Origin of the sequence: Psychrobacter sp. FME13, from assembly GCF_014861395.1 — a bacterium.
GTDB lineage: Bacteria > Pseudomonadota > Gammaproteobacteria > Pseudomonadales > Moraxellaceae > Psychrobacter.
Genome location: NZ_RRYV01000014.1, coordinates 1 through 41362, shown reverse-complemented (window position 1 = coordinate 41362; position 41362 = coordinate 1). Strand labels below are relative to the sequence as shown.

Annotated in this window: 39 protein-coding genes and 1 pseudogene; 15 read left to right on the top strand and 25 right to left on the bottom strand. The window is 42.1% G+C overall.

Going from position 1 to position 41362, the window contains the following annotated elements; all coding sequences use genetic code 11:
* The first annotated feature begins 126 nt into the window (after positions 1-126).
* From EI164_RS03545 to EI164_RS16915, 4 genes are all read left to right on the top strand, one after another.
* A complete protein-coding gene (locus EI164_RS03545; protein WP_192518620.1) occupies positions 127-1119 on the top strand; it encodes a hypothetical protein in 993 nt (330 codons plus the stop codon).
* Positions 1112-1516: a hypothetical protein gene (locus EI164_RS03540; protein WP_225739089.1), complete on the top strand. Its 405-nt coding sequence runs from the start codon at positions 1112-1114 to the stop codon at positions 1514-1516. Before EI164_RS03545 ends, EI164_RS03540 begins: the two co-directional genes overlap by 8 nt.
* A gap of 100 nt (positions 1517-1616) precedes the next feature.
* The gene (locus EI164_RS17280) at positions 1617-1739 is read left to right on the top strand and encodes a hypothetical protein (protein WP_263972656.1); all 123 of its coding nucleotides are present in this window, start codon (positions 1617-1619) and stop codon (positions 1737-1739) included.
* Complete coding sequence (locus EI164_RS16915; protein ID WP_227680057.1) at positions 1687-1809, top strand: excalibur calcium-binding domain-containing protein; 123 nt, start codon at positions 1687-1689, stop codon at positions 1807-1809. Before EI164_RS17280 ends, EI164_RS16915 begins: the two co-directional genes overlap by 53 nt.
* A gap of 89 nt (positions 1810-1898) precedes the next feature.
* Here EI164_RS16915 and EI164_RS03530 read toward each other — a convergent pair.
* From EI164_RS03530 to EI164_RS03455, 17 genes and pseudogenes are all read right to left on the bottom strand, one after another.
* Positions 1899-2986 (bottom strand): IS3 family transposase gene (locus tag EI164_RS03530; protein ID WP_192518618.1). Its coding sequence is split into 2 segments (ribosomal slippage): positions 1899-2734 and positions 2734-2986, totalling 1089 coding nucleotides; the frame shifts between segments, so codons are not numbered across the junction.
* Positions 2987-3054: 68 nt separating this feature from the next.
* Entirely contained in the window at positions 3055-3330 is a 276-nt protein-coding gene (locus tag EI164_RS03525) for a transposase (RefSeq protein WP_192518617.1), read from the bottom strand.
* Between the two features lie 40 nt (positions 3331-3370).
* Positions 3371-3721: an IS630 transposase-related protein gene (locus EI164_RS03520; protein WP_192518616.1), complete on the bottom strand. Its 351-nt coding sequence runs from the start codon at positions 3719-3721 to the stop codon at positions 3371-3373.
* 96 nt (positions 3722-3817) lie between these two features.
* Positions 3818-4372, bottom strand: coding sequence for a hypothetical protein (locus EI164_RS03515; RefSeq protein WP_192518615.1), 555 nt, complete (start codon positions 4370-4372; stop codon positions 3818-3820).
* A gap of 2 nt (positions 4373-4374) precedes the next feature.
* A complete protein-coding gene (locus EI164_RS16910) occupies positions 4375-5151 on the bottom strand; it encodes an RHS repeat-associated core domain-containing protein (RefSeq protein ID WP_227680056.1) in 777 nt (258 codons plus the stop codon).
* Positions 5152-5548: 397 nt separating this feature from the next.
* Entirely contained in the window at positions 5549-6049 is a 501-nt protein-coding gene (locus EI164_RS03505) for a hypothetical protein (protein ID WP_192518622.1), read from the bottom strand.
* A gap of 12 nt (positions 6050-6061) precedes the next feature.
* Positions 6062-10885 carry an RHS repeat-associated core domain-containing protein gene (locus tag EI164_RS03500; RefSeq protein WP_192518614.1) on the bottom strand — a complete coding sequence of 1608 codons (4824 nt, stop codon included), beginning with the start codon at positions 10883-10885 and terminating at the stop codon, positions 6062-6064.
* A 6-nt stretch (positions 10886-10891) separates the two neighbouring features.
* Positions 10892-11245, bottom strand: coding sequence for a DUF4150 domain-containing protein (locus EI164_RS03495; protein WP_192518613.1), 354 nt, complete (start codon positions 11243-11245; stop codon positions 10892-10894).
* A complete protein-coding gene (locus EI164_RS03490; RefSeq protein ID WP_192518612.1) occupies positions 11235-12587 on the bottom strand; it encodes a DUF2169 domain-containing protein in 1353 nt (450 codons plus the stop codon). Before EI164_RS03490 ends, EI164_RS03495 begins: the two co-directional genes overlap by 11 nt.
* A gap of 12 nt (positions 12588-12599) precedes the next feature.
* The gene (locus tag EI164_RS03485) at positions 12600-14750 is read right to left on the bottom strand and encodes a type VI secretion system Vgr family protein (RefSeq protein WP_192518611.1); all 2151 of its coding nucleotides are present in this window, start codon (positions 14748-14750) and stop codon (positions 12600-12602) included.
* 90 nt (positions 14751-14840) lie between these two features.
* Positions 14841-15206: pseudogene (locus EI164_RS03480) on the bottom strand (DUF5131 family protein).
* Entirely contained in the window at positions 15185-15310 is a 126-nt protein-coding gene (locus EI164_RS17460) for a DUF5131 family protein (protein WP_225739088.1), read from the bottom strand. The pseudogene EI164_RS03480 and the gene EI164_RS17460 overlap by 22 nt, the downstream one beginning before the upstream one ends.
* A gap of 133 nt (positions 15311-15443) precedes the next feature.
* Positions 15444-16874, bottom strand: a complete 1431-nt coding sequence (locus tag EI164_RS03475; protein ID WP_192518610.1) for a hypothetical protein — start codon at positions 16872-16874, stop codon at positions 15444-15446.
* A complete protein-coding gene (locus EI164_RS03470) occupies positions 16852-18009 on the bottom strand; it encodes a TniQ family protein (protein ID WP_192518609.1) in 1158 nt (385 codons plus the stop codon). The genes EI164_RS03475 and EI164_RS03470 overlap by 23 nt, the downstream gene beginning before the upstream one ends.
* Positions 17967-18860, bottom strand: coding sequence for a TniB family NTP-binding protein (locus tag EI164_RS03465; RefSeq protein ID WP_192518608.1), 894 nt, complete (start codon positions 18858-18860; stop codon positions 17967-17969). Before EI164_RS03465 ends, EI164_RS03470 begins: the two co-directional genes overlap by 43 nt.
* Positions 18860-20875 carry a Mu transposase C-terminal domain-containing protein gene (locus EI164_RS03460; RefSeq protein ID WP_192518607.1) on the bottom strand — a complete coding sequence of 672 codons (2016 nt, stop codon included), beginning with the start codon at positions 20873-20875 and terminating at the stop codon, positions 18860-18862. The genes EI164_RS03465 and EI164_RS03460 overlap by 1 nt, the downstream gene beginning before the upstream one ends.
* Positions 20865-21512 carry a TnsA endonuclease N-terminal domain-containing protein gene (locus EI164_RS03455; protein ID WP_192518606.1) on the bottom strand — a complete coding sequence of 216 codons (648 nt, stop codon included), beginning with the start codon at positions 21510-21512 and terminating at the stop codon, positions 20865-20867. Before EI164_RS03455 ends, EI164_RS03460 begins: the two co-directional genes overlap by 11 nt.
* A 119-nt stretch (positions 21513-21631) precedes the next feature.
* On the opposite strand from EI164_RS03455, the gene EI164_RS03450 reads away from it, so the two are divergent.
* On the top strand, positions 21632-21994 hold the full coding sequence (locus EI164_RS03450; RefSeq protein ID WP_318779514.1) for an amidohydrolase family protein: 363 nt from the start codon (positions 21632-21634) through the stop codon (positions 21992-21994).
* A 94-nt stretch (positions 21995-22088) separates the two neighbouring features.
* Here the strand turns inward: EI164_RS03450 and EI164_RS03445 are convergent, their stop codons facing one another.
* On the bottom strand, positions 22089-23261 hold the full coding sequence (locus EI164_RS03445) for a cupin domain-containing protein (protein WP_192518605.1): 1173 nt from the start codon (positions 23259-23261) through the stop codon (positions 22089-22091).
* Between the two features lie 141 nt (positions 23262-23402).
* Here EI164_RS03445 and EI164_RS03440 point away from each other — a divergent pair, with 141 nt between their 5' ends.
* Positions 23403-23582: an NF038104 family lipoprotein gene (locus EI164_RS03440; RefSeq protein ID WP_192518604.1), complete on the top strand. Its 180-nt coding sequence runs from the start codon at positions 23403-23405 to the stop codon at positions 23580-23582.
* Between the two features lie 24 nt (positions 23583-23606).
* On the opposite strand, the gene EI164_RS03435 is transcribed toward EI164_RS03440, so the two are convergent.
* The 3 genes from EI164_RS03435 to mnmA all read right to left on the bottom strand — a co-directional run bounded on the left by EI164_RS03435 (position 23607) and on the right by mnmA (position 27088).
* Positions 23607-24260, bottom strand: a complete 654-nt coding sequence (locus EI164_RS03435; RefSeq protein ID WP_192518603.1) for a DUF2238 domain-containing protein — start codon at positions 24258-24260, stop codon at positions 23607-23609.
* A 104-nt stretch (positions 24261-24364) separates the two neighbouring features.
* Positions 24365-25768 carry an adenylosuccinate lyase gene (gene purB, locus EI164_RS03430; RefSeq protein ID WP_192518602.1) on the bottom strand — a complete coding sequence of 468 codons (1404 nt, stop codon included), beginning with the start codon at positions 25766-25768 and terminating at the stop codon, positions 24365-24367.
* Positions 25769-25861: 93 nt separating this feature from the next.
* Positions 25862-27088: a tRNA 2-thiouridine(34) synthase MnmA gene (gene mnmA / locus EI164_RS03425; RefSeq protein WP_192518601.1), complete on the bottom strand. Its 1227-nt coding sequence runs from the start codon at positions 27086-27088 to the stop codon at positions 25862-25864.
* 380 nt (positions 27089-27468) lie between these two features.
* On the opposite strand from mnmA, the gene ispF reads away from it, so the two are divergent.
* The 5 genes from ispF (at position 27469) to EI164_RS03400 (ending at position 32523) form a co-directional block, all read left to right on the top strand.
* Positions 27469-27969 (top strand): 2-C-methyl-D-erythritol 2,4-cyclodiphosphate synthase, encoded by a 501-nt coding sequence (gene ispF, locus EI164_RS03420; RefSeq protein ID WP_192518600.1) that lies wholly within the window; start codon positions 27469-27471, stop codon positions 27967-27969.
* 139 nt (positions 27970-28108) lie between these two features.
* A complete protein-coding gene (gene grxD / locus EI164_RS03415) occupies positions 28109-28459 on the top strand; it encodes a Grx4 family monothiol glutaredoxin (RefSeq protein ID WP_192518599.1) in 351 nt (116 codons plus the stop codon).
* A 178-nt stretch (positions 28460-28637) separates the two neighbouring features.
* A complete protein-coding gene (locus EI164_RS03410; RefSeq protein ID WP_192518598.1) occupies positions 28638-29168 on the top strand; it encodes a hypothetical protein in 531 nt (176 codons plus the stop codon).
* A 278-nt stretch (positions 29169-29446) separates the two neighbouring features.
* Positions 29447-31342, top strand: a complete 1896-nt coding sequence (gene mnmG, locus EI164_RS03405; protein WP_192518597.1) for a tRNA uridine-5-carboxymethylaminomethyl(34) synthesis enzyme MnmG — start codon at positions 29447-29449, stop codon at positions 31340-31342.
* Positions 31343-31563: 221 nt separating this feature from the next.
* Complete coding sequence (locus tag EI164_RS03400; protein WP_192518596.1) at positions 31564-32523, top strand: AEC family transporter; 960 nt, start codon at positions 31564-31566, stop codon at positions 32521-32523.
* A 191-nt stretch (positions 32524-32714) separates the two neighbouring features.
* Here EI164_RS03400 and EI164_RS03395 read toward each other — a convergent pair whose 3' ends face one another.
* Positions 32715-34970, bottom strand: coding sequence for a TonB-dependent receptor plug domain-containing protein (locus EI164_RS03395; RefSeq protein WP_192518595.1), 2256 nt, complete (start codon positions 34968-34970; stop codon positions 32715-32717).
* 439 nt (positions 34971-35409) lie between these two features.
* Between EI164_RS03395 and EI164_RS03390 the strand changes: the two genes are divergently transcribed.
* The 4 genes from EI164_RS03390 (at position 35410) to EI164_RS03375 (ending at position 39564) form a co-directional block, all read left to right on the top strand.
* Positions 35410-36564: a ChuX/HutX family heme-like substrate-binding protein gene (locus EI164_RS03390; RefSeq protein WP_192518594.1), complete on the top strand. Its 1155-nt coding sequence runs from the start codon at positions 35410-35412 to the stop codon at positions 36562-36564.
* 98 nt (positions 36565-36662) lie between these two features.
* Positions 36663-37550 carry a heme/hemin ABC transporter substrate-binding protein gene (locus tag EI164_RS03385; RefSeq protein WP_225739087.1) on the top strand — a complete coding sequence of 296 codons (888 nt, stop codon included), beginning with the start codon at positions 36663-36665 and terminating at the stop codon, positions 37548-37550.
* Positions 37551-37723: 173 nt separating this feature from the next.
* The gene (locus EI164_RS03380) at positions 37724-38710 is read left to right on the top strand and encodes a FecCD family ABC transporter permease (protein ID WP_192518593.1); all 987 of its coding nucleotides are present in this window, start codon (positions 37724-37726) and stop codon (positions 38708-38710) included.
* Positions 38711-38724: 14 nt separating this feature from the next.
* Positions 38725-39564, top strand: coding sequence for an ABC transporter ATP-binding protein (locus EI164_RS03375; RefSeq protein WP_192518592.1), 840 nt, complete (start codon positions 38725-38727; stop codon positions 39562-39564).
* A 150-nt stretch (positions 39565-39714) separates the two neighbouring features.
* Here EI164_RS03375 and EI164_RS03370 read toward each other — a convergent pair whose 3' ends face one another.
* The 3 genes from EI164_RS03370 to EI164_RS03360 all read right to left on the bottom strand — a co-directional run.
* Positions 39715-39861, bottom strand: a complete 147-nt coding sequence (locus EI164_RS03370; protein ID WP_192518591.1) for a hypothetical protein — start codon at positions 39859-39861, stop codon at positions 39715-39717.
* 48 nt (positions 39862-39909) lie between these two features.
* The gene (locus EI164_RS03365) at positions 39910-40911 is read right to left on the bottom strand and encodes an LLM class flavin-dependent oxidoreductase (RefSeq protein WP_192518590.1); all 1002 of its coding nucleotides are present in this window, start codon (positions 40909-40911) and stop codon (positions 39910-39912) included.
* A gap of 131 nt (positions 40912-41042) precedes the next feature.
* On the bottom strand, positions 41043-41362 hold a 320-nt coding region (locus tag EI164_RS03360), incomplete at its 5' end, for a transposase (protein WP_318779513.1).

Below are 41362 nucleotides of genomic sequence, written 5' to 3'. Positions count from 1 at the left end.
CATTGTCCCCTTTGGAATTATTATTTAGGGGTGACAACTATCCTGCCATAGGGGGACGCTGTATTTTTATACTACTTAAAAACAAACTCTTATACTAAAGGGTTGGTTTGGAACCTCAATAAAAGAATGCTCGCTAATGACAAGCAGTACTATTCCTTAAAGGTCGAACCTTATCACAAGCAGGACATTCAAATTAAAATAGCAGGTTTGAGAATTGACGATCAGACTCTGCTTTGTACTGAAATATTAGGTATGTCTATGCCGCAAGGAGATGCCATAGAATATAGGATAGACAAGCCTAATTCTGCTACATACGGCGATGGCATCAAACCTCAAACATCCAGAATTAGACCGATCTATAACACCGTTGAGTCTGATGAGATCTTACTAGAGGCTGAAAGAGATGCTAATAATATAACCACAGCTGTAGTCAGGCATAGGATAGAACTCATAGGCAAGATAAGAGAGCTTGTCAAGGGCGCAAATTTGACCTTAGATGAGGCTGTAGATAGCTGTAAATCAAAGGTTATATGGTTGCCGCAGAACAAGCCTGACGCTTATGCTGATGGGGAGGATGGTAATGCTAATGGTGACATTGGTAGATTTGAAGCTTTAGTGGATAGTGGCGCGATTCACTCTATAAAGAATAATTTTGAACGTCTTTTACGCTATGCTCAAGACCTTAAAGTTACTTTGCGCTACGCTCCTGTAATCATAGACTGTGTAAATGTTGCTTACGATCCTATATTTATTGGTGAGACAGTGCGTGGTATGCGCAGTAAAAAAAATGACTTTCAAGTAAGGGTAGTGTTCGTCATGCGCCTGATTACTAATCTTGGAGTTTTTTATCTATTCGATTGCAAGAAAGAGGGCAGTCAAACTAGCGGTCTTGTTATAAAAGTAATAGATCAAGATGGTTTTACAGAGGATGTTATAAGACAAGTTGTAGGTCGGTTATTTAGGGGTAATGGTCGTCTGTCCGATATAGCCGCAATATCTGAGTTTGGCATCATCCAATACTTTAAACATACCAATGGTGAGGATGTTAATTGGGTTAAAACAGCTATAGATAATCTGGAGAAAGGGGTTTTGAATAAGGATAAAGATGAGGATGAGTAAATTAATAGCAGGACTTACCTTATTGTTGACAACAGCTTGTACGCCTGTCGAACCAGAATACGACGAATACTACGGTGCAGGTTACATCGGCGTAAACGAAGCACTATGGCCTACTGAGTATGCAACACCTTATCCATTCACTGTGCCTTATGGCGAGATATCCTGCACTTCTCATCCAAAATTTGGGCGTGAAGTATATTTTGCACCAGAGGGCTTTACCGATGAATCTTATATCGGTACGCCGCTTAACAAGTCATCCGTAGATGCTCTTAATCAAGCTAATATGCGCCCAAACGTGCCCTACAGTGTCAAAGAGGGTGCTGACCTTAGTGATGCTATTAAAGCGGGTTTGAGGGTGTGTGATGAGTACCAAGATAGGCTTGATAATGGCGTCTAAAGTAAAAGCTATTAATAGGTAGTTGTTTGGAGTATACGTCCTGATCTGGTTTGACAGTAAGGGTTAGATTTAAAAACAATTAACCTTAAAGGATTAACTTATGAGAAATATTATTGTTTTTGTAGTCTCATCTATTATGTTGCTTACTGCTATCACAGCAAATGCAGGAGGTGTGGTATGCGCTGACTTTGGTAGCCAAGCGGAAGCCGAATGCTTTGAGTAACGCAAAAAAAGCAGGATATACGCGCTTAGACCGCGATAAAGATGGTATTGCATGTGAGGCGTTGCGTTAGGGTGAGGTTACTACTAGCACTTTGTTGCCTAACATGAAGTCAAGTTCGTATGGTAACCCTCCCAACCATAAGACACCTAGTAAATAGAATTAAGCTGCCTGATTGAGTTTTTGTATCGGCGTAAAACCACCGTTACCCATGTTTGGGCGCTCGTTATTATAGTGATATAACCAAGTCTCTGCTTGCTGACGGACTTGATCAAGATTATCAAACAACTCCTGATTTAACCAATCATAACGCATTGTCCTGTTAAAGCGCTCTACATAAGCATTTTGCTGTGGATTGCCAGGCTCAATATAACTAATAGTGATACCTTGCTGCTCAGCCCAGTCTTTAAGCGCATTACTAATATATTCAGGGCCATTGTCGCATCTGATTTGGACAGGTTTACCTCGGTATTCAATGAGCTGGTTCAAACTACGTATCACCCTCCCAGCCGGTAGTGAGAAGTCAACCTCGACCGTTAAGGCTTCACGGTTATAGTCATCAATCACATTAAACAGTCTAAAGCCACGCCCATCTGTTAAGCCGTCGTGCATAAAGTCCATGCTCCAGCTGTGGTTGATCTGGTCAGGTACTGCCAGTGGAACGGGTTTAGCACGTTTAATGCGACGTTTAGGCTTGATTCTAAGGTTTAATTCAAGCTCACAGTAGATACGATATACACGCTTATGATTGTATGGCAGTCCCATGACATTACGCAGGGTTAAAAAGCATAAGCCAAAGCCCCAGTTCTTATTCTCATCAGTTAGTTTGATAAGTAAGTCTGCTATTTGCTTATTCTCATCCGTTGCCACGGACTTGTGATAGTAGCAGGTCACACTGATATTAAAGATACGACAAGCGCGGCGTATGCTAATGCTACGCGCTTCAATATAGTGACAAGCGAGCTGTCTGCGCCTTTGTGGCGCTACCACTTTTTTGTCATGGCGTCCTGTAGTATGTCTGATTTAAGACATTCGTCAGCGTACCTCTTCTTTAATCGGGCGTTTTCAGTCTCAAGTGCTTTGAGGCGTGAGATAAGCGTGGCGTCCATGCCGCCATACTTCGAGCGCCAATTGTAGAAGGTGCTTTGGCTAATATTGTGTTCTCGGCAGAGCTCGGTGATAGGAACGCCTTGTTCTGCTTGCTTTAAGATGTTGACGATTTGGTTGTCGCTAAAACGGGTCTTTTTCATAGGATTCTCCTGCTGGTTTATTCTAGCAGTTATTCTCTATTTTTGAGTGTTCTTTTTTATTGGGAGGATTACCGTTTATTTTTATGAAACTGAGCATTATCCATGACAATCACGCATTTAGTCTTGAGACTTGGAATAAGCGTGAACTTGCACCAGTCATAAAATATATTGCTGTTGATATTCTGTTCAAAGTAATCAAGCGCAAACAGCATCTTTTCATACAGAGCACCGATGACGTTGGTTCGCTTTTTACCTTGCCAGTTGTAGCTATCGATACAGGGTTTACCAATTGGTGCATAGCCATGAGAGCGAATAGTCTCGTGCTCAAAGCCGCTTTCATCCATATAGACGATGGGATAGCCTTGTTGTATAAAGTTATTAAGCTTACTTAGATATATCGCTCTTTTTACTGGACATGCTTTTGGATGTTCCAAAGTCTTTTTTTTGACTGATGCCAAGACGCTTTAGAGCATGATAAATGCCTGTTTTACTACAGTTTAGACGACGTGCTCGCTCATACTGGTAATCATCAGGATGTTCTTTGACATCATTAAGTAGCACGTCATCTGGTATTTTATACGGTTTAGTTTGTCTGGTTGTTTTACTATGAATACGTCTCTTCCAATTCTGTATCGTGGTTGGACTCAGATTGTAAAACTCAGCCACCTCGGCAAAGGTCATACCGTCATTTATACTTTTAAGAACTTGTTTGCGAAAATCTAGTGAGTAAGTCATGGTCTTTATAATAACAATTGTATTTGATAATTAGTTTATAACACTTTTAGGTGGGCTTGACTATAGATTAACTTATTTGAGTTGAGATAGCAGTTTTTACTCAGCTAAAGGAACATAGACCGCAAGCTTTCCCTTAGGATATTTGCCGTACCAACCGCATGGCATGGCTCCGTTGGTGTATGCCTCAATCTCTAAATCTAGCAATTTATCAGCAGTATTGGAAAATGTCAGATAAGATATATAGGATAAAATGTGATTCAGAACGAAATCTGTAAATTCTTCAGGAAAATTTGAGTTTTTTTGTTCAGCCGCTACAACTATATCGAAAAATTTTTCTAAAAACTTGCCTTTAAAGTCTAAATGATTTAGATAATCTGTATCTGTGAAAGTATCGAAAAAACCATAGTGCAGATCAATCCTTTCGTTCATTAAGTCAGCATAAATATCGTATTTACTGCCTTCTTTCTCTCCTAGCTCTTCTAAAGGATACTCCATAGTGTATAAAGTATCAGCTTTTTGATAATCATTTATAATATGAAATTTATCCGAAGGCAAAGTGTTGTTAGGTCTCAAGAAGTTATTTGATTTTATAATACATTCAAAGACTTTTAGATAGTTTAAATAAACATCTCTATAATTAAAATTATTCATAGTTAGTATCCTTTAAATATATTTTCCCACTGTGTGGTACTTGCACCTTGTTTACTCATAATGGCTTGTCCATTATTGAGCATTCGTCTTAATGTTTTTTGTAATAGTACAAGTTTAGCTTTTTGTTGTACGCAGCTGCCTTTTGCTCCTATTCTTATAATAGCAGCCTCTAACGCATCAGAGTATGCTCTGTGACTTGAGTTGTGTTTTGAAGCGCCAAACCAAGGACTACCTTTTCTTGGATTATCATTTTCATTTCTAGGTAAACCTATTAAGTTATTTAAGTCGTCTTTACCCATGCCATGACAGTTTAGTATCTTTTTAGTCTTTGGCTTATTATCGCTATAAAGATCTTGGGGAAACATATGATGAACTTGATATTTACTTCTATCTGCACCACCTGCTCTATCCCAAAATTTGTCTCTATAGTTCTTTAAACCTAAAGGATCGATCCACCCCGTAGGATTCGTCGCATACTGGAAGACGTTTGAGCCGCCCATGAGTCCAATAGGATCACGGCTGATAAACATCCCTAAATCAGGATCAAAATATCTAAACCGATTGTAGTGCAATCCTGTTTCCGTATCAAAACTCTGACCTTGAAAACGAATAGGCTGTAGCTCATCAGCAGATACTTGTAATTGCTCAAGCTTCTCCTCTCGCCATACCACTTTAGCGGTATTACCCCACGCCTCATAATCCGCCAGCCAAATAACTTCACCTTTCTGGTCAGTCAGCTCATTTGGTGTACCTAGATGATCATTGTGATAATGATAGATTTGAATAGCGGACGGTGGCTCAGGTTTATTATTGCCATACCAGCCTTCATCATTTGCCGCTAGGGTCAGTCCATCTCTTAACCATACCAGTCTAGCTATAGGCTCAAAGCTGTTTTGTTCATAGATGGTAGTGAAAACATGGGTGTCAGTATATTCCTGTGCTTGTCTATTGCCATCCCATAGATAGTGTATTTGTTTATGTTGGGTTTTCTGCTGTTGTACAGGGAACGTGATAATCTTGGTCGATTGTCTGTTTACAAACTTGGTTTTGTCTTTCGTCTGGGTTTGTTTGGCAATGCGTCTGCCAAAATTGTCGTAGTGATAGGTGGTCTTTATTCAGGTGTAAAAAAGCTGAGCAAAATGCCCAGCTAACCCTCTTTTTTACCAAAATAAATAGCTATGGCTCTAACAGCTCATTAGAAAAAACGACTAGCTTACCTTTAGGTGGAAAATCAGACCAGCCACAAGGTAGTCCATTGTTTAAATAAGCAGTAAGAATATCTTTCCATAAAGGTGGAAAATAATTATTAGCGTAACATTGGAATATATAATACATATCATCAGTTATTAGCTCTGCCATAGTACTATCCCAAAGCTCATTAAATCCACTAAAGTTCTTGCTTTGAATGTTGAAAAAGTTATTCTTCAGAAGTTGATGACCTACATAACCATATAACTCAAAAGAATCTGGAAATGAATACTCTCCTCGGCTAATTGACTCCCAAGCTGGAAAGCTTTGCACTTCATCATCTTGATTAGCATATTTAAAACCTAACAGGGGATCACTGATTACTAATGCATTTATAGTATTAACAAAAGGCTTATCAAAGAATGTATCTCTTTCTAAAAAATCGACAAATTCTTGCGCTGACTCAAGTATGTCGTTCCACTTTTTCATAACTAAATATCCTTATTGTTGATTTCGTATTGAACTTTTTATCGCTTCAGTAAATGCTTTTTGAATATCACCCGTGCTGAAAGTATTGGGGTCATAGCCTGAGTTATTTAATGGAATGTCTCCTTTTACAAGTTGACTACGTAGCATCTTTTGAACAGCCTTTAATTTCATACATGCATTAAGTCCAGGAATATTTATTCTTTGTGCGCCTTTTAACAAATTTGTAACTGCTAAGTTATATCCACGATGTTGACCAGAATGTATGGTTGCACCATAACCGTTTTTTGTAACTAAATTAACATTTTTACTGTTACGTAAAGCAATAAGATTATCTTTATTATGAACGTCAAAGCTTGCACACAGTTTCTTTGCCTCACTTGCTACAGCTTGGGGTATTATATGATGGACTTGATAATTTGTTGGAACACCTTTACTAGAGTTATAAGCTTTACTCCAGTTTGTATGATAGACCGCTAATCCAGAAGGGTCTACCCACATAACTGGATTAGGTGCATAAGAGAAAATGTTGAAGCCTCCTAAAAGACCTATAGGATCACGGCTGATAAACATCCCTAAATCAGGATCAAAGTAGCGAAATCTATTGTAATGCAGTCCTGTCTCAACATCAAAGCTCTGACCTTGAAATCTTATGGGCTGTAATTCATCAGCAGAAACAATCACATTATAAAGCTGTACTTCTTTGTAGACGACTTGAGCAGTATTGCCCCATGCCGCGTAATCCGCCAACCAAACCACTTCACCGTCTTGACTGGTCAGCTCATTCGGCGTACCTAGATGGTCATTGTGATAATGATACACCTGCATGTTTGGGATGAGGGTCGGTTCATCTTCCCAAGATTCACGCTCGGTGTTCTTAATCTCATCATTAGCTGATTTTAATAGCGCATCTTTGAGCCAGACCAGTCTTGCGACTGGCTCAAAGCTGTCTTGCTCATACACGGTGGTAAACACATGAGTATCAGTATATTCCTGTGCTTGTCTATTACCATCCCATAGATAGTGTGTTTGCTTATTTTTAGTCTTCTGCTGTTGAAGGTGGTACTTAACCGTTTTTGAATGCTTACTATTAATGAATTTGGTTTTTACCTTTGTGTCACTGGTTTTGGCGATGCGTCGTCCAAAAGCGTCGTAATAGTAAGTCGCTGTTATTTCGGTTAGCTCAAATCCCTCTTCGATATTAGTGATAGTTTTCACCAACTCATTATTGGGATTATAGTAGTGCTGTATGGACTTGCGACTACTCACTAGCGCGTTGCTACTTTGAGCTAGTGGTTTACCGTCTTTGGCTGGAGTGATTGTTTTATACAGGACTTGACCGTGTATGCCATAGGTGTAAGTAATTATTTTGTCAGCGGTAATAAGCTTAGTCGGTCTGCCTGATTTGTGGATGTTGTTTACAGCGTTATTAGTTTCGCTGTTATCTTTATCAACTGTAGATACAGGCACGCGATTACTCGCAGGATCAAAGGCAAAGCGCTCTGTCGTGCCTGATTGCTTGGCGAAGTCGGTGAGCATATGCTCGGTCAGTCGTCCGACTTTGTCGTATTGATACTGATGATTGCGCTGGAACAGACTACTTGCCGTGCTACTATTTTTCGATTTATGATTGAGCTGCGTCTGCCCTGATAGATGGGTAAGCTGTCCTAACACGTCATAGTTATAATCTCGCTGTACGACGATACGGCCTTTATTATGATCTGAGCTGTATTGCTTGGTGAGCCGTCCCATGGGGTCATAGCCAAAGCTCGATAGCAGCTCGCCTTGTTGCCTTGTCGTTTCTTGATGCAGTGCATTGCGTTCGCTATGGCGTATTTCGGTGATGCTGTCGCCGTCTTGCACGCTTTGGTTGTATAAATGCCCTGAGCCATAGTACAGCTGGTTGATGACTTTGCCATCGGGCAGTATTGTGGCAATGCGGTTGCCTATCTCGTCATAGCTGTGAGTTAGGGTTTGTTCGATGTTTTGGGTCAATTGACCTTGAGAATTGTTTTTATGATGACGGGTTAAGCGCTCGCTAATCAGCTGCCCGATGTCGTCATACGCCAGATGGGTACTGGCATCAGGGCTGGTCGCTCGGATGAGCTGTCCTGCAATATCGTACTGATACTGGGTCTTGTGATGACGCTGTTGGCTTTGATTGCTTACGTTGCTGTTAGGCTTAACGATATCTAGGCTGTGCTTATACGTCAGCTGTCCGAGCAGGTCACGTTGCAGGTAGGTGTGCTTTTGCTCTTCGCGTTTGGCTTGTGAGTTGTCGGTTTGGTGTACCAGTTGCCCTGCTTTGTCATACTCGTAGTGACTGATATAACCATCAAAGCGCGTCTCGCTGATGAGATTATCTGCTTTATCATATTCAAATGTCCACGCTTCACCGTTCTCATTGGTGAGTTTAATCAGACGGCGTAGATTGTCATAGTCGTAGTCAAGCGTGTGCCCTAGCGCGTCTATGCGCTGTATGGGTAGGCTGTCATCAGTATACTGGTACTCGGTGGATTGGTCTTTGGCGTCCGTATGCTTGAGCAGACGATTTAAGGCGTCATAGACAAAGCGCTCGCTACTGCCATCAGGGTAGCGAATATGGGTAGGCGCTTGGGTGTGCTGAATACCATTACTGTTAGTGGCGCTATCGGTTTTCTGGTCATAGGTGAGTGTGGTTTGCTGGTCTTGTGCATCAGTGACAATAATGACACGTCCTAGGTTATCGTACTTATAATAGGTAGGATTACCACTACAGTCCGTTTGTTCTATCAGCTCGCCTTGATGGTTATACTCATAACTGAAGCTGCTGCCGTTGGCAAGTATTTGCTTAATGGTACGACCTTTATCATCACGCTCTATATGTGTGCTGTTACCATTAGCATCAGTAATTTTTTTAATTTGTCCAGCAGCATCATAGGTAAGCTGCGTTGCATTGCCAAGAGGATCAAGTAATTCGGTTAATTGATTATTATCGTATAAATACTTTTGAGACCGCCATAGAGGTAAATTAGTCATCACCTCATAGTCGATCAGTTGTTTAACTGCGGTTAGATGATTACCAGAGTACTGGTTTTCGGTAATACTGCCATCTGGACTAATAATTTGTATAGGACGGTTATAGTCGTCTAAAACAAAGCTAGTGCGGTTGCCAAGAGCGTCAGTAATGCCTGTCCAACGCTTGTCTTGATCAAAGTGATAAATCGTTTGCCGCTCATTTGCAGTGTCTTTTGCCTCAGTAACTATAGATTGATCTATTTGATAGTCAAAATGATAGGTCTGACCATTGCTAACACGGTTGATGAGCACTTTGCCTGTGGGTAGGTAGTCGTCGTACTCATAATAGCTGCTGATGCCGCCGTCGATATGATGCGCGATCATAATATGGTTTTTATAGTCAAAGCGACGAGTTGGATTTAGATAAGGGTTAACTTCAATTAAGTCACCTTCTTTACTGTAGCTATAAGTCACTAGAGTATCTGCAACAAGTAAATTCTTAGACAGCACGCCATTCTTAATAAGCGTCTGAACTTCGCTGATGAAAGTGTGAATACTGGTGTTATAAGATTGCTGTAATTGCTGCTGAACTTTTCTATCTAAAGCAGGTAGGAGCTGAGATAGCTTATCGTCTGTTAGACTTGTAAGCTGAACCACTTGCTGTAAGCGTAAGCCTTTATCCTCATCATTTTTAATTAAATTGAAGTCTAGTTGCAATAATCTACCCGCACTGTCTTTTATATAGCGAGGTAGATGAGAGAGACTGGCGTCTGTATTATATTCTAAAGTAATACGGTTGCCATAGTGATCACTTTGGCCTGTGCAATATAGGCGCTGTCTACGGATAGGTAATAGAGGGTCTTCACTGACTGGACTGCCAAAGTGCAACTGAATACCATCGCCAGTGTCACTGGTGCCTGAGGTAATGCGGTATTGTCCATTAACATCATGATGCAACCGAATATCATCGTTACGAAGGTAGAAGCTTTTGCCAGTGGCAATATAAGGGAAGTTAATGGCTCTACCACTACTGTCAATGTACTCAATCAAGTCAGCATCTGGAATGACGTTTAATTGTTCTGACCAGCTATTAGCCCAGCCTTGACCGAACCAACCATCAGGATCATCTGTTTCGCCTCGACCTACAAGGCTATCACTGGCATAGTGCCGATTCCATAATAAGGGTAAGTCTCCTGTTAAGATAAAATCAATATCTTCATTATCTAGTAGTATCTTGATACCTAGTATAGGATTGACAGGCTTACAGGTTTTAGGACAGTTTTTATTATTGTTTTGGTCTTTATCTTTGTTTTTAGAGCCACTATCTTCTTTCTTTCTCTTAGGCAGTTTACCTTTAGTATCTTTGCTATATATAAAGTCCTCAATTTTTTTAGATTGATTCTTAAAAAAAGTAGCTACTTTTTCATACCCACTTCCTAGTTTTTCAACAGCCTTTTGTGCTTTTTTTAATTGATTGAGATAAAAACTAGGGTTCTTTGCAATCTTCAAAGCTAAGTCAGACCCTTTTAACAAATCGCCTGCAATTGGAACAAAACCTAATAAACTATAAAAAGCGCCGCCCCAATCCCCTGTAGATGCTCTAACGATACCTGCCGCACCATCAGCAACCATACCAACGCCAGGAATCACACCAGCGACATCTAGTACGAATAATATGGCTTCAAGCTCATCCTTACTAAGCTTAGCCAAGCTTTTTTTCGAATCTTTTGCTACTTTTAGGGCTTTAGCTATCTCAGCTGCTGTTTTACCATCACCTACAACAACTCCAGTTGTATTGCCGTTTGAACTAACTGGTCTACCCCAATTACCAAATGTACCCATAATTTATTACCCATTCATCCCAAATTTGTCTCTGTGTCTAACCACATACTTGCCATTGGCTCGCACTGTACTACTATGTTCAATGGGATAACATTTACCACTTACTGTGCCACTCTTAACCCCTTTACCGACACCTGCTTCATCGCCAATCGTTTTGACTACTGTACTTGCATCGAATAAAAATACAGGGTGATCGTTAGAGCGGACATTTGGTGAGACATTACTTGAGTTTATAAGTTTGGCCGTCACTGGATAAGGAACAGGCACCATACTACTACCCATAGGCGTTTTACATACATCAGGTAGCGTTGATACTACAGTCCAGCCTGATTGCTTCTTCGCTATTGTATTATTTGGCATAGTTTTCATTCCATATAGCTAATGCTCTCGCTCGAAGGCTTTCTGGATCTTCGTAAGTAATATATGGCTCATCAGGGTCGGTAGTGAATCTAACTTCTAACTTAGTCGGGTTTAAATTAGTAGGTAAAAACAACCGCCAAACTAATTTCAATGACATATTGTCAGTATTAAAAATCAGTGTATCTAAGCTCATAGGCTTTACTTGATGCTCATAATCAATACTAGCTAACACAAAAGCTCGATGCCGTGGTAGTAGAATGAGCTGTTGACCACCGCCTTCGGTCAAATTATTGACTAATAAAGTATGCGGCTTAGTTAAATCAGGATAGTCGATTTGCTGATCCTCAGGGGCACAGTTCCAGTAGCCAAAGTCAAAGTCTTTGGGCAAATTAGGATGGCGGTTCTCTAGCCACTGCTCATCATAAGTACCCGCCTTTGCAAGCCTTGGTGCCCAAGATCGATGCAAGGCACTGAGACCTGCAGGCGCTCCTTGATAGTCCAGCTCTGCCATCTCAAACGCAGTCATTGCCCCTTGTTGCTTGGTTATCAGCGGCGTCTCATAGATAACACCTTTAGGCATAATCTGCGGTACTGGAAAGAATTCTGGTAAGCTGTGCTTGTACTCTCTTAGCTTACTAAAGTAGCCCTGCTCAAACCAGCCTCTACCTATCGGATTGCTATAGCAGACTTCATGATAACTTTGCTTAAGACTGTTTTTGTCATCGTCTTCATTGCTATCTTTTTTACTGCTGTTGTCTATATTTTTAAGATGAGTCGCTTGACAGCTGCCCCCTAAGGTATACTCATACCTGAGTGGTACTTTTTGTGTGTGGGTTACCGCTGTTAAACTATATTCATCGGTAAATTGAATAGAGTCAATATGGCTACGACTACCTGTATGCTGCCACTGCCTTGAGCCTGTGAGCCAAATCTCTTTACTTAGTAGCTCTTTAAGAGGTGAGTCTAGCGTATCATCTGCCTGTCTGTAGAGAGCAATAGACGCTTTAAACCCTTGAGAGGGTTTACTAGCATAAGCGTGACCTTGGACGAGTACATCACATTTAGGCTTGAAGGGGATAATATCGCTCTCTTGTACGATGCTGCTAGTACCAGGCTCATCATAAAACTCGTCTGCCATGCAAAGATTAATAGGGTCGTCATCATTGACCTCTGCGATGTAAACCGTTTGTATTTGCTTGAAGTCTTTACTATCTGCTATCTCTTGATTACTGGGTATTAGCTTATACTGTGCGCACATCGTCACGACTTCATACTCTTGATCATGAGTATCGTAGCCAAGATAGTTTAAAGTGCTAAAGGGCGTAAGGTTGGTAAATTCCATAATGATGCCTTTTTAGTTCAGATCGACATCTTTACCTGTGATTTGCACAGGGCCTGTGGCTTCGAAGACAAACTCTGTGCCTTGAATAGTAACTTTGCCTGATTTATCCATGCGCAGCACACTCTTACCTACTTTTAGTTCTATCACGTCACCTGCTTGTATAGTAAAGTCTTTTCCTGCGCTCATCTCATGAGTCTGTGCTGTAGTGTCATTACGTTTTGCACCTGTGACAATAGAGGTAAAGCCTGCCACATTAATGCTATACCCTGCGCCTACGTTGGTCATCTTAGCTAAGCCGACATTTTGAATAGAGGCGAGTCTTACTGTTTCTGTCTGCATACCATTCACGGTAATCGACTGATTCTTTTTGACGCTCAGCTTGCGCTTGCCTGACACTGATATAGACTCATTCTTTTTAACCGTCTCATCTCTATTCCCCCCAATACTAATAGTCTCATTCTCATCAACGCGCTCTTGTCGGTTCTTATGGATGGTAATGGTTTCATCCAAGTCGACGATCTCAGTGCGGTTCTTGTGGATGGTGATGTGCTCATCAAGATCGACGATCTCAGTACGCTTTCCATGAACCGTGACGGTCTCGTCTTTATCAATCGTCGTTGTTCGGTCGCGGTTGACTCTGCGGGTCTCATCGTTCTTGATCAGTGAGTTAAGATCGCGCTGGGCCTGCAAGTTGACCAGCTCAAAGCCAGCATCATCATTGAACATGAGCTCATTGTAGTTATCGAGCGGGGAGTTAAAGCTTTTGGATTTGATGCCTGATTGCTTAGCCGCTTGCGGGTAGCCCCATGGTGGCGGGTTGGCGCTGTTGTATAACCTGCCGATGACAATGGGACGGTCTGAGTCGCCGTTGATAAAGTCAATGAGGACTTCCTCCCCTATACGCGGGGTGTTGATGGAGCCAAAGCTGCCCCCTGCTGATCCTTGGGCGACGCGTATCCAGTCTGAGCTTTTCTGGTTCTTAGGACCGTATCTGTCCCAGTGGAACTGTACCTTTATATCGCCATACCCATTGGTGTGGACTTCTTCTCCGGCAGGGCCGGTAACCGTAGCCGCTTGACTACCAATGATTTGCGGTTTAGGCGTGACTCTTGGCGCACGGTACTGGTAGCTTATCGGTATGGCGGTGAAGCTGATACGGTAATGGGATTGTTCGGTGCCACTGGCATAGCCGGCCTCTTTAAAGTCGTATTCGCTATGGATGATGAGGTGTTCGGTATTAGCGGCATCGTGCGGATGACGGCTTAGAGTAAAAGTATGGCCTGGGGCGATGGTGAGCACGTTACCTGCCGCATTCACGCGTTTGCTTTGGGCGTTGTAGTCTTGACTACGCACTTGCGCGTAGCTTGCGGCATCGTCTTTGGTCGCAAAGCCAGTATAGAAGTCATAGTGCTCGGTGGTAATACCACCAAGCTCATGGGTGCTCATGTTGTAATCAAGTTTGCGGTTAGCCAGCTTGTAGCTGTGGTCGTTGACACTCATCTTTTTAGTAGCTAAGCGGTCACTTTGTTGCCACACATCAATGTAGTTCTTGTCGGGGGTGCCTGGGGTGACGGCTGAGTGATAGGGTATGGTGGCGCGGCCTTGAATGGGGCTATGGGCGCTATTGTCATCGACGATGATGAGGGTGTTGTTACCCTCGGTATGGGTGAAGTAGTAGTACAGGCCTTCTTGTTCAAACAGTCGGTTGAGATAGTTAAAGCTGGTTTCTTGATACTGGGTGCTATGGCCGTACTTGCGGTAGCTGTTTAAGCACTGTATCTCATAGGGGAAGCCAAACTCATCTAGGATGGTGCGGGTAATCTCAAGGATGTCTTTGTCAACAAAGACGCGGCTGTCATGACGCTGGGTGAGATACCACATGTTAGGGCGCATGATGCAAGTGTAGAGATGATAGCTTTGTTCGTCCTCATCTTCACTAAGGTAGCCAAAGTCGGTAACCAGACCGTTTAAAACCCGCTCGCCGCCTTTGGTGTCGATGGTGACGGCGATAGTTTGGCCGATGATGTCGGTAGCGGCTAGGTTGGGATTTTTACTGGTGAGAACAAGGCGATACTCATAGAGACTGGAGAGGGCTTCCACTCCCTTTAATTCAACAAAGGATAACGCGCGACCAAAGGGGGTGTGGATGGCGATGGTGCGCATGGGAGTGTCCTTAATAGTTGGTTAGATAGTATCTGTAGTGCTTGGATTGTACTATTGTTGATATAGATTGTCGATTAATGCTGGTTAAATTTATAATTTAGGCATTCCATCCCAAGTCCTTCCATTTAGCTCTCTACCATTGAACTGTTTAGACCGTTTAACACTGTCTGCTCCCCAACCACCCCATTGCTTAAAGAAAAATGCAATATCCGCCACTTAGCATTGTAATTGGATAGATTCAGCCCACTCTTTATTCATAGGGCGAGTTTTTGCTCCTGACTCACCACCTGCGATTACCCAATGTATGTCTTCGAGATTTAGTTGCACTACATTTTCAAGTAGTGGTTCAGCAGATAAGAATCGAATGGTAGCATCAACACGCCTTAAATGGTCTATACGTGGTACATCAGGTTTTTCATTTTCTACCGACACACCTAGCCACGCATTTTTAGGCACTTGCTTTCCAAAAAAAGAAGGGTTCCCATCGCCTTTAATTTTTTAGCCATAACTTCAGCATAGCAATATTTACATCCTGCTGGCACTTTTGTACATCCAGTCATAGAATTTCAAGTGCTTTCCGTCCATTCAAACTTACTTTTCGAGGCCGTTTTTTCTACATAATTTTTTGTTCTATCCAGTAGTATTATCATACTTATATTATATTAGTACCTAGTCAGGGTTTTAGCTTTAGACTCAAGCTATATATTTTGGTATCCAATAGTCTTGCTTTTTATAAGTTAAAATATTCATTTCGTCGCCTCCATGTTTTATAGTTATGGTTGCTAATGTCTTAAGACTAATTTGAGTATTGTGAAAATACGCCATACCAAGCTGCAACCATATTAACTGATCTTTGTCCGATAATGGCTTAGACTGATTATTGAGCGCCATCAGTTGCCTTTCGATCTCACTTCGATTGGCTTTTAAAACCGCATCTCTAGAGGGTTTTACACAAACTAAGCTTGACCCACATTTTTTATTCAAAAACATCACGAAACCATAAAGCGCATTACGTTGACCTTGCTTAATCAACAAATACCCGTCTATTTGTTCCTGATTTGGCGTATTTGAGCCTTCAAGTCTAAATTGAGTACATAGGTCTATTGCAGGCTGCAAGGCCAACCTGACTGATTTAAGCGATGTTTTGCCATTGAGTAGTTTCTGCTCTAAGTATGTATGGTATTCACTGATGCAGCGAGGTGCATCACCATCAAGTTTAGCCAAAAGACTAACAATACGCTCCTCCTCTACAATCTGATTTTTAATCTTAGGGTCTACTACAACTTGCTTGGTCTTGATCAGCCATCGTAGTGCTGTTAGATACTTACGCAGACCATTAGGCTTAAACTCATTCACCAATGATTCATAATCGGGTATCACGCCCCATAACCCATCACAGCGAACAAAGAAATCGATATAGTTATGATGTTTAAGCGCAGCAGTCTTGCTATCAAGCTCAGCCTCAAACCATATTGTGAAAGCAGTGTAAGCTTGTCTCATCACACCATCAGTCAAAAGATAAGTATTAATCTCGGCCTCATGCTTGAGTCTCTGTGACCAATAACAACTATCACATTTTTTACCCATACCAGCAGGCATAAGCTTATGGCAACTCTTGCAGGGTATCTCACCGAACTCATGGCATTTGCGACACATAACACCTGTATCAGTAGTGACAAGCTCTCTATATTTGTGACAAAGAGGACAAGTTTCTCTAAAATGACTTTGGTAGCAGCTTACGCATACCCCATGATCATGAGACAACTTTGAATAGCTACAAACCCCTCTTTCAAACTTACCGCACTCAAAACACTGTTTTTTGGTCTTAAAATAGCCCTGATAACAGGTTTGGCACACCCGCCCGTATTCCGTATTGGCTCCATCCTTAACCGCCTCGCCACCACAACGAGTGCAAGGCTGATTCATACGGCAAGCGCGACAGACGGCAAAAGCCTCTTTTTTGTGCAGACGATTTATCTCGCCGCACTGACTGCAAGGCTTTCTGATAAACCATATCCGATAACAATTCGCGCAGTAAGTATCGTTTTTATAGCGTCTTTTTATTTCAACATCTTTATTACCGCAGGAGTCGCATCGATGCTTAGCTTTTTTTATGTTTATCATAATTCTCCCTCATCTGCATCTTTCGCTTGAGTCTATTCCATGACGCCATCACAACTTCAGGTGAGGCAGGCTTTATATCTTCTGACTGCACCTCATACCGCCGTGTAGGTACTCTATGGAGTTGATCATATACATCACTAAAAGCTTTAGGGGTAATTGTACTTTTCGACCACTGAAAGCTATTTTGGGTGATATCAAGATCTAAGCAGACCTTGATCCAATTATCAGTATCTACCTGTAGTAAGTGATAGGCGCATTCAAGTAGTACTGTTCTCTCATCAACTGGTAGGTAGTCAAACCTAAGCGCTGTTTTAGGTAGGGATAGTGTAGTAGTATCAATTCCTAATGCAGCGATAAGCTTGCCAAACATATAGTTAGGGTTTTTCAGTCCTCGTCTAATCAGATTAATTAAAAATAACAGGTACTCAAACCACTGACACATGCTAACCACTTGCCCTAAAACAATGCCTTGCTTGCTAAAAAAGGCCTGATCCGCAAGCTTCTGAAACTCATAAAGAGTTTCGCTTGGCTTAATACCTGATATAGCTTGATCCAACTTATCATAACAGGCATGACAGCGATTGATAAACTGCTGCTCTGGGCTTAAAAGCTGGGGTTGGTAGGGCTGATTACAGTGTCCACAGTCTACTTGTAGAAATGTCTTATGCTTAGCGCAGCAGACAGACCATGTGAAGCGCCACTGCAATTTAAGGTAAGCCTCCTTATCGTCCTCCATGCAATCAGGGCAATAAGGATAGCCTAGTCTCGAATAGCGGTTGCGTTTTGATAAAGGTGCTGTCCATTGTAAGGGTGTTTTTTTATCTAATACAACGGATGTGTCCTTTGAGAAATCAATGAGTATCTGATCATCAAAAGTATCGACGTTATGACCTGTTAGCACCGCTATATCAGAAATTATTTGCTCGTCAAAATGATTAAAGCCTTTATCAGCGTCATACGTCCATATCCGATACTGGGGCCAATAATAGTAAGTAAAGGTCAAAGGACTACAGCCATGCTTAAGCGCGGCGCGTACCAACCATGACGTTAAGCTCTCACCATATAAAAAAGGTGTGGCAAAAGTTAGTGGTTTTACCCAATAATTTTGCGTAGCCCCTTGGTTGGTTTTAAACATGACTTACCCCTAATGTTCTCAACGGTAATTTCTTCTTCACCTGATTCAATAGCGCTAATAGCACAATCATTAATTAAGCGCTTAACATCACCAAGGTTGCCTGTGCTAATGCTGTATATTAGATTGACTTTTTCAGTCTCAATAAGTTTAGAGGGCCTTTTAAGCGGTAAAATCTTCTCAAAACTACCAACCAGACGTTTAAACTCTTTATCGTTGCGCCACAAAGACAGTTCAGCTACATCGAAGCGACTGGCGTGTTGCGGATCAGTATGTAGAATGCGAATAGCGTCTTTAGTGCCACATAGCACGATAGGCATGAGTAGCTCGTTGCATAAGAATTTAATGACATTCATGATGGCTCGTTGCTGTCTAGCAGTACCCGTGAGCATTGAGTGGACTTCATCGATAATGAGCATTTTGACGTTGGTGTGTCTAAAGGCGTTAACAACTTGGTATCTCAATTTACTAGCAGCATCGGTGGGTCTGTATGGTAACTGAAACGCTTCAATAATAGAGATATACAAATCCTTCTCACTGGCAGTTGGAGGTGCTTGTATTTTGATCAGAGGAATGATTAATTCCTCATCAGCCGTATAGTTATCTCCAAACTTGTCATAAAAACGGTTTATGATTGTGGTTTTGCCATTATTGGAATCACCAATAAGTAGCAAGTTTGGCATACGATGCTGCTTTACATGATTCATCAGCCCCTGCATAACATCAATAATCTCATTAGCAGTGCTGTAACCTACCCATCTTGGAGAATAGATAAATTCGATCCTCTGTTTATCGGGTAGATGAGCGATATGCCTAAACTTCTCATGAATGTGGGTATATAGAGATTCGCTCATCAGTCAATATCCTCAAAGTATAGGTCGTCATCGTTGTCATCAGACTCATCAAGGTTTACGCTTTTACTTAAAACCCTAGTTGATTCGGGCAAATCATTTAATACAACTACCTCTTCACTCTCGTCTGTTTTCAACTGCTCATACATTACCTGCGATTTAATGTGGGCTTTTTTACGCTGCTCACTTCTACGCATTTTTTTTGTTGCACTTTTAGACTCATCAACTAGGGTTTGCATGTCTTGTAATGCTTGGTATATCAGCGCCTCGTTAACGGTTCCTGACTCCTGCTTAACTTGTTTATAAATACTCTTATATTCCCAAAGGCTAATAGGTGGCAGAACTTGATTTGCCAGCGGCACAGGAAAGTATTGTAGTAACTCAGGGTCATAAAACCATATTCGAGTAATATCCCTCGGATCTTGTCTAAAGATAAATTTAGTCTTATTACCATTATCGTCCGTATGATTAATGAAGTTGTTTAAACAAGCATCGTAATACTGCAAGCCATCTATTGTTGCGCCATTTCTTTGAATGGTACGATCAATACTAGGCATAAAATCTAGTACCAGTGTATGAGGGTCTGATGGAATGGATGGCAACCCAACACCACTCTCAAAGCCATCACCATATATACCGATACGCCATTGTTCTTTAGGGCTGCGATCAATACTTGAATGTATGCTTTCGTGATAATCCATTGTGACATAGGTAAGAAACCACGTTTCAAACTCATGCAAGGTCAAACTGGCATGCTTTTCAGAGTTGTATTCGTCTTTTTCTTTGATATTAGAGAATGTAGTGCCCGGCAATTCATGAACACGCTTCATCATAGTGCCAATCAATCGCTCAATATGACCACCGTACTCAGGTCTTGCTACTGGTCTAAATTCAAGATTAATACCATGAAAGGCGCAAGATTTTTGCAAGCTTTGCGCTCTAAAATCCGATCCATTATCAACATGAATTTTCTTTGGCACACCAAAGACATTCCATTTCACATCGGATAATCCAAACTCAAGCAACAACTCATCTTTTGGTAAAATACTTCGTGAGATGCACATGCTCACTGAGGTAACAGAGGGTGCATCTAATGATATGTAGTAGCCTGTGACCATGCGACTATAAACATCAATAGCCACTGTAATGAATGGCCTACCAATAGGCTTTCTATGCTTGTCATCAACCAATATTAAATCTACTGGTGTATGGTCTATCTGAATAACACTAAGAGGGTATTTGGCATCAGGAAATTGCCCTGCTTTAGGGGTAAATTTTTGTTTAGCACGCTTTCTTTGACCACGACCGCGCAATAAGTCTTTTTCTTTAATCTCGCTGATACGGTTACGGATGGTATTCTTACTAGGTTTATCGATCCCCTCTAAGTGACAACGCCTAAAGATCTCTCTGATAGTAGCCTGTACATTAGGTCTTTGAACCGTAAGGTAGAAGTCATTAATGACATCGCCAATGATGTTTTCTATATTGTCATCTAGACGTTTAGCCCCTTTTCTCCACCCTCTTTTTTGGTCAATTAAAGAGCCGATTGATCCTGTTGATTGATAAGAATCAACCCATCGTCTAAGAGTACGAGTGGAAACACCTACTTCCTCGGCTCTTCTTATATAGCCTTGCTCACCTCGATAGTGATCCTCACCATACCAGTCGTCTTCCAAAATGAGTGGGGTAATAGCTAGGTACTTCTTTTGAGCTTCTTGCCACTCATCATCACCAATGTCATTAAGGTCAATGACAAACGAAGTATTTGCACCATCAGTTACATTATCAAAGTCATGGATGGATAAAACCTGATTGCTCAGTGTTTTTAAGTTTTTAAACACCGCCTGATTTAAGTCATCAAGGTATTCGATAAGCTGATATTCATCGTCATCGCTTTTATTACGATAAATGCCACCAAGCACCATTTGAATATGATCACGACTATATGGACTACTGGTATCGAAATGAGTGCTCATTCTTAACCCTATTGGTTTGGTTACTACTTCATTATTCAACATGCCAGACCTCCATTTGCAGATCTCGAACGTCGCTCCAAACATCAAACCCGATTTGCTTATTTGCCATTAAGTGCCAAACTAGTGCATGTCCATCAGGCCGATAAAGTGCTGATTTGAAGTATCTCGCCAAGATGTAGTCAACAGTGGTAATACCACGTTGCTCGATATCAGCAAGTATTACTTCAATCTCTTCCTTACTTACGCTTAAGGACTCATAAGCCCTCAGAAAGTTGATATTTTCAAGAGCCTCATGTCTAATCCTATCCTCATCGAATATGATGAACCTAACACCTTTTTCTTTGCAGTATCGCTTAGCTGCTTTCCACTTATCAGACCAGTCCCGCCAGTTTAGTTTCCACTCACTTTTTGGCTTAACCTCTGCAATAAAAGACTTACCTAATTTGGCATCTAGTTCCACATAGTAGTCAGGCGTGTAATGATAGGTTCTACCATTTTTAGTAAAAGGTATTTTCACAGGCTGAGGGGTTATGTTCTTAACGTCCTCTCGAAAAGCATGATAGATGATAAAATCTCTTTCTAAAGTCGATTCGTAAGCAAGTGGCTTTTTCTTGTAAGAAATGACACCTGAAACACTGCGTCTAGTCGGTTTTATCTTACGAGTTTGATGTTTGAACATTATGACACCTATTTCTGGTAATTTGTAAGTTTATGACAGCTATTACTGGTAATATATGACATTTATTCTAGGTAGCAATATGCTTCAGGCTAAAAAAAATGCTCTAATTATGACAGCTATTGTTGGAATTGACAGTAGGGGCAGGGACCAGCTTATCGATGCTGGCGACTTTATCAGAAGCTTATAAAGTTCAGCAACTACAGAAAAACCCATTATCAGCCCATCAAGGGTTGTACCAAATTACATTAGGCAATGCTCAGTCATTATTACTAGATGATAAAATCGGTAATTTTATGCCGAACAAAGAAGCTGATTTTGTTGTGATAAATATGGGTGGTACGGAGTTGCTTGAGCGGCGCATGACGCATACCAAGTCACTTGAAGAGCAATTGTTTGTATTGATGATGATGGGAGATGACAGGGTAATTGAGCAGACCGTTATCGCCGGCGTGAATCGTTATAAAAAATCGGTAACTGTATAGATCGTTTAAATGCGACTCAAAGTCTATTTATAGCTTTAATAAACAGACTTTGAGCGTGTTTTTTAACGATACTTCATTTGTTAGGGTTGTATCGTTATTCAGGATAATCGATCCAAACCCAGCCGTTTTCTAGCCATTCGCTTAAATCATCTATGTCAACACCCGCGACATCTTGACTGGTTAAATGCTCGCCACTGGCCAAGCGTATCAATACCGCCGTTGCGGTATCATCTAGGCCATCAATACGTTGACCGTTTGCATATAGTAGGATGCCATCATCAGTTTGGCTGTAGATTAAGCGATTATTATAGTCGGCTTGCAGTGTTGCGCCTTCAGCCAAGGCTTGCATCAATTCGTCCGTATTCAACGTTTCTTCTGGTACGAGCACATCATATTGACGCTTGCTCACCACTTCAGACACTGCTTGACGAATGATGTTGTCACCACGTTCAGATTGCAGCATTTGCAATAATTGGTTTTTAATGGCTTCGATACTGTCAGCTTGTAGCTCACCTGATGCTTGTAGCGCTTGTGGCAATAACATTGGTATGAATAAATCGCTGTCGTTGGTTGCGATATCAGCCATGCTATCGATGACTTGCATCAAATTGGGACGACGGCAACCAAACGAAAAGGTCAGGCAATCATCTTGTGCCATGCCAAAATGTGATAATTTAGGTGGTACATAAAGCACATCACCTGCTTCTAAGACTTCATCAAATATAATGTCACCCATATCATCAAAGAGTCTGATGGGCTCATCAGCGACAAACTCAGTGTCTTTATCACAAAATTTCCCCAACTGCCAACGACGATGACCATAACCTTGCGCCAAAAACACATCATAATCGTCATAATGTTTGCCTACTGATCCGCCTTCGGGCGCATACGACACCATAATGTCGTCACGCTGCCACTGCGGAACAAACTCAAAAGCTTGCCACAATTGACCCAGCTCAGGCGACCATTGTTCCAAATTCTGTACTAAAACTGTCCATTGTTCAGGTAAATTATCAAAATCTGTTTCAGTCAATGGGCTTTTTTTTAGCTGCCACTGTGGTTGACCAGCAGTCTTGGTTGCAGACTGGGTCAGTAGGCGTGCTGAAGCATCTTCTTCTAGCGCTAAGCCTAGCATATCATCAGGATCAAACATGCCGACCAGCTGTGGCAAGCCTTGCTTGATCAGCAGTGGTTTTTTTTGCCAATATTCTGCTAGGAATTGTTCAGCAGTGATAGAGGCTGGCAAGCATAGAGGTATAGAATTCATGAGTAAATCCGTGTCTTTATATAGATATAAGATTAATGGTGATGATTGCTTTATAGGAATGTTTTAATAGTTTATGATTATCACCTATCTGATGGCTAATAATAATTACTATCAGAGCATACAATCAATGGTAGGAAATTTATGAAAAAATTACATTTTATCGTCATTATTGCCAGTGTGTTCTTAATACAAGGCTGTGTACATAAGCTTGTGACTGTACCTGCTAAAATCGCTTACAAAACCACGAAAGGTGTGGTGAAAGGTACGGTTGCAGTGGGTAAAGCCATCATACCGGGTGATAGCGATGATGAAGATAACTAATTCGTTGTTCGTTTATGGTTTGTATTAACGATTTGCTTGTGATTCTAATTCTATTGTCTCGTTACGAGTTTGGTATAAAAGAGTACTTGCAGCAATAAGTCCACCGAGTAATGCTAATGCCATGTCTTTGTGGGCATCCCAAACATCACCTTGCTGACCATTATAAGCTTCTGCTGCTTCTGGCGATAAGGTGGTGGCGATTCCCCATTCTAATAGCTCATAGAGCAAACTGGATGACATGTTAACCATGAGCGCAATGGCTATCAAAAGTTTGATGGATGATATCTTAAAGATAAATTTTGAGCTCTCAACCATCGCACTGAACAGCAAAAGCCCATAGCTAAAATGTACTAGCCTGTCATACATATTCCGCTGCCAACCAAATAAATCGTTTAAGCTGACGCCAAATATGAGCTGTGTCCAATCATCATAGGGCACATATGAGTATAGATAACGCGCACCGATAATATGAATGAATAGAAATATCGAAGCGAGGGTATAGGCGCGCGAGCTAATATGCCAATAGCGATAGGCTAGCAGCATCAACCCTAAAAAAATCAAGGTACCCAACTGATGTAGTAGGTAGCTTGACCATTCTAGAGGCTCAATACTTGCCAGCACCATTACGATGAATACCGCAACAGTACTGACAACCACAGATTTAAAATTTCGCTGCATTTTGCTCACTTACTTTTTGCTTGCTATTAGGGCGTGTTCTCATTTTAAAAATAGTGATAAAAATGAGAACACGCCCTAGTAATTAGTCGAATGGCTAATGGTGGTTAAAGCTTGGCAATCCAATCTTTAATGGTAAGGGCTTGCTCAGTGGCATTACCAATATAAGTCGCTGGTGTCATGTCACGTAGGCGTGCTTTGTCAGCGTCGCTCACGGTAGACAGTTCATCACTTTCAACAAACGTTAGCATAGCTTCGCGAGTCATGGCGTTACCACGGGTCAATGCTTTAAGCTTCTCATATGGGTTTTCCACACGGTAGCGACGCATCACGGTTTGAATCGGCTCAGCCAATACTTCTTGTGCATTGTTCAAGTCGTCATTCAAACGCTGTGCATTTAGTTCAAGTTTACCAACGCCTTTCAAGCAAGCATCAAAAGCGATCATGCTTTGTGCCAGACCAACACCGATATTACGCAGTACGGTTGAGTCTGATAAATCACGCTGCATACGTGAAATTGGTAGCTTTTCACCCAGATGTGCCAACATGGCATTGGCAACGCCCAAGTTACCTTCAGAGTTTTCAAAATCAATCGGGTTGACTTTATGCGGCATGGTAGAAGAACCCACTTCGCCATCTTTTAGACGCTGTTTGAAATAGCCTAAGCTGATATATTGCCAAATATCACGGTTAAAATCGATCAAGATAGTATTAAAGCGTTTGACCGCATCAAATAGCTCAGCGATATAATCGTGTGGCTCAATCTGAGTGGTGTAAGGATTAAAGGTTAGCTCCAAACGCTGATTGATAAATGCTTCAGCATGTGATTGCCAATCTACATCAGGATAGGCTGAAAAATGAGCGTTATAGTTACCAACCGCACCATTGATTTTACCCAATAGCTCAACTTGACCAATTTGTTTGATTTGGCGGGCTAGGCGATAGGCCACGTTTGCCATTTCTTTGCCAAGGGTCGTTGGGCTGGCTGTCTGACCATGTGTGCGCGACAACATAGGCTGCTCGGCATGATTGATGGCCAAATCAACGATGCTATCGGTTACTTGCTGCATTTTAGCAACCACAATCTCGCGGCTGTCTTTTAGCATCAACGCATATGATAAGTTGTTTATGTCTTCACTGGTACAAGCAAAGTGGATGAATTCTAGTGAATCAATGAGTGCGTCCTGACCACGAAATTTGTTTTTGATAAAGTATTCAACTGCTTTTACATCGTGATTGGTCGTGGCTTCGATGTCTTTGATGGCTTGCGCATCTGCTTCACTAAAATCATCAACAATAGCATTTAAAAAAGCATTCGTTGCCTCATCAAATGCTGCCAATTCGCCGATAGCGCTATTATCAGCCAATGACTGCAACCAGCGAATCTCAACGGTGACGCGAGCTTTGATCAGACCGAATTCAGATAAATAAGGACGTAAACTGTCGGCTTTAGACGCGTAACGACCGTCGATTGGAGAAAGGGCTGTCAAGGCAGAAAAAGAGGTGGTCATAATGATCCTTTAAATGGTTGTTGAGAATTAAAAATGAAAGAAAAAAGATAATAAATTAAACGATGTAGCCCATTTAGATGACTATCGAGTGAGTTAAAACCCACATGGCGCATCGATAGATTCAATCACACCGCCACCCAAACAGACATCATCGATATAAAAAACGGCTGACTGACCGGGAGTGACGGCACGTTGTGGTTTATCAAATATAACGCGGACGTCGCTTCCGTCATCACTTGTCGCAAAAACGCGACACGCTTGGTCTAGCTGGCGATAGCGTGCTTTGGCCATACAGCGTAAACCTTTTAGACTAAAAATATCGCTAGGTGGCAAACCATCTACCCAATCCATTTTATAAGCCGTCAGCTCATTACTGAGCATCATTGGATGTTCGTGTCCTTGACCGACGATCAACTGATTTTTATCCAAATTTTTTGCCAGTACAAACCAAGGCTCCTCAGGACGATCTTTGACACCGCCGATACCGATACCGCCACGCTGACCTAAGGTGTAATACATCAGACCATCATGAGTACCGATAGTATGCCCATCGTCGGTCACAATATCGCCTTTTTGGGCAGGCAAGTACTGTTGTAAAAAGTCTTTGAAACGGCGTTCACCGATAAAGCAAATACCTGTAGAGTCTTTTTTATTGGCAGTAATTAGGCCATGTTCTTCAGCAATTTGACGAACAACAGGCTTTTCAATTTCACCCACTGGAAATAGCGTCTTGGCAAGCTTATCACCACCTACCGCATGTAAGAAATAGCTTTGATCTTTATTATTATCCAGACCACGTAATAGCTGAGCGACTTCATCGCCATCAGCATTGGTGTAATTCACACTGCGGCGCGTATAATGACCAGTCGCAATATAATCAGCACCCAGAGTCAATGCATAGTCCAAAAATGCTTTGAATTTGATTTCTTTGTTGCATAAAATATCAGGATTGGGTGTGCGACCGGCTTTATATTCGGCTAAAAAGTGTTCAAAAACGCGATCCCAATACTCCATCGCAAAGTTGGCAGTATGTAGTTTGATGCCAATTTTATCGCACACTGATTGTGCGTCAGCTAAGTCATCCATCGCTGTACAGTATTCTGTACCATCATCTTCTTCCCAGTTCTTCATAAACAGGCCTTCTACCTTAAACCCTGCTTGCTGAAGTAGGACGGCAGACACAGAAGAATCGACACCACCTGACATACCAACAATCACATGCTTGCTGCTAGGATTATCGATATCGGCAAGCGTCAAAGTACGCTGGGCGCTGAAAGAATCAGAAACGGGTATGCTTGATGTATTTTGGGTGGCTGACATAAGACGGCTCAACTATTTATACCTTAATGTAAAATTTGATATGACCCTACAAACTGATACTGCTTACTAAAACTAATAGATTTAGTAAGTTGACCAAATTGACACTGTCACCTCATCTTTTGGATTCGGTATTATGATAAAATAAGCGTCATATTATACCAGTTAATTGAAACTGGTGGCGACCTATGGCGGCTTACTGCCTTCAAAAAACCTTTAAAAATTCAGATATAGCTCATCCTCTATAAACTGGATACTGTGTCAGCCTCACTCAGCCTACTATTTGTAGTGCTTTGACTTGGCTTCCCTGTATCCGGATTATATCGAGCTAACCATAGTAGTTTTGAAGTATTTTAATCATGCTCAATTAATTTGGAATAATAATGATAAAAATTGGTCAAGGTATCGATGTCCATGCTTTCCATAATAATGGTCAGCAGCAGCAATATGTCATATTAGCAGGTGTGCCTATTGCGCATAGTCATAGTCTATTGGCACATTCTGATGGCGATGTGGTGTTGCATGCGCTCGCTGATGCATTGCTTGGTGCACTTGCGCTGGGTGATATCGGTCAGCACTTCCCTGATACCGATGCAGCACATGCTGGCTTGGACTCACGAGTATTATTACGTTATGTCTATGGTAAGGTACAAGAAGCTGGTTATACGCTAGGTAATGCTGATATTACGGTGATGTGCGAACGTCCAAAACTTGCGCCACACAGTCAAGACATGCGTGAAAATATCGCCAGCGATTTACAAACAGCGGTGAATAATATCAGTGTTAAAGCGACGACCACTGAAAAATTGGGCTTTACAGGTCGTCAAGAGGGCATCATGGCGAGTGCCGTGGTATTATTAGTTCCTCATATAGCTGAGGTTTAACCATTATTGGTTTAACCAATATATAATCATACTTGTAATATGGTGACGACTACCCCATGTATCAGCCATCTCTTTACTCAATTATATTTTTAATATAAATAACTGTTTTCAATGAACCGCTTTATCAATAGGAGCTTTTATGACTGAGCAAACCCCAAATACTGCTGCAAACGATGTTGAACAGCTGATCCGTGATCAAATTAAAGACAATAAAGTTATTATTTACATGAAAGGCACGCCACAATTTCCACAGTGTGGTTTTTCAGCACGTTCTATTGAAGTATTGACTCAAATTGGTCGCCCGTTTGCGTTTGTTAATATTTTAGAGAACCCAGAAATCCGTGCGACTTTGCCTAAAGTTGCCAATTGGCCAACCTTTCCACAGCTGTGGATTGATGGTGAGCTAATGGGTGGTTCTGATATTATTTTACAAATGTATCAATCAGGTGAGCTAAAGCCGTTGATTGAAGCAAACAGTCCTGCCGCTTAGTTGCTATATAGCTTATTTAAGATTTTTTGTTAAGCTTATAAGTGTTATGTATAAAAGCCCGAGCCAGTCCTTCAGTGGTCGCTCGGGCTTTTATTGTTTTTGTCTATTTCGACCCCATATATGACTTAAGAACAAGGTGTGTTGAACATCATAAAAATACGAATAATAAGAGAGTGTTATGAGTAGTCAATCAATAGAGCAACAAGCCATTGAGGCAGAAGCTGCCGAGCAAGCAGAAATCGAAAAACGTCGCGAACGCTTAACCAACGAATCCACACGCATTATTGAGATAGCGGCTAATGAGCCATATTCAGCGTTGAAATGCATTCATCAGCTTAGTGTGGCGGGTGGTGCGACAGAAGCAACTTATATTGCTATTGAGCAACGTATTGTCGCAGATCAAGATGCTGCAGGTGCTTATCATTTGGCCTTGTTGGCTCAGAACACGCCTGACTTACCGATTGACGCCCGTCAGCTTATAGAGCTGGTCGTGGGCAAAGGTGATAACCAGCAGCGTCTCGCATTACTAAAAAACTTGCCATTGCCGCCAGTTGAGTTGATTAAAGCGCAAATTTTAGCCAGTGATGATGGTGATGCGATTGGTCAAATGAATGCGTACCTGCAAATCAATCCAGAAGGCTATGGCAGTCAGCATATGCTTGCTAGTGGTCAGTCAGATCAAGTCGTACCACTTAGCCCTGGTAAGTAAGACCCATGTTGATAGCCAGGCTTTATGGATAGATAGGCTTTGCAACTGAGCATTATTTTATAACTGAATTTTAATAGTTTTTGCTGTGACGTTTTTTAAGTTGAAAAAAATTGTTATAATGATGGGTTATCTAATCAATAATTAACGGCTTATTCAAGTCGTTAACTTTTCTAAACCCGACTGACGTTTATTTGCTGATTATCCTATTATTTAACCATGATTTTTTGGTGGTAATGGTTTTTGGCCAATAGTGACGTTATGAGTCAAGTGAGGCATATATGCAATACCCAAAACATTACGACGTGATAGTGATCGGTGGTGGTCATGCTGGCACAGAAGCTGCACTGGCAGCTGCGCGTATGGGTGCGCAGACCTTGTTATTGACCCATAATATCGAGACGCTTGGGCAGATGAGCTGTAATCCTGCGATTGGTGGTATTGGTAAGTCGCATTTGGTGCGTGAGATAGATGCGTTAGGTGGGGCGATGGCGCTGGCGACAGACAAAGCAGGTATCCAGTTTCGTGTATTGAATAGCCGTAAAGGCGCTGCTGTTCGTGCCACACGTGCGCAAGCAGATCGTATTTTATATAAAGCCGCTATTCGTCATACGTTAGAGAACCAGCCAAACCTTGATTTGTTTCAGCAAGCGGCCGATGATATTTTGGTCGAAAACGGTCGTGCTACAGCGGTTGTCACTTCAACGGGTATCATTTTTAAAACCCAAACTGTGGTATTAACTTCAGGAACGTTTTTGGGTGGCGTTATCCATATTGGTCTAGAGAATTCCAAAGGTGGGCGAGCAGGTGACCAACCTTCTATTAAGTTGGCCGATCGTTTGCGTGAGCTAAAACTACCAGTAGGGCGTCTAAAGACAGGTACGCCAGCTCGTATAGATGCACGTAGCGTTGACTTCAGTGTGATGACGGTTCAGCCAGGTGATACGCCACTACCAGTGATGAGCTATATGGGTGATGTGTCTATGCATCCAGAGCAGGTCAATTGCTATGTCACGCATACCAATGCGCGCACCCATGACATTATCCGTGAGAACCTAGATCGCTCGCCGATGTTCTCTGGCAAAATCGAAGGCGTGGGTCCACGTTATTGTCCATCGATTGAAGACAAGATTCATCGTTTTGCAGACAAAGACAGCCATCAGATATTTATCGAGCCAGAAGGTCTGACCACGCATGAGCTATATCCAAATGGTATTTCGACCAGCTTACCATTTGATGTGCAATTAGAGTTTATTCATAGTATGAAAGGGTTAGAGAACGCGCACATTACTCGTCCGGGCTATGCGATTGAATATGATTATTTTGATCCACAAAACTTAAAACCAACGCTTGAAACCAAGTCTATCGATGGTTTGTATTTTGCTGGTCAAATCAACGGTACGACTGGCTATGAAGAAGCGGGCGTGCAAGGTTTGTTAGCAGGTACAAACGCCGCTCTAGAAACCCAAGATAACAGCGAGTTTGATGTGTGGACACCGCGCCGTGATGAAGCGTATCTAGGCGTATTGGTGGATGATTTGATTACTCATGGTACGACTGAGCCGTATCGTATGTTTACCAGCCGTGCCGAATATCGCCTATTGTTACGTGAAGACAATGCCGATCAACGCTTGACTGAGACTGGGCGTAAACTGGGCTTGGTAGATGATGTGCGCTGGCAGGCGTATCAAGAAAAAATGGAAGCCATCGCTTCAGAAACGTCACGTCTAAAAGACATGTGGGCAACCCCTGGCAACGCGCTAGGCAAACAGGTTGCTGAGCAAACGGGTGAAGTGTTATCAAAAGAAGCGACTGCTTATGATTTGCTCAAGCGTCCGCAAATACATTTTGCTGATATCGCTGCCATCACTGATTCGCAGGTCGATACGCAAGTAGGCGAGCAGATTGAGATTTCTGTCAAATACGCAGGCTACATTGATCGTCAGCAAGAAGATATTGATCAGATGAAGCGTTTAGAAAATACCGCGCTACCGATGGACTTTGATTATAGTGCAGTCTCTGGCTTATCAAATGAGATTGTGCAAAAGCTCACGCAAGTTCGTCCTTCGACTTTAGCCCAAGCCGGACGAGTGAGTGGTGTGACACCTGCCGCCATTCAGCTGCTAGCCATGACAGTCAAAAAGCACAAAAAAGCGAAGGCAGCATTAGAGTCATAGCAGTTTCATGCTATATAAATAGTGTCTAAAAGCCCATAGCAATTTTTTGTTATGGGCTTTATTTATTCAAAATAGAATCTTCATTAAAAGAAAGCAGTCTGTAACCTTGTCTTACTTGCTGCATTCTCTCTATACTAAGTCAGAAAAACGTCTTACTATTTGCTAATTTATCTCGCTGATGTCCATACTATGGTGGGCATACTACCGAACTGAGCCTATTTATGCTTGATGCCATTGTATTTGCCATTACCATCGTTTTACCCAACCTTGCCTTAATGTGGTTGGGCTTTTTTATGCAAAGAAAGGGGCAGGCGAGTAAGGTCTTTGTCGATCAAGCTTCAAGCTTCGTTTTTAACTACTGTTTGCCTTGTTTGCTGTTTTTTAGTCTGGTTGATAGTGATGTTGATTATGCCAAGCAAATCACCTTAATTATTGCCGGCATTTTAGTCACCTTTATTCTATTTATTGGTGCAGAGATTTACGCCAAGTGCTTTGTTAGCAAACCTGCTGACCAAGGTGTCTTTGTGCAAGGCGTATATCGTAGTAACATGGCCATTATAGGTCTAGCCACCGTGGCCAACGCTTATGGTGAGAGCGGCTTGAGTATCGGTGCGGTTTATATGGGTGTGGTGACAATCCTATTTAATATCTTAGCGGTGATTACACTGAGCCGTGTGTCTAAGAGTGTGAATGATACTTGGCACAGCCGCAGCGTCATGATAGGTAAAAAGCTACTGACCAATCCCCTTATTTTAGCGCTGGTCAGTGCCTTTATTTATAAAGCCCTGCCATTACCACCACTCACTGGTGTGATTCATACCACGGGTGATTTATTGGCCGCTGTTGCACTACCGCTTGCCCTTATTTGTGCAGGTGCCAGTATTGATATGAAATCTATGTTACATCCTTCAGGGTTATCGATGCAGGCGAGTATTGGCCGAATTATCATTGCACCATTGGTTGCCATTGGTGTGGGCTTGGCATTTGGTTTATCAGGCGTGCATATGGGTGTGCTGTTTTTGATGGTGGCGTCACCTGCTGCGGCTGCCAGTTATGTCATGGCCAAAGCCATGGGTGGTAATGCGATCTTAGCAGCCAATATTTTAGCATTTACCACCGTGGTTGGTATGTTTGGCATGGCCGTTGGGGCAGCCATATTACGTGGACTAGGGTGGATGTAAGAGTTGATATCGACTTTTATACCAAGTACTCAAAGTAAGAGTAGCCTTGTTATTCTAATTTTTCGAATGTTCAACACGTTCTGGTTTGATGATCAAGTATCATTAAAAAATCCAGTATCGCAATAGTGATACTGGATTTTTTCTTATATAAGAAGGTGCTGTCTGATGGTCAGGATAGTCGCTAATTTTTATTACCAATGATAGCTGGCACCCACTAGCCATTCACGGTTATCAAGAGGACTATAGTCGTTATCATCGAACGCGTCGCGCTGAACATCGAAAATGTTATTAATGGCAGCATAAAGGCTTAAGTTTGCAGTGGCGTCATAATTAATCTTCGTATCAAATGTCCACCATGATGGCGAGTAAGATTGCTCACTGGTATCAATAAGCTGCTCTGATTCGTAATTGAGACGAGGAATGAGCTGTACCTGATCGTTAATCTGATAATCAAGTGCCAGCATTGCCTTATGATTTGGCTGATAGGTGAGCTCACTGTCAGTTGTATTGTTATGAGTGTGAATGTAAGCATAGTTTGCTTGGAGCTTAGCATTATCATCAATCCACCAGTTTAGTCCGATGTCACCGCCGTAAGTTTCTGCACTCTCAACATTCATGTATTTATAAACAGCAATACCGTTCACAATGACTGCGTCATCAACCTGAATCAAGTCTTTGATGTCGTTATAAAAACCATTAATACTGAGGTTGAGGGTATCACTTAATTGACTTTGATAGCCAACTTGATAACTGGTTGAAGTCTCAGGCTCTAGTTCGCTATTGCCCGTTACTTTATAGCCATAATTACTGTGGTCAAAAATATAATAGCGTTCTTTTAGGTTAGGTACACGGTAACCACCACCGATGCTACTGCGGAAACTATGCTCACGACCACTGGCATCTAGATAGTTGTATTTGACTGCTACTTTTGGTGCGACGTGATCACCAAAATCCTCGTCATCTTGATAGCGGATGCCACTCAGAATCTCCCAATTATCACCAATGAGCCAGTCATCTTGTAGGTACATTTCACCCACATCACGGCTGACATCGTCTTCAGTCAGCTCACTGACTTGGTTGTTGGTCTGGGTTAACTCGTCTTTTTGTAATTGTCCACCTATTTGTAACAGGTGAGTATGATCATCAGACAGTACTAATGCAGGAAAATCAAGCTGAGCTTGTGCAAGGGTAGTGGTGATATTGGTATCACGATCTGTGGTAACCGTTTGCCCATTTTTAGACTCCGAATCACTTTGATAGTCTTCATACAATGCTTGCCCTGATAGCTTATAGGTTTTGCTACGGTCGTTACTATGCGGGGCAATATCCGCACGGGCACCAATGCTAAACCGCTGTCTGGTGATATCTTCATTGGTTTGATAATCTAGATAATTGCCTTTGGAATAGTAATCAAAGAGGCTAGTGTCGTCTTCTTTATATTGACTTGCCTCTACCCAGTATTGTGAGTTGCTGATTAAACGAGTATTTTCCTCGCTATTAACTGTTTTACTATCAATTGCTTTGTCTGATTGACCATCAGGGGTATAGCTTAAGCGTGCGCTAACCTGTGACTGCTCACTGGCATCTTTTAGCTGCGCCCATGCATCTGGATCTAAGCTTAAGCCTGCATCGTCTAAATAAGAACCAGATAGTCTGGCATGTATACGATTACCTTCATCCAATGCCCCTTCGATACTGGCTTCTACATAGCGCTTATTTGCATCGAAATTATTGCCAGATGGGTTTTGTTTACCATTACTGGCGATTTCTGTGGTGATATGTCCTTTTGTCTCGCTGATAGGTTTGGTAATAATATTAATAACACCGCCCATCGCCGCACTACCAAACTGAGCAGAGGCCGCCCCTTGTACGACTTCAATCTGTTCGATATCCACGTTCATATATTGGTTTAGATTGACGGTTGAGTTAGTACTGGCAGTAATGGGTAAGCCATCAATGAGCACCAATACCTGGTCACCAGTAAATCCTTGCATACTAACTTGATAGCCAGTTTTGCCGTGCACTTCGCTAAGATAAACATTGGGCAGAAGCGCTAAGGCATCTTTTAATGTGTGTGCATGGTTGTCATCTAGTTTTTGCCTATTCAATATCTGTACTCGTACAGGGGCATCACTGAGCGTACGATCTGAGCGGGTAGCGGTCACCACAATAGGATCGAGTTGGGCGCTTGGCATCCCTTGATCGTCAGTCGTGTCGTTGCTTATGTCATTATTGGTGTCATTATTGGTGTTACTGAGTGATGCCTTTGTTTCTAATGATGCCGCTTGTGCTGATAGTGGTGTCAATACTGATAGGGCTAATGCGATACCAATGGCCAAGGGGTGACGACTAAGTAGTGGTTGACGTATCGCTGCGTTTGCATAATTTGACACTAGGTTTGGTACTGTTTTTCGCGTGATAAGTGATTTGGATGTGAATATAGACATGAGTAAAACCACCACAATAAGAGTAAAAGATAGAAAGAATGTGTCGTCAAAAATATTTTTAGCTAAGATGTGAGCTAAAAAATGGCAGAACATAAACTGACGGCAGGTTACGTAATGAACTAACTTTAGCAACAGAACAGGGGTATATTATTACTAATAAGAATGATTATCAATATGTAAATAATAATTATTATCATTTACATTTTAAGTGAAGATGGTCATAATGTTCCTTATTCTGTGTCAATATGAAAAAAGGCAAACATCATTTACCATCAGAATTCATCGCTTTTTTATTGTCTTTTTTAATGACAAGCCCTATTGGAATGTGTTGAATATTCACAACCAGGCACTTCTATGATCAAACCCGCACATTCCTTCTTAAATAGATAGACACGAAATTATTCGTTGTGTCATTACTGATTATTTTATGGATATTACTATGAGTCGATCACTATCATTAACCCAAAAAAATACCGAGCTTTGGCAACAATATCAAAATAAAAAAACACAAGTTCCGATGCTGTTTCCGACTGAAGGCTCGAAAGCGTTAGGTGTCAGTGAGTTTGAGTTGATGTTAGCGTCACCTTTTAGCCAATATATTGGTGTTCAATACAAAGAGGTTTTGAAGCAGTTTGAGAGCTTCGGTCAAGTAGAGAGTATCGTCAGAAATGGATTGGCTGTGCACGAAAAAACCGCGCAATATCATAATTTAAAGCTTGGTGAAAAGATGGGTTTGGCGCTCAATGTTGGTGGTTTGGATTTGCGCTTTTTTATGTGGCGTTGGCAGCATATGCTTGCCGTTACTGACACCAGCAACCCAGATAAGCTGTCTTATAGTATTCAGTTTTATGATGAGCAGGGTGCAGCAATTGATAAGGTGTATTTACGTGAATTGACTGAGGATAATATCGCGCGCTGGCAAGATATGATTGCACAGCAGTTTGGGACGGTCAGTACTGATGAGCTTACTTTAACGGCACCGACCGCCCTTAAGGGTTGGCAGTATAAGGCGTTGAGCAATGATAAATGTCAAGAGTTACAACAAGGTTGGCTTGGAATGACCGATGTGCATCAGTTTCATGGCTTATTACAAAAGCTAGATATTGATCGTGCCAGTAGTTATCGTCAAGCACCTGCGGGAATGACACAGTCGCTAAATATCGATGCTGTTGCTGCTACTTTTGAGCAGGCACGAGACGCTCAATGTTCTATTATGATCTTTGTGGGTAATAGCGGCATCGTGCAGATTCAAACTGGACAAGTACATACCCTTAAGCGCATAGGCGATTGGTTCAATATTCTTGATAAAAATGAGACTAATTTTACCTTACATTTAAAAGACAAAGGTTTGGCGCAAGCCTGGTGCGTCAAACGTCCGACCAAAGATGGCATCGTGACTTGCATTGAAGGTTTTGATCGTTATGGGACGAGCGTATTTAGTGTGTTTGGTCAGCGTATCGAGGGAACGCCTGAGCTTGAGGCGTGGCAAACCATTGCAGCAGATATCGCTACAGAATATGCAGAAGATAGCCGTGTTGCATCAGACAACCATACAGCCGCTATCGTCTCTGCATCGGCTGAGCAGTTTGCCTAAACTATTTACAGTAATGAGTCACATGCATGATTAATATTGTCATTGCTTAAAGTGTGGTTGCGATTTGCTATTGCTGAATGCTAAAACAAGGAACATTTATGCTGTCCCCGATGTCTTTCTTTTCTACATCTTTATTACCTAATAACGTGCTAAGCGATAAAGTACTAAGCCATAAAAAATATGACTCAAAACGAATCATGGCCGTCACTATGGTTTTAAGTATTGTTGCTATACCATCATTGTCCGCACAAGCTTATGATCGTATTGTGGCTATGAGTCCAGATGTCGCCGATGTCATCGTTGCGCTTGGTGCTACCAATAAGTTGGTTGGTAAAAATGCAACCAATAGCAACCCTGCCTTAAAAAATGTGCCAACAGTCGGTATGCATCGCAATATCACCGCTGAGTCCGTACTGGCAGTCAAGCCCGATTTGGTGCTTGGTAGTTATATGGTGCAACCGTCTAGTGTCTATCAGCGTTTGAATGGTTTAAATGTCAAAGCCGTCAATGTCGCTCCTAAAGAAGATGTAGCTACTTTTATCAGTAGTATTAAGACCATTGGTAATTACGTTGGCAAAAAAACTCAAGGCAACACACTTGCTAATAGCTGGAACAAAGGCATGACACCGATGGCCAAAACGGGTAAGCGTTACTTGCTCAGCTACGATGGCCGTATTGTCGCTGGAAAGGGCACCGTTGGTGATGAGCTCATACGTCGCGCTGGTGGTATCAACGCTGCCAACGTTTCAGGGCTTAAACCATTGTCACGCGAAGGTTGGCTCGCTGCTAAACCTGATGTCATTATCATCGCTGATCATAACAAAGCCGTGGTCGGTGGCGTCGAGAAGTTTAGCCAACGTCCGGAAATTGCGGCCAGTGCTGCAGGTAAAAAGGGTGGGGTATACTTTTGGCCAGCAGATGAGTTTTTACGTTACGGTTTAAACTCACCGAAAGTGCTTAAAAAACTCAATTCAGTCGCAAAATAATTGACGTTTTTGACTATAGTCAAAGAATTTTAAAATGGCTACAAGGCAGCCGACTATAGATCGTACAGACATTACATTTAGGAAGGGTAACGCCGTAACGGTTTAGTAGTTCTCTGACTAACAGCGTAATCTTTAGCATTTAACCTCTTATATTTGATATAACGACACGTCATATGGCAAATACGATTACCGCGGCAGCGCCTGCTCAAGCCCGTAAACATAAATATAGCGTCTATTACATCTTTGCGGCCTTAGCATCATTGCTGCTTATTTGGTTGGGACTCGGTATTGGTTTTGGCGAATGGTCAAATCCTGCTCATCTCGATGAGACTATCTGGCAGCTGCGTTATCCACGGGTGGCGACTGCATTATTGGTTGGTATGGCGTTGTCTGTTAGTGGGGCTGCACTACAAGCCTTATTTGAAAACCCTTTAGCGGATCCCAGTTTAATCGGAACGTCAGGTGGTGCTGCGCTTGGTGTTGTTCTAGTATTGGCATTAGGGTTTGGTGGTATCGGTATACCGCTTGCTGCATTTACCGGTAGTGTGTTGGTGTGTTTATTTATTTTGGCTTGTCATCGGTTTTTGGGTGGTGGTCAAATGGGATTGCTGATTTTAGGCTTTGTCATCAGTGCATTTTGTGCTGCGATCGTGAGTCTTATTTTATTTATGTCTGATGATATGGTCTTGCGCAGTGCGACCAATTGGTTATCTGGCAGTATGGCGGAGGCAGGGTTTGTGCCGCTCCGATATTCTATTATATCTATGGTGCTTGGTTTAGTGATTTTATTACCATTAGGACGGCAGCTGGATGGTCTAATGCTTGGTGAGATGGCGGCAAAGTCTTTAGGTATTAAAGTAGGAGTGGTACGTTGTATGGTGGTTGTCGCGTCTGCATTGCTAACAGGGGCGGCGGTGTCTTTGGCGGGTGTGATTGGTTTTATTGGAATGATGGTACCGAACTTACTTGCTATCTTGTTCGGTGGTGGGCGCATGCGTCTGATGATTTGGTCAGGGTGGCTAGGCGCGATGCTCTTGCTTGTTATTGATGGTATGGCTCGCCACATCGCTTATCCAGTAGATGTGCCTGTTGGTATTGTGCTGGCGCTGCTTGGTGGTCCATTCTTTATTTGGTTGTTTGTCCGTAGTAGCCGTCGTTGATATGAGTGAGACATATGTTTAATTTACCTTTTTCCTTGACGGCAAAAGAGTCGTCTATAAACACAGAAGATAGCTTGCACAATAACACTAGCCAGTTATTGTCCATGAAAAATATTCACATCACTCATGGTGATAAAATACTATTGAGTATTGACGCGCTAGCATTGCCTAGCCAAAAACTGGTTGCTTTTATTGGCCCAAATGGTGCTGGGAAAAGCACGCTGCTGCATTCGATACTAGATCAGCATACGGGTGTCGGTCTTAAGACAGCCGGTCAAATCATGGTTCAAGATCAGCCCATCGCTGAGATACTCAGGCGCGGCCATATCGCTTGGGTTGGACAACACGAACGATTTGAGTTGCCATTAACGGTTCTGGATTATGCCTTGCTTGGCGTGTCACCCAATCTGGCATGGTATCAACATCCAAATGGTAAACATATTAGCCGTGCGCATAATTTACTTCATGATTTTGAGCTGACCTCACTGATTGGTGCTCGTGTACAGACGCTATCAGGTGGCGAAAAACAGCGTTTGGCTATCGTGCGTGCGCTGATGCAAGACACTCAAATTATGATGTTTGATGAACCGACCAATCATTTGGATATTCGTCATCAGCGTTTTTTGTTCCAGTATTTGTCTGATTTGGTTCGATATCAGTGCAGAAGTATCCTTGTTGTGCTGCACGATCTTACGCATGCTCATCGTTATATGGACGAAGTAGTATTGTTAGATGAAGGTCATATTGTGGCACAAGGGACACCTAATGAGGTGATGACTAGTGAACAGCTGAGTGCTGTTTATCAGGTGGATATTAAAGCTCATCAAACTGAAGATGGTTTGGTGTTTGTTTAGTCCGTTTAATATTTAATGTTCAGACTGAGGATACGCTCCAACTAAAAAAACCTCTTTGTCATATAACGATAAAGAGGTTTTTTCTGAAACAGAAAATGCCGTTAGCCGATACCTGATTTCGATACCTAAGCTTGATGCTTAAGTATTAAGCTACTGACGATTGTTACGCTTGTCTTCACGGCGTTGTTTATGCTTTGGACTGGTACGGTAGGTCAAATAACCGCCGATACACATGACTGCGATAAATGCGACAATGTACAAAAATATTGATGAACCAATAAAAGTAGAAGCGTCCATAGTTTTCTTCTTATTAGGGTGTATCAATAATTATGCAAACGTCCTATATCATTGTAAAGTAAACAAATTTAGTTCAGTTGTAAGTTCAAGTGAACGTAGGCGTGCGGCTTGGTTATGAATATTGGCAGTGACAATCAGCTCGTCGGGCTGGTGCGTGGCAACAAAGGCAGCAAGTTTTGGTTTAACGGTTTCGACAGAATCAATAAATGATACCGACAACGCATTGTCTACCATTGTCTTTTCTGCTTGACTCCAGACACTGTCCATATCGTGAGTAGGCTTTGGTATTTGACCTGTTTCACCGCGGCGCAAACGTACAAAGCTTTGCTGCGCTGAGGTAAAGTGGTATTGCGCGGTGGCATCATCATCAGCCAGTAATAAATTTGCCGCGAGCATTACGTAAGGCTTTTCTAAATAAGCCGATGGTTTGAACTGTTCACGGTACGTTGCAAGCGCTTGCGTCAGCATTTGCGGTGCAAAGTGTGAGGCAAACACATAGGGCAGTCCTAGGTGAGCGGCTAGCGATGCGCCAAACGTGGATGATCCTAATATCCAAACTGGCACGTTTGATTTTGCACCTGGAAATGCCTGTACTTGACTGTTATCAGTATTATCACCCAAAAAATACATCAACTCTTGCACATCTTGAGGAAAACGATCAGCATCCTGCATCTGACGGCGTAACGCCTGAAACGTCGCCCCATCAGTACCAGGTGCACGGCCCAAACCCAAGTCAATACGGTCACCATAGAGCGCTTGCAAAGTGCCAAATTGCTCGGCAATCATGAGCGGGGCATGGTTGGGCAGCATAATGCCGCCTGATCCAATACGAATACGCTGGGTTTGGCTGCCAATGTGTGACAACAATACGGACGTGGCTGCACTGGCAATACCAGGCATGTTGTGATGCTCTGCCATCCAATAGCGGTTTAAGCCAGATTTTTCTGCTTGTTGCGCGGTTTGAACCGTTTGGGCAATGCCTTCTGCAATGGTTTTACCCTCAGGTACGGGGGCCAGATCTAAAAATGATAAGGGAATGGTTGTACTCATAAGTCACCTGTTCTATAGAGTTAAAGTCACTCATGACTTTGTTGACAGTCTTATAGGCTGCTCATAACAAAATATTGAGTGCTTGACCCTTAACATAATGGGGCGGTTATTATGAATATAAAACCCCACTCTCAACTTGAAATAAGCAAATCAAACTGAAGAGGCGGGTTACCAAGTTTTTTATTGAGTACAAAGCACAGATTATGCGACAGAATCTTACGAATCAATCGATGAGACAAATGCCATAAATCTCTTGCTCGTACCTTTTGTATATTAAATCGTTCTGATAACTGACCAATGACTGTTTCAACGATACGGCGGGCTTTCATTAGCCGTCTTACCACAGGTTTGGGTCTATCTTCTTTCATATTAGCTCTGAGTGGCGTTTGTAAATCTACTCCTTGAGCGTCGTAGTACGATGTCAGACTCGGGCTGATATACCCTTTATCAG

What these genes read in the sequence shown, in the direction of transcription:
- EI164_RS03525 (WP_192518617.1), bottom strand. Translation starts at nt 3,330, where the DNA reads ATGGATGAAAGCGGCTTTGAGCACGAGACTATTCGCTCTCATGGCTAT.
- EI164_RS17460 (WP_225739088.1), bottom strand. Translation starts at nt 15,310, where the DNA reads ATGACTGGATGTACAAAAGTGCCAGCAGGATGTAAATATTGCTATGCT.
- EI164_RS03540 (WP_225739089.1), top strand. Translation starts at nt 1,112, where the DNA reads ATGAGTAAATTAATAGCAGGACTTACCTTATTGTTGACAACAGCTTGT.
- EI164_RS03500 (WP_192518614.1), bottom strand. Translation starts at nt 10,885, where the DNA reads ATGGGTACATTTGGTAATTGGGGTAGACCAGTTAGTTCAAACGGCAAT.
- EI164_RS03400 (WP_192518596.1), top strand. Translation starts at nt 31,564, where the DNA reads ATGCTTGATGCCATTGTATTTGCCATTACCATCGTTTTACCCAACCTT.
- EI164_RS03465 (WP_192518608.1), bottom strand. Translation starts at nt 18,860, where the DNA reads ATGAGCGAATCTCTATATACCCACATTCATGAGAAGTTTAGGCATATC.
- EI164_RS03365 (WP_192518590.1), bottom strand. Translation starts at nt 40,911, where the DNA reads ATGAGTACAACCATTCCCTTATCATTTTTAGATCTGGCCCCCGTACCT.
- EI164_RS03390 (WP_192518594.1), top strand. Translation starts at nt 35,410, where the DNA reads ATGAGTCGATCACTATCATTAACCCAAAAAAATACCGAGCTTTGGCAA.
- EI164_RS03410 (WP_192518598.1), top strand. Translation starts at nt 28,638, where the DNA reads ATGAGTAGTCAATCAATAGAGCAACAAGCCATTGAGGCAGAAGCTGCC.
- EI164_RS03435 (WP_192518603.1), bottom strand. Translation starts at nt 24,260, where the DNA reads ATGCAGCGAAATTTTAAATCTGTGGTTGTCAGTACTGTTGCGGTATTC.
- EI164_RS03460 (WP_192518607.1), bottom strand. Translation starts at nt 20,875, where the DNA reads ATGTTGAATAATGAAGTAGTAACCAAACCAATAGGGTTAAGAATGAGC.
- mnmG (WP_192518597.1), top strand. Translation starts at nt 29,447, where the DNA reads ATGCAATACCCAAAACATTACGACGTGATAGTGATCGGTGGTGGTCAT.
- EI164_RS03470 (WP_192518609.1), bottom strand. Translation starts at nt 18,009, where the DNA reads ATGTTTAAAACCAACCAAGGGGCTACGCAAAATTATTGGGTAAAACCA.
- EI164_RS03370 (WP_192518591.1), bottom strand. Translation starts at nt 39,861, where the DNA reads ATGGACGCTTCTACTTTTATTGGTTCATCAATATTTTTGTACATTGTC.
- EI164_RS03440 (WP_192518604.1), top strand. Translation starts at nt 23,403, where the DNA reads ATGAAAAAATTACATTTTATCGTCATTATTGCCAGTGTGTTCTTAATA.
- EI164_RS17280 (WP_263972656.1), top strand. Translation starts at nt 1,617, where the DNA reads ATGAGAAATATTATTGTTTTTGTAGTCTCATCTATTATGTTGCTTACT.
- EI164_RS03385 (WP_225739087.1), top strand. Translation starts at nt 36,663, where the DNA reads ATGCTGTCCCCGATGTCTTTCTTTTCTACATCTTTATTACCTAATAAC.
- EI164_RS03475 (WP_192518610.1), bottom strand. Translation starts at nt 16,874, where the DNA reads ATGATAAACATAAAAAAAGCTAAGCATCGATGCGACTCCTGCGGTAAT.
- EI164_RS03520 (WP_192518616.1), bottom strand. Translation starts at nt 3,721, where the DNA reads ATGACTTACTCACTAGATTTTCGCAAACAAGTTCTTAAAAGTATAAAT.
- grxD (WP_192518599.1), top strand. Translation starts at nt 28,109, where the DNA reads ATGACTGAGCAAACCCCAAATACTGCTGCAAACGATGTTGAACAGCTG.
- EI164_RS03380 (WP_192518593.1), top strand. Translation starts at nt 37,724, where the DNA reads ATGGCAAATACGATTACCGCGGCAGCGCCTGCTCAAGCCCGTAAACAT.
- EI164_RS03485 (WP_192518611.1), bottom strand. Translation starts at nt 14,750, where the DNA reads ATGCGCACCATCGCCATCCACACCCCCTTTGGTCGCGCGTTATCCTTT.
- EI164_RS03395 (WP_192518595.1), bottom strand. Translation starts at nt 34,970, where the DNA reads ATGTCTATATTCACATCCAAATCACTTATCACGCGAAAAACAGTACCA.
- EI164_RS03545 (WP_192518620.1), top strand. Translation starts at nt 127, where the DNA reads ATGCTCGCTAATGACAAGCAGTACTATTCCTTAAAGGTCGAACCTTAT.
- EI164_RS03505 (WP_192518622.1), bottom strand. Translation starts at nt 6,049, where the DNA reads ATGAAAAAGTGGAACGACATACTTGAGTCAGCGCAAGAATTTGTCGAT.
- EI164_RS03515 (WP_192518615.1), bottom strand. Translation starts at nt 4,372, where the DNA reads ATGAATAATTTTAATTATAGAGATGTTTATTTAAACTATCTAAAAGTC.
- EI164_RS03495 (WP_192518613.1), bottom strand. Translation starts at nt 11,245, where the DNA reads ATGCCAAATAATACAATAGCGAAGAAGCAATCAGGCTGGACTGTAGTA.
- EI164_RS03490 (WP_192518612.1), bottom strand. Translation starts at nt 12,587, where the DNA reads ATGGAATTTACCAACCTTACGCCCTTTAGCACTTTAAACTATCTTGGC.
- EI164_RS03455 (WP_192518606.1), bottom strand. Translation starts at nt 21,512, where the DNA reads ATGTTCAAACATCAAACTCGTAAGATAAAACCGACTAGACGCAGTGTT.
- ispF (WP_192518600.1), top strand. Translation starts at nt 27,469, where the DNA reads ATGATAAAAATTGGTCAAGGTATCGATGTCCATGCTTTCCATAATAAT.
- mnmA (WP_192518601.1), bottom strand. Translation starts at nt 27,088, where the DNA reads ATGTCAGCCACCCAAAATACATCAAGCATACCCGTTTCTGATTCTTTC.
- purB (WP_192518602.1), bottom strand. Translation starts at nt 25,768, where the DNA reads ATGACCACCTCTTTTTCTGCCTTGACAGCCCTTTCTCCAATCGACGGT.
- EI164_RS03375 (WP_192518592.1), top strand. Translation starts at nt 38,725, where the DNA reads ATGTTTAATTTACCTTTTTCCTTGACGGCAAAAGAGTCGTCTATAAAC.
- EI164_RS03445 (WP_192518605.1), bottom strand. Translation starts at nt 23,261, where the DNA reads ATGAATTCTATACCTCTATGCTTGCCAGCCTCTATCACTGCTGAACAA.